General features: G+C 70.3%; 44 protein-coding genes, 9 tRNA genes, 1 other RNA gene and 2 pseudogenes (2 of these 56 cut by a window edge). 26 read left to right on the top strand and 30 right to left on the bottom strand.

Translation table 11 applies throughout. From position 1 onward, the window contains the following. On the bottom strand, window positions 1-186 hold the beginning of the coding sequence (locus tag STRBO_RS0138625; protein WP_020115767.1) for an ATP-binding protein. The gene continues 246 nt to the left of window position 1, outside the view; 186 of the gene's 432 nt are visible here — the first part of the coding sequence; it begins with the start codon at window positions 184-186; its stop codon lies beyond the left edge, outside the window. 176 nt (window positions 187-362) lie between these two features. Between STRBO_RS0138625 and STRBO_RS0138630 the strand changes: the two genes are divergently transcribed. Beyond that, window positions 363-1,649, top strand: a complete 1,287-nt coding sequence (locus tag STRBO_RS0138630) for a helix-turn-helix domain-containing protein (protein ID WP_028797097.1) — start codon at window positions 363-365, stop codon at window positions 1,647-1,649. Further along, on the top strand, window positions 1,646-2,191 hold the full coding sequence (locus tag STRBO_RS0138635; protein ID WP_005482621.1) for a flavoprotein: 546 nt from the start codon (window positions 1,646-1,648) through the stop codon (window positions 2,189-2,191). The genes STRBO_RS0138630 and STRBO_RS0138635 overlap by 4 nt, the downstream gene beginning before the upstream one ends. On the opposite strand, the gene STRBO_RS0138640 is transcribed toward STRBO_RS0138635, so the two are convergent. From STRBO_RS0138640 to STRBO_RS0138660, 5 genes are all read right to left on the bottom strand, one after another. Further along, window positions 2,192-3,892, bottom strand: coding sequence for a relaxase/mobilization nuclease domain-containing protein (locus STRBO_RS0138640; protein WP_005482622.1), 1,701 nt, complete (start codon window positions 3,890-3,892; stop codon window positions 2,192-2,194). After that, window positions 3,892-4,545, bottom strand: coding sequence for a MobC family plasmid mobilization relaxosome protein (locus tag STRBO_RS0138645; RefSeq protein ID WP_005482623.1), 654 nt, complete (start codon window positions 4,543-4,545; stop codon window positions 3,892-3,894). Before STRBO_RS0138645 ends, STRBO_RS0138640 begins: the two co-directional genes overlap by 1 nt. Window positions 4,546-4,725: 180 nt before the next feature. Continuing rightward, window positions 4,726-5,583, bottom strand: coding sequence for a DUF2637 domain-containing protein (locus STRBO_RS0138650; protein ID WP_005482624.1), 858 nt, complete (start codon window positions 5,581-5,583; stop codon window positions 4,726-4,728). 167 nt (window positions 5,584-5,750) lie between these two features. Then, window positions 5,751-7,031 carry a DUF3631 domain-containing protein gene (locus STRBO_RS40835; RefSeq protein ID WP_020115769.1) on the bottom strand — a complete coding sequence of 427 codons (1,281 nt, stop codon included), beginning with the start codon at window positions 7,029-7,031 and terminating at the stop codon, window positions 5,751-5,753. 216 nt (window positions 7,032-7,247) lie between these two features. Next, window positions 7,248-7,478, bottom strand: coding sequence for a hypothetical protein (locus tag STRBO_RS0138660; RefSeq protein ID WP_028797099.1), 231 nt, complete (start codon window positions 7,476-7,478; stop codon window positions 7,248-7,250). A gap of 111 nt (window positions 7,479-7,589) precedes the next feature. Here STRBO_RS0138660 and STRBO_RS0138665 point away from each other — a divergent pair, with 111 nt between their 5' ends. Genes STRBO_RS0138665 through STRBO_RS0138675 form a run of 3 tightly spaced genes read left to right on the top strand, consistent with a single transcriptional unit; the run spans window position 7,590 to window position 11,044 of the window. Further along, window positions 7,590-8,255 carry a helix-turn-helix domain-containing protein gene (locus tag STRBO_RS0138665; RefSeq protein WP_005482629.1) on the top strand — a complete coding sequence of 222 codons (666 nt, stop codon included), beginning with the start codon at window positions 7,590-7,592 and terminating at the stop codon, window positions 8,253-8,255. Beyond that, a complete protein-coding gene (locus STRBO_RS0138670; protein ID WP_005482631.1) occupies window positions 8,252-9,790 on the top strand; it encodes a site-specific integrase in 1,539 nt (512 codons plus the stop codon). Before STRBO_RS0138665 ends, STRBO_RS0138670 begins: the two co-directional genes overlap by 4 nt. A 24-nt stretch (window positions 9,791-9,814) precedes the next feature. Continuing rightward, entirely contained in the window at window positions 9,815-11,044 is a 1,230-nt protein-coding gene (locus STRBO_RS0138675; protein WP_005482633.1) for a hypothetical protein, read from the top strand. Between the two features lie 1,258 nt (window positions 11,045-12,302). Here the strand turns inward: STRBO_RS0138675 and STRBO_RS0138685 are convergent. The 6 genes from STRBO_RS0138685 to STRBO_RS0138710 all read right to left on the bottom strand — a co-directional run bounded on the left by STRBO_RS0138685 (window position 12,303) and on the right by STRBO_RS0138710 (window position 18,732). Then, on the bottom strand, window positions 12,303-12,872 hold the full coding sequence (locus tag STRBO_RS0138685; protein WP_020115772.1) for a hypothetical protein: 570 nt from the start codon (window positions 12,870-12,872) through the stop codon (window positions 12,303-12,305). 333 nt (window positions 12,873-13,205) lie between these two features. Continuing rightward, window positions 13,206-13,278, bottom strand: a tRNA-Lys gene (locus tag STRBO_RS0138690). 180 nt (window positions 13,279-13,458) lie between these two features. Beyond that, window positions 13,459-15,018, bottom strand: a complete 1,560-nt coding sequence (locus tag STRBO_RS0138695) for an amino acid permease (protein WP_005482639.1) — start codon at window positions 15,016-15,018, stop codon at window positions 13,459-13,461. A 191-nt stretch (window positions 15,019-15,209) separates the two neighbouring features. Further along, window positions 15,210-17,417, bottom strand: coding sequence for a DEAD/DEAH box helicase (locus STRBO_RS0138700; protein WP_037627721.1), 2,208 nt, complete (start codon window positions 17,415-17,417; stop codon window positions 15,210-15,212). A gap of 343 nt (window positions 17,418-17,760) precedes the next feature. Beyond that, the gene (locus STRBO_RS0138705; protein WP_020115775.1) at window positions 17,761-18,285 is read right to left on the bottom strand and encodes a hypothetical protein; all 525 of its coding nucleotides are present in this window, start codon (window positions 18,283-18,285) and stop codon (window positions 17,761-17,763) included. Window positions 18,286-18,381: 96 nt separating this feature from the next. After that, the gene (locus STRBO_RS0138710; protein WP_005482646.1) at window positions 18,382-18,732 is read right to left on the bottom strand and encodes a metallopeptidase family protein; all 351 of its coding nucleotides are present in this window, start codon (window positions 18,730-18,732) and stop codon (window positions 18,382-18,384) included. A gap of 217 nt (window positions 18,733-18,949) precedes the next feature. On the opposite strand from STRBO_RS0138710, the gene STRBO_RS0138715 reads away from it, so the two are divergent. The 8 genes from STRBO_RS0138715 to STRBO_RS0138750 all read left to right on the top strand — a co-directional run bounded on the left by STRBO_RS0138715 (window position 18,950) and on the right by STRBO_RS0138750 (window position 27,687). Further along, window positions 18,950-20,596, top strand: a complete 1,647-nt coding sequence (locus STRBO_RS0138715) for a metallophosphoesterase family protein (protein WP_005482648.1) — start codon at window positions 18,950-18,952, stop codon at window positions 20,594-20,596. A gap of 81 nt (window positions 20,597-20,677) precedes the next feature. Further along, window positions 20,678-20,750: transfer RNA gene (locus STRBO_RS0138720), tRNA-Glu, on the top strand. A gap of 37 nt (window positions 20,751-20,787) precedes the next feature. Continuing rightward, a tRNA-Asp gene (locus tag STRBO_RS0138725) sits at window positions 20,788-20,862 on the top strand. 24 nt (window positions 20,863-20,886) lie between these two features. Then, window positions 20,887-20,960 (top strand) — tRNA-Phe (locus STRBO_RS0138730). A gap of 71 nt (window positions 20,961-21,031) precedes the next feature. After that, window positions 21,032-22,681, top strand: a complete 1,650-nt coding sequence (locus tag STRBO_RS0138735) for a hypothetical protein (RefSeq protein ID WP_202500214.1) — start codon at window positions 21,032-21,034, stop codon at window positions 22,679-22,681. Between the two features lie 81 nt (window positions 22,682-22,762). Continuing rightward, on the top strand, window positions 22,763-26,740 hold the full coding sequence (gene hrpA, locus STRBO_RS0138740; protein ID WP_005482652.1) for an ATP-dependent RNA helicase HrpA: 3,978 nt from the start codon (window positions 22,763-22,765) through the stop codon (window positions 26,738-26,740). Between the two features lie 100 nt (window positions 26,741-26,840). Beyond that, window positions 26,841-26,915, top strand: a tRNA-Asp gene (locus STRBO_RS0138745). Between the two features lie 580 nt (window positions 26,916-27,495). Then, a complete protein-coding gene (locus STRBO_RS0138750) occupies window positions 27,496-27,687 on the top strand; it encodes a DUF6274 family protein (RefSeq protein WP_020115776.1) in 192 nt (63 codons plus the stop codon). A gap of 528 nt (window positions 27,688-28,215) precedes the next feature. On the opposite strand, the gene bldC is transcribed toward STRBO_RS0138750, so the two are convergent. Next, window positions 28,216-28,422: a developmental transcriptional regulator BldC gene (gene bldC / locus STRBO_RS0138755; RefSeq protein ID WP_003949541.1), complete on the bottom strand. Its 207-nt coding sequence runs from the start codon at window positions 28,420-28,422 to the stop codon at window positions 28,216-28,218. A 654-nt stretch (window positions 28,423-29,076) separates the two neighbouring features. Beyond that, a complete protein-coding gene (locus tag STRBO_RS0138760) occupies window positions 29,077-29,919 on the bottom strand; it encodes a DUF8083 family protein (RefSeq protein WP_005482657.1) in 843 nt (280 codons plus the stop codon). Window positions 29,920-30,142: 223 nt separating this feature from the next. Here STRBO_RS0138760 and STRBO_RS0138765 point away from each other — a divergent pair, with 223 nt between their 5' ends. Next, window positions 30,143-31,237, top strand: a complete 1,095-nt coding sequence (locus tag STRBO_RS0138765; protein ID WP_005482659.1) for a Leu/Phe/Val dehydrogenase — start codon at window positions 30,143-30,145, stop codon at window positions 31,235-31,237. Between the two features lie 313 nt (window positions 31,238-31,550). After that, entirely contained in the window at window positions 31,551-31,805 is a 255-nt protein-coding gene (locus tag STRBO_RS0138770; protein ID WP_005482661.1) for a DUF3073 domain-containing protein, read from the top strand. A gap of 202 nt (window positions 31,806-32,007) precedes the next feature. Here the strand turns inward: STRBO_RS0138770 and purM are convergent, their stop codons facing one another. From purM to STRBO_RS0138790, 4 genes are all read right to left on the bottom strand, one after another. Next, complete coding sequence (purM, locus tag STRBO_RS0138775) at window positions 32,008-33,078, bottom strand: phosphoribosylformylglycinamidine cyclo-ligase (protein WP_005482663.1); 1,071 nt, start codon at window positions 33,076-33,078, stop codon at window positions 32,008-32,010. A gap of 41 nt (window positions 33,079-33,119) precedes the next feature. Next, complete coding sequence (gene purF / locus STRBO_RS0138780) at window positions 33,120-34,646, bottom strand: amidophosphoribosyltransferase (protein WP_005482665.1); 1,527 nt, start codon at window positions 34,644-34,646, stop codon at window positions 33,120-33,122. An 84-nt stretch (window positions 34,647-34,730) separates the two neighbouring features. After that, entirely contained in the window at window positions 34,731-35,552 is an 822-nt protein-coding gene (locus STRBO_RS0138785; RefSeq protein ID WP_005482666.1) for an META domain-containing protein, read from the bottom strand. Window positions 35,553-35,605: 53 nt separating this feature from the next. Then, entirely contained in the window at window positions 35,606-36,403 is a 798-nt protein-coding gene (locus STRBO_RS0138790; RefSeq protein WP_005482668.1) for a maleylpyruvate isomerase family mycothiol-dependent enzyme, read from the bottom strand. A 125-nt stretch (window positions 36,404-36,528) separates the two neighbouring features. Here STRBO_RS0138790 and STRBO_RS0138795 point away from each other — a divergent pair. Beyond that, window positions 36,529-37,112: pseudogene (locus STRBO_RS0138795) on the top strand (Uma2 family endonuclease). A 65-nt stretch (window positions 37,113-37,177) separates the two neighbouring features. On the opposite strand, the gene purL reads toward STRBO_RS0138795, so the two are convergent. From purL to purS, 3 genes are read right to left on the bottom strand one after another with little or no spacing between them, the layout of a single operon-like run. Further along, on the bottom strand, window positions 37,178-39,436 hold the full coding sequence (purL, locus tag STRBO_RS40840) for a phosphoribosylformylglycinamidine synthase subunit PurL (protein WP_005482674.1): 2,259 nt from the start codon (window positions 39,434-39,436) through the stop codon (window positions 37,178-37,180). Next, the gene (gene purQ / locus STRBO_RS0138810) at window positions 39,433-40,113 is read right to left on the bottom strand and encodes a phosphoribosylformylglycinamidine synthase subunit PurQ (RefSeq protein ID WP_005482676.1); all 681 of its coding nucleotides are present in this window, start codon (window positions 40,111-40,113) and stop codon (window positions 39,433-39,435) included. Before purQ ends, purL begins: the two co-directional genes overlap by 4 nt. Continuing rightward, a complete protein-coding gene (gene purS / locus STRBO_RS0138815) occupies window positions 40,110-40,373 on the bottom strand; it encodes a phosphoribosylformylglycinamidine synthase subunit PurS (RefSeq protein WP_005482678.1) in 264 nt (87 codons plus the stop codon). Before purS ends, purQ begins: the two co-directional genes overlap by 4 nt. 341 nt (window positions 40,374-40,714) lie before the next feature. Here purS and STRBO_RS0138820 point away from each other — a divergent pair, with 341 nt between their 5' ends. The 8 genes from STRBO_RS0138820 to STRBO_RS0138855 all read left to right on the top strand — a co-directional run bounded on the left by STRBO_RS0138820 (window position 40,715) and on the right by STRBO_RS0138855 (window position 45,658). Beyond that, complete coding sequence (locus tag STRBO_RS0138820; protein ID WP_005482680.1) at window positions 40,715-41,032, top strand: histone-like nucleoid-structuring protein Lsr2; 318 nt, start codon at window positions 40,715-40,717, stop codon at window positions 41,030-41,032. 161 nt (window positions 41,033-41,193) lie between these two features. After that, window positions 41,194-41,265 (top strand) — tRNA-Gly (locus STRBO_RS0138825). Window positions 41,266-41,345: 80 nt separating this feature from the next. Next, a tRNA-Gly gene (locus tag STRBO_RS0138830) sits at window positions 41,346-41,418 on the top strand. A gap of 230 nt (window positions 41,419-41,648) precedes the next feature. Beyond that, window positions 41,649-42,686, top strand: coding sequence for an ABC transporter ATP-binding protein (locus tag STRBO_RS0138835; RefSeq protein WP_005482682.1), 1,038 nt, complete (start codon window positions 41,649-41,651; stop codon window positions 42,684-42,686). Between the two features lie 20 nt (window positions 42,687-42,706). After that, a complete protein-coding gene (locus STRBO_RS0138840; RefSeq protein ID WP_005482683.1) occupies window positions 42,707-43,537 on the top strand; it encodes an ABC transporter permease in 831 nt (276 codons plus the stop codon). Window positions 43,538-43,550: 13 nt separating this feature from the next. Then, the gene (locus STRBO_RS0138845) at window positions 43,551-44,903 is read left to right on the top strand and encodes a sensor histidine kinase (RefSeq protein WP_020115778.1); all 1,353 of its coding nucleotides are present in this window, start codon (window positions 43,551-43,553) and stop codon (window positions 44,901-44,903) included. Between the two features lie 56 nt (window positions 44,904-44,959). Next, window positions 44,960-45,562, top strand: coding sequence for a response regulator transcription factor (locus STRBO_RS0138850; protein ID WP_020115779.1), 603 nt, complete (start codon window positions 44,960-44,962; stop codon window positions 45,560-45,562). A gap of 23 nt (window positions 45,563-45,585) precedes the next feature. Beyond that, window positions 45,586-45,658 (top strand) — tRNA-Gly (locus STRBO_RS0138855). A gap of 56 nt (window positions 45,659-45,714) precedes the next feature. Here STRBO_RS0138855 and STRBO_RS0138860 read toward each other — a convergent pair. The 6 genes from STRBO_RS0138860 to ffs all read right to left on the bottom strand — a co-directional run bounded on the left by STRBO_RS0138860 (window position 45,715) and on the right by ffs (window position 55,188). Then, complete coding sequence (locus STRBO_RS0138860; protein ID WP_005482689.1) at window positions 45,715-46,614, bottom strand: phosphoribosylaminoimidazolesuccinocarboxamide synthase; 900 nt, start codon at window positions 46,612-46,614, stop codon at window positions 45,715-45,717. Window positions 46,615-46,699: 85 nt separating this feature from the next. Further along, window positions 46,700-48,211 (bottom strand): N,N-dimethylformamidase beta subunit family domain-containing protein, encoded by a 1,512-nt coding sequence (locus STRBO_RS0138865; protein WP_005482691.1) that lies wholly within the window; start codon window positions 48,209-48,211, stop codon window positions 46,700-46,702. Between the two features lie 250 nt (window positions 48,212-48,461). Next, window positions 48,462-50,636, bottom strand: coding sequence for a M48 family metalloprotease (locus STRBO_RS0138870; protein ID WP_005482693.1), 2,175 nt, complete (start codon window positions 50,634-50,636; stop codon window positions 48,462-48,464). A 460-nt stretch (window positions 50,637-51,096) separates the two neighbouring features. Continuing rightward, window positions 51,097-52,350 (bottom strand): phosphoribosylamine--glycine ligase, encoded by a 1,254-nt coding sequence (purD, locus tag STRBO_RS0138875; RefSeq protein WP_005482695.1) that lies wholly within the window; start codon window positions 52,348-52,350, stop codon window positions 51,097-51,099. 143 nt (window positions 52,351-52,493) lie between these two features. Continuing rightward, window positions 52,494-54,902 (bottom strand): DNA polymerase III subunit gamma and tau, encoded by a 2,409-nt coding sequence (locus STRBO_RS0138880; protein WP_020115780.1) that lies wholly within the window; start codon window positions 54,900-54,902, stop codon window positions 52,494-52,496. Window positions 54,903-55,091: 189 nt separating this feature from the next. Continuing rightward, window positions 55,092-55,188: signal recognition particle sRNA small type (ffs, locus tag STRBO_RS41085), an RNA gene on the bottom strand. Window positions 55,189-55,318: 130 nt separating this feature from the next. Between ffs and STRBO_RS0138885 the strand changes: the two genes are divergently transcribed. Beyond that, window positions 55,319-55,406 (top strand) — tRNA-Ser (locus STRBO_RS0138885). Window positions 55,407-55,485: 79 nt separating this feature from the next. Here the strand turns inward: STRBO_RS0138885 and STRBO_RS40845 are convergent. From STRBO_RS40845 to STRBO_RS0138900, 3 genes and pseudogenes are all read right to left on the bottom strand, one after another. Then, a pseudogene (locus STRBO_RS40845) lies at window positions 55,486-55,943 on the bottom strand (tyrosine-type recombinase/integrase); the annotation flags it as partial. A 348-nt stretch (window positions 55,944-56,291) separates the two neighbouring features. Continuing rightward, on the bottom strand, window positions 56,292-56,873 hold the full coding sequence (locus STRBO_RS0138895) for a GNAT family N-acetyltransferase (protein ID WP_005482701.1): 582 nt from the start codon (window positions 56,871-56,873) through the stop codon (window positions 56,292-56,294). Beyond that, window positions 56,870-57,490 (bottom strand): TetR/AcrR family transcriptional regulator, encoded by a 621-nt coding sequence (locus tag STRBO_RS0138900; RefSeq protein WP_005482703.1) that lies wholly within the window; start codon window positions 57,488-57,490, stop codon window positions 56,870-56,872. Before STRBO_RS0138900 ends, STRBO_RS0138895 begins: the two co-directional genes overlap by 4 nt. A gap of 110 nt (window positions 57,491-57,600) precedes the next feature. On the opposite strand from STRBO_RS0138900, the gene STRBO_RS0138905 reads away from it, so the two are divergent. Beyond that, window positions 57,601-57,671, top strand: the 5' portion of a protein-coding gene (locus STRBO_RS0138905) for an alpha/beta fold hydrolase (RefSeq protein WP_020115781.1). Its footprint extends 841 nt past the window's final position; the window shows 71 of its 912 coding nt (coding positions 1-71); its start codon is at window positions 57,601-57,603; its stop codon lies beyond the right edge, outside the window.

Below are 57,671 nucleotides of genomic sequence, written 5' to 3' on the forward strand. Positions count from 1 at the left end.
CGGGCCCTCGCCCGCGTGCCGCACCGCGTTCGTCAGCAGTTCGGCGGCGACCAGCTCTGCCGTGCTCAGCAGGTCCTGGTCGAGGGAGGCGTCCCAGCGCCGTATCCCGTTCGCGAGCCGCCGCCGCGCGGAGCGGGCGGCGGCAGGTGTGCCGTGAACGGAGAATCGGATCTGGTGCGCTTCCATGAGCTGCCTCCTGGATCGGTGCGGCTGCTCCACGCAACCGCTCCGGAGGCGAGCGGGACTACGCCGTGTGCCGGGGCTGCATCACTTATGCAGGAGCCGCATCGCGGTGAATTGCCGCTCGGTTACGCTCGGTTGAGCAGGCAGGATCGGCGACGGCAGGAGGGGCCGTGGCACAGATGGCCGAAGAACAGAGCGAGGCGAGACGGATCGGCGAAGTGATCCGTCAGGCACGCGTGTTACAGCGGCGCTCGCAAAAAGATGTGGCCGCCGCACTGGGGTATCACCAGTCGAAGGTGAGCCGTCTGGAGAGCGGCAGGGGCACGGAGGACGTGCGCACGCTGCGCGAGGTCGCGCAGGCGCTGGACATTCCAGCGCACCGTCTCGGCCTCGCCGCCGCATCTGACACCGGCCCCGCCGCTGAGCCCGGAGCAGAGGACATGCACCGCCGTACCTTCCTTGCCGCGAGCGTGGCCGCGCTCGCGGCTCCACCGCCGTCATCGTCGTCGACCACCGCGCATCACGACCTGATCCGGGTCCTGATGCCGGGCACGAGCCCCGCCGCCACCGGGCAAGCCTTGGGCATCGACGAGTTGCGGACCCGGGTGCGGGCAGTACGCCGGATGTTCTACGTGTGCGACTACGTGGAACTGGAGCAGACCCTGCCGGGGCTGATCGCCGACCTGCGCCAGGCCGCCGGCGGTGGCTCCTCCTGCTCGGCGGAGGCGTCCGGGCTGCTCGCGACCGCGTACCAGACCTCGGTAAGCCTGCTGCTGAAACGAGCCGACCAGGGCAACGCCTGGCTCGCGGCCGGTCGGGCCATGGCCGAGGCGGAACGATCCGGAGACCCGGTCGTCCTAGCCGCCAGCGTCCGCGTGCACGCCCACGTCCTCGTACGGGACAAGCACACCGCCCAGGCCGTGAACATGGTCCGCCACACCGCCGACCAGCTCACCGGCTCCTACGACCAGCGCTCCCCCCGCTACCTGGCGGCGGTCGGACTGCTCCTGCTGCGCGGGGCGACCGCCGCCAGCAGAAACGGCGACCGCGACACCACCCAGGACTTCCTCACCGAGGCCAAGGAAGTGGCCCGCTACGTCGCCTTCGACCAACCGGACGCCTGGGCGAACTTCAGCCCCACCAACGTCGCCCTGCACGAGCTCAGCGCGGCCGTCTCCTTCGGCGACGCCGGCATCGCCCTGCAGACCGCACGCCCCCTCATGCGCCGGCACATTCCCGTCCCCGAGCGCCGAGCCGCCCTCTGGGTGGAGACCGCCCGCGCCTACAGTCAGCAGGGCAGACTCGCCGACGGCTACCAGGCCCTGCGCATCGCCGAAAGCTGCGCGGCACAGGACATCCGCCGCCCGGCCGTACGCGAACTGGTCGCCGACATGGCAGCCCGCGACCGCCGCCGGGCCCTGCCCGAACTGCACCACTTCAGCCGCCAACTGGGAGTGCCCGCGTGAGTGACCAGCCCGACAAGCCGTTCCTCCAGATCGTGGTCTGCGCGGCCGGAGTCGCCGGTGACATCGGCAAACTGATCACCGCAGCACACGAACGGCAGTGGGACGTCGGCGTCGTCGCCACACCACAAGGGCTCAGCTTCCTCGACGTGGAGGCGGTGGAGAACCAGATCGGGCGCCCCATCCGCTCCGCTTGGCGCTCGGCGGGCGAACCGCGCCCGACCCGGCCCGCCGACGCGATCGCCGTCGCCCCGGCCAGCTTCAACACCGTCAACAAATGGGCCGCCGGAATCTCCGACAACCTCGCCCTCGGCATCCTGTGCGAAGCACCCGCCATGGACGTCCCCATCGCCGTACTGCCGTATCTGAACTCGGCCCAGGCCGCCCACCCCGCATACCGCCGGAGTCTGGAGCAGCTACGCGAGATGGGCATCCTGATCGGCTCGTACGAACCCCACCGGCCGAAGGCCGGCGGCGGGGCCGACCGCTACCGCTGGGAACAAGTGCTGGAGCTGCTCGCCCACAGACTGTCCGCGCGGTTGTGATCAGCGCCGCTGTGCTTGCGACGGTTGTGAAGCCGGGACGACGGCAGCTGGGTGGACTGGAACATGGCGAAGCTGTGTGGCGCCCGGCCCCTGTGCTGCTCGGGCTTGAGCGCCGGGCGCCGGCCTGCCGCTGAGGCGTTCGATGCGCCAGGTCAGTACCCGTGCCGGGTAGTCGGCGTCGTCCAGGGCGCGCTGGTCGACTGCCTGTTGGAGGAGCCTCTCCACGTCGTGGCCCGCTGCTTCTGCCTCAGTGAGCGTGGCGGTGAGGGCGTCGAAGGCGGTGTCTGCGATGACCTGCTCGACGTGTTCGGGTACGACCTGACGAAGGTGACGGATGTGCCGGTCCACGGTCTGCTGGGGCAGTCGGCGCTGGGCGAGGGCGGCCAGCGGCGCGGCTGCGGCTTGGTCATAGGCAGCCTGGAGGTGGAGCAGGCTCTGGTGGGCGGCTGCGACTTGTTGGTCGTGGTGGCGGAGCTGGTGCCAGCGGGCGGCGGCGATGACGGTGAGGATCGCGACGTCGAGGAACATCGCCAGGGCTGTGCCGTCTTTGGGGGCGGGCTCGCGGAGCATCGCTCGTACAGCGCCGCGCAGAGCTCGGGCGTGGTGGTGTTCGGCCTGAACACGGGATCGTGTGGCGCGCTCGAAGGCGGTAGCCGCTTCTCGAAGTTGGGGGCGCAGGTCCTGGGGGGCGACGAAAGGTAGGGCATCCAGGGCTTCGCCGAAAGCGGCTATATGGGCTTGGGCGGCTTCGTCGTCGGTCTGGTCGAGGTGGTGGGGGATGCGTTCGGTGGCGGCGGTGGCCTGGTGCCAGGGGTTGGGACGGCGTCGGCCTGGCCGGTCGTTGGGCTGTGGGTCGATGTTCTCCAGGCGCTGTCGGATCTTGGGGAGGGACAGGTCGGGGGCGAGGTCGTAGCCGGAGAACCAGACGGGCTGCTTGTCGGCGGTGGTGGTGTCTTCGCTGGCGACCTTGTAGCCGCGTACGTCGCCGGAGGGGAAGTACACGATCTCGACGAGGACGCCGTCGGTGTGGCTGAGCAGGTGGACGAACTCCTCGACGCTTGAGGCGGCGGCCACGGCGGTGCGGATCGTGGCGCGCAGTCGTTCGCGGGCGGGCTTGTCATGGCCGGCGCGGAGGGCCTTCTCCTGTTCGGCACGGGTGGGCCGTTTGGCGGCGGTGCGGTCTCCGCGTGCGACGCGGAAGAGGCCGTACTCCTTCTCGATGGCGGCGAGTTCACGGTTGGCGTTGATGTAGTCGTTCCAGTGGCGTGCGGTGCTCAGGTCGCCGCGCACCTTGGTGGCGGCGATGTGGATGTGGTCGGGGGCGTGGCGGACGGCCACCCACCGGCAGCCGTCCGGGTCACCGTCCGGCGCGATGCCCGTGGCCGCCACGACGCGGCGGGCGATGTCGGCCCACTCCTCGTCGCTGAGGTGGCGGTCGGACTTGGCGGCCCGGATCGAGCAGTGCCACACATGCTGCTCGGGGGCGCGGTTGAGCCGCCGGGCTTGCTTGACGTGCAGGTCGAGGTCGGCCACGAGGAGTTTCTTGGTGGCGTCGAAGTCGTCGGCGCGGCCGGGGTCGGGGGCGAAGCCGTCCCAGGAGGCGACCAGGTGCGGATCGGTGTGGTCCTTGGCCCTCTTCGTGTCGAACAGGTACCGGATCAGGCCCGCGGTGCTCTTGCCGCTGCTGATCTTCGGGATCATCAGGCCGCCTTCACGGTGACGGCCTGGTTGGCGGCGGACGCGATGTGGCGGACGGCGGCGCCCACCGCACTCACGGTCTGCTCGGCCTGGGCCAGGACGGCTGTATCCCTAGAGTGTGGATGACCGCCGGAGTTGACCTTCTTGGCGATCTGGTTGACGTTGTGGCCGATCTTGGCGACCTCTCGGCGCAGGGCGGTCAGCTCGTCGATGTAGTCGTCGAGCTCGGTGCGCTGGCCGGGCAGGCCGAAGTCACCGTGGACGTGGGCCATGACGACGGCGCCGACGTAGTGGGCGGCTGCGATGTTCAGCGACCGGGCCTCGGCGAGGATGTCGGCCTTCTCGTCGACGCTGTAGCGGACGTCGACACGCTCCTTGCGCTGGACTGCTTGACGCTGGCGGCGTCGGGCGACACGGTGCAGCGCGGCAGTGTCGGCGGCTCGTGGCAGCGGCACGGCGGCGGTGTCGGTGCTGTCGGGTTGTTCCTCCTCGGGTGCCCCCTGGTGCCCGAGTGCCTCCGCCACCCCCGGGGCGGAGGCATCCCCGTTGGGGCCGTCCTTGGACGGTCCAACGGCATACCTTGCTGACGCGGTCGTGGCTGGCGCGGCGGTCATCTCCACCTGAGTGGTGGAGGGTTCGTGGGACACGTCGTGCATGCGGGTTCTCCGTGTGGTGATCTGAGTCGTCGCACCCGTCGCATGCCTGGTCAAGGCAGGTACGGGTGAGGTGTCGAGGTGGGGTCGACTCGTCACGAGTACTTGCTCCGTCCCCGTGCCAGCCCGCACGGGGACGGAAGATACGAGTCGAGGAGGCCGGGGACGCCGGCGCGGCTGGTCTCACCGCACGCCGACCGATGTCTTCTCCCCTTCGATCTGCCGCTGGGCGGCAGCAGCATCCAGTTCGGCCTGCAGGATGGCCTTGATCTTGTCCGCCTCCGCCCTGCCGATGGTGAGGTCCTTGGCGCGGATGGCGTCTTCGATGTGGCGGCGGGAGGCCCGGTCACCGCGCCCCAGCCGTGCGGTGCGGGCGATGGAGAGCAGCTCGTCGGAGATGGGGTTGGCGTCATCCCCTCGTGGCTCTGCGGTGGCTCCCGCCACATCGGCAGAAGCGGAAGCCACATCAGCAGGGACGCCACCCGCGTCGGGCTGGGGCGCAGGTGGCTCCGGCGAACCGGTGTCGTCGTTGTGGCTCAACATGGCGTCCGCCGGCAGCTCAGGCATGGCGGGATGGCGGCAGATGACGATGTAGAAGTGGACGGCGCCAGCCAGGGCGAGCGGGGCGATGGCGGACAGGGCGCCGACCGTGTAGTCGTCGAGGCGCAGGCTGCCGATGTGGCGGGTCTGCTGGTTGAGACGGACCGCGTGCAGGGCGTTGGCCCAGATGCTGGTGACGGTGGCCGCCCCGACGAGCGCCCAGACGTAGACGCGGGAGCGCAAAGGCGCGGTGCGGAGCATGAGCAGGGCGCCGACGCCGATGGCGATGAACCCGTCGATCACGAGCGGGAAGGCGTAGGTGAGCAGCCCACGGATGTGGACGGCGACGGCCATCTGCCGCAGGGCGTCATAGGAGAGCGCGAAGGCGAACGCGGCGAGCATCGCGATGCCGACGCGGATCGAAGCCGTGCCCGGTACAGCGGACGAAGCGGTGGTGGGGGAAGTCAAGCGCAGGCACTCCAGGTGGTTGGCGGCGATCACAGGGTGACGCGAGGGGCACGGTGAGGGCGCGGAGACTCGTCCCACTCGTTGCATGCCTGGTCACAGCAAATACGAGTGGACCGTTGATGTCGGGACGACTCGTTGCGGGTCCCTGACTCGTCCCCGCGCTGACCTGCGCGGGGACGAGTGCGACGGGTCGAGTCGGGTCAGGCGGCGGTGCCGGGCAGCGGCTCGGCCACCGGATCGGCGGGCCCAGCCTGAGGGCCCGGCTCGGGGCAGTAGCGGGCCCAGGTGTCGAGGAACTGGTTGCGCGCGAAGCCCTTGGCCTGGGAGCCGTCACCGAAGCGGCGGTTGGCCGAGCCGATGCCGTACGGCTTCAGCAGTACCTGCAGGCCACGGGCGGTCAGGCCGTTGGCGCCGTACTCCGCCCACGGTGCTTCCTTGTCCGCGTTGAGGTGCTCCAGCAGCCGCTTCGTGCCCAGTACCGCCGGGTCGTTCTCGGCGGCGAAAGCCCGGCGGATACCGACCAGAAGCCGGGTCCGCAGCCCGCCTTCCTCGTCCTGCCCGACTTCGTAGTCGGTCAGGGCGCGGCACGCGGTGCGAGCGAGCGCGGACCATTCGCCACCGGCGAGGTCGGCGATGATCACCAACGGTTCCCAAGTGTCCGCCGCACGGTCCTCGACCGGCATCGGTGGCTCCATGTCCATCGCCCGCACGTGCAGCGGCGTCAACCAGGCGGCGAGCCGGTCGCGTACGGCGTGCAGGGCGGGGGTGTCCCGACTCGTGCGGAAGGCCGCCACCTTCTCGCCCGCCGCTCGGCGCCGCATCCGGATGACCACGGACCGATCCATGATCGTGTCGGGCAGATCGTTGATACCGGCCAGCGCCGCCATGGCGAAGGTGGGGAACGCCTGCGGCTTGTGCTCCGGCCCGGAGACCCGGAGCGTGGGCCGGTTCCGTTGGTGCCCCGCGTTGAGCAGGCCGCGCAGGTCCTCGTTTTTCTCCGCCGCCTTGGCGGTGCCGAAGAGAGTGTCCGCCTCGTCGACCAGGAGGGTCGGCGGGTTCTCCTCGGTGATCGAGCGGAAGATCGCGGCTGGGCTGGCGTTGACGGTGATCAGAGGGCTGCTCACGGTCTCGGTCACCACATCCAGCAGTCGCGACTTGCCGCACCGCTTCTCCGGAGCCACGATCGCCAGGCGCGGTGCGTGCTGCCACGCGGGCTGCAGGTGAGTGGCAGCCACCCACAGCGTCACCGCAGTGACGGCCTCCTCGCTGGGCATCGCCACATACCGCTTGATCTGTGCCCGCAGGTCGGCGAGGACCTGCACGCCGTCGGGGGCGAGCGCCACGGCCGTCTCCTCAACCGGGCTTACGGACGCCTCCGGTTCGGGGACTGGAGTCCCGTCGACCGGCTGGTCGGTGTCGGCGACCGGCGGCCACGCAGTCTTGTCGAGGTCGGAATAGGGCTCGGCTCCCTCATGTTCCACAGGGCAGCTCCTCGTCTGGCGGTGGCGGGCTCGCGCGCCCTTCCCGCCGGGCTGGTTCTTCCAGGGCCGTTCGGGGGTGCTGAAGCCTCCGGCGTTGCCGCGCCGGAAGCTCGCTTCGTTCCCCGAGGGAACACGGACAGTACGTCCACGCCCTGACACAGTCCAGCGATTCTGTGTCAGCTCAGCGCAGAACCGTCTGCTACTCTGCCGCCCCCTTCACGCCGCCAGGCCCAACAGCTCCAACAGATCCGCGGTCACGACCCGGTAGGCGTTGCCGAGCCGGAGCACCTTGCACGGGTACTCGCCCCGCTTCGCCAGCTCATAGCCCTTACTCCGGCCGAGCCCCAGCGCACGGTTGCCTGTTTCCAGGTCAACCGACACGGGGAGGGCGAGAAGCTCCTCCCGACTCATCCCCGTCGACCGTCCTACCGTCTCGTCTTCACGCATGCAGTGCGCCCCTTTCGGTACAGCCCTCGGCGAACGCGCCCATCACGTCCGACTCGAAGCGGCTACCAACCATCATCGGGAAGCTAATGTGTCTGCATGACACAACACGGTTTGGATGCTGATGAGGACGACGTCCCGGAGTGGGCGGATCGGATCAAGGCCAACGTGGCCGGCGAAGTCCGACGGAGAAGAAAGGAGATGGGATGGAGCGCACAGGAACTGGCGGACCAGTGCGAGCGACTGGGGCACCCCATCCCCCGCAACGTCATCGCCAACATGGAATCCGGACGCCGGGCCAACCTTCCCCTAGTGGACGTCATGGTCCTGGCCGCCGCTCTGGAGACGTACCCGGTCTGCCTGATCTTCCCGGTCGGCTACGTCGAGGAGACCCAGGAACTCCCATTCCAGGGCCTCGTCCCCACCTGGGACGCGCTACGCCGCTTCACCGGCGAGCAGGACGTGCCTGAGTACGACGCGGGCCTCGTCCCCAGCTTCGAACTCCACACCAGCCTCGTGGGCACCGCCCTGGCCGCTCTCGACGAGGCGGAACAGGCGGGGTTCGCCGCCAGAACGGCCACCACCCGCGCCCAGAAGGAAGAGGCCGAGAGGAAGCGGACCAGGTACGGCGACGAGGCCATCTCCGCGAAGTACACCCTCCGCCACCTCCGCCGCGACATGCGCGACGAGGGAGCCACCCCACCCGAGCTGCCACATGCACTGGGCGACGTCGACCCGCCCGCACCCGATGCCGACACCATCACGGAGGATCGCCTTTGAAGGGTTCAACCCACCGCCGCTGCTACTGCCGAGACCCCAAGACGGGCAAACCCCTCGGCAAGAACTGTCCGAAGCTCTCCAGCCGTAAGCACGGCTCGTACTCCATACGCCAGGAACTCCCGCCCCACGAGGACGGCACCCGCCGCTCCTTCAGCCGAGCCGGCTACGAGTCTCTGAAGGCCGCTCAGGCGGACCTCGACCACGTCCGCTCCCTGCTCGCCCTGGCGGACAAGGACGACCCGGACAGCCTCCAGCGCCTCGTCGCGATGCTGGAGGAGGTCGCGGTCGAGAAGGCCCCGCTGCCGGCCATCGAGGAGACCCGACGCCGCCTGAGGGCGGGTCTCGCCCTCCGTGGCAGCCTCACCGTCGGCGAGTGGCTCGACCAGTGGTTCGCCGCGAAGAAGCGCCGCAAGACCACGCTCAACGGCTACGCGTCCCACATCCGCGTCCACCTGAAGCCCCGCATCGGGCAGGTACGCCTCGACCGCCTCAACGTCGGCCACCTGGTGGAGATGTTCGACGCGATCGCCGACGAGAACGAGGCGATCGCGGCCGAGAACGAAGCCCGGCGGGAGCAGATCGCCCGCTGCAAGCCGAGCAAGCCCGGTCGCCCCGTCGGAGCCGAGCGGAAGCTGCTCGCGGCCGAACGGGCGAAGCTGGCGGAGATGAAGCCGTTCCGGAAGACAACCGGCGCGGCCAGTCGTCAGGCGATCCGCCGCACTCTCCGCGCCGCCCTTAACTCCGCGATCGCCCAGCAGCTGATCACCTTCAACCCGGCGTCCCACGTCGAGTTGGAGTCAGGCAGGCGCCCGAAGCCCCTTCTATGGACGGATGAGCGAGTCCGGCGGTGGCGCGAGACGGGCGAGATCCCTAGCGCGGTCATGGTGTGGACCCCGCAGCAGTTCGGCGCTTTCCTCGACGCCGCCGAAGGCGACCGCCTGTACGCGATCTTCCACCTGATGGGCACCCGTGGCCTCCGTCGTGGCGAGGCAGTCGGCCAGGACTGGCACGAGATCGACCTCGACAACGGCCTCATCACGCCCGCCAAGGAAATCGTGGTGGACGGCTGGGACACGTACGAGTCCGAGCCGAAGACGGACGGCAGCGCCAGCACGATCGCCCTGGACAGCTTGAACATCGCAGCCCTGCGCGAGCACCGCGCCCGCCAGCTGAAGGAGCGGGAGAAGTGGGGTGACGCCTGGCAGGACACCGGCAAGGTGTTCACCCGGGAGAACGGCGCCTGGCTCCACCCCGAGACCGCGTCGGAGACCTTCCGACAGATCCTGGCCCGCACTGGCCTACCGCCGATTACCCTTCGTGATCTACGTCATGTGTCGGCAACCCTCACCCATGGCGGTGGCGGCGACCTCCACACGATCAAGGAAATGCTTCGCCACTCCACGATCACGCTGACCTCGGACACGTACACGAGCTTGCTCCCCGAGGTCGACCAGGCAGCAGCTGAAGCAGCCGTCCGACTAGTGCCACGCGCCCGCCCTGGCAAGGCCGCAGAAATAAATCAGGCCACATCATGAGAAAAACCGCGCAGCATTGCTGTCATGGAAAACCAGAGCAACCTGTCCATCACCCTGATCACGATGGACCGCGCGGCGGCGTGCACCATCTTCACCCGTTCGGACGGGAAGGAGGCCCGGCTTCCGTTGGACCCGTCCCCGTTCGATGACACGAGCGTCCTAGCCCGGCTCGACTTCACCCCGGCTTACGGAGCGCTCCTCGCCACCACTCTGAGCGGCGATCAGGTCCTCTTTGAGATGCCGCTGGAAGGGGCCGACGATCAGCTGGCAAGACGGCTCGTCGTGTACCTCGACCAGAACCAGTGGAGCCTGCTGAGCAACGCCGATCGCGGCGCAGAGAAGAGCAGCGAGGTGGACCGGGTCGCTGCCCGAAAGCTCAAGAAGTGGGTGGACCAACGCCGAATCGTCCTACCTGCCTCTGCCGGCCACTACTTCGAGACCGGCAAGCGGTTCAGCACGGACAAGCGCTACGACCTCGGACTAACGATCTTGCAGTACAGCCGCGGCTGGCAGATGCGTGATCCGTTGCAGGTCCGGCGGAACGAGCTTCACGATGCCTTCTGCCACCGAATGGACCGGCCCGGCAGAGTACGCTCCGCCCCGGTCTTCACTCTCGCCCCGGACGCCCTATACGCCCCCACCCGGTGGGCTGGTATTGCCCAAACGCCAATGCCACAGAATCGCTTGGCTTTCCAAACCAAGGCGCTGCTCACTGCCTCCGTTTCCATTGATGCCATGCTCGACACCCAGCGGGTCGAGGAGGGACCGGACACCGGATGGATGGCGACGAGCCAACGCTTCAGTGACTGGCTAGACGAACTGGATCAGAACTCACAGCAGAAGCGCAGGGCCATCGACCTCCATCTCGTCAAGGACCTGCAGCAGGAATTGGCCGAAGAGGCGGCTGCGGCAGACGTTCCGCAGGAGTTGTTCCGCGAGTGGGGCGTCAAGGGATGGGTGCGCGCTATCGGAGGGGCTCCGGCCGTCGGCCTCTTCCGGGAAATGCTGCAGAGCCGACACCTCAACAAGGGCACAACGTGGCGACGGAATGATCTGACGGACATGGTCTACCTGTCCTGTGCAGCCGGGTACGCGGACTTCGTTGTCTGCGAAAAGCATATGCGCGACCCATTGCAGCGCGGCTTGAAGCGCATGGGACGCTCGGCACAGGTCTACCGTCGGCTTACCGACGCTGTAGCGGCCATCGAGGAGCTTCTGGAAGCGCCCCCCTCCCCTGTGGGCCCTGCGCAGTAGCGCTGGCGGGTCCTATCTCCCCGACCTGCGCCGATGGGTGGCTTACACGGTTCTAGTGTGGGACGGACACACGTCGACCGCCGCGTCCAGGAAGCTGCAACCGAGTGGAGCCGCTGGGCGCCCTCAAACACACACGGATCTTCATCACTCCGCAGGCACCGACGAGGGCGCTTCGGCCACCAGGGCGGCCGCTGAGTGGCGCCTAACTGTCCTGTGGGCGCCACGCAAGGCAGGTCCTAGTCCAGGTTCGGCAGCTGACTGAATCCGCTGCAGGGGTGTAGGCATCGGTAGCAAGAAACGTCTCTCCCCGTCGGGTCTTCTCCCAAGCCGCGGCGGAGGACCTCTCGGCTCAACTCAATCTTGGTGAAGCGGGCCAGGGGATCTCTGGGCCGGGACACCAAACTCACTTCATGGAGCTGCAACTGGGACATGACGGGCCGCGGAAAGGCGGAGACGGTCTCACCATCGGTGTGTGGACAGCTGAGCCTGCCGCAAACGTTGCACGCACCTTCAACGTCACGCCGCACGGTTATGTCGTATCGGGTATCGAGCAGGTGCGGACAGGAATCGATGTCTTGCTCGCACAAGGAACAATTGCGAGTCGCAGTGAAGCCAGCAGACATGCCCCATCTGCTGTGCATGAGCGAGACTCGGCATACGTCCCAGTAAATATCGTCGGAGTACTCGATGTTGCAGCCGAAGAGTCCGCCTACGAGGGCTGCGACGTGGTGAGCGTGTCGGTGAGCGAGTTCGGAAAGCTCGCTGTCCTCAAGGAAGTTGTAGGCGTCCACTGCACGGGCGAGCGAGGTGCGTGCCGCCGCTTCCAGGCCACTCCACGGGTCGGTGAGCTGGGACGTGTCGCGCGGCAGGTGCAGAGAACGCGCCATCGCCAGGTACTGGCGGTGGCCCCGCCCATCGGAGATGGGCTTACCGATGGGCCATGGAGAGGACAGGGCGCGCGCCGCGATGTTGGCTCGCAGTTGGCGCCGGGCTTGCGACCACACGTGGATCAGGAAGTCCCGTTGTGCGCTCATCGTCCACAGTCCGCGGCGGTGGATCTCCTGTGTCGTAGATGTCCAGGAGGGAAGGCGGGCCAGGGACAGGCCCCAGGCGAGGGAGATGCTGCGACAGCACTGCCCGTACAGGCGCATGGATTCTCGCAGAGCTGTTACGCCGTCCTGGTGCATCATGGCCAGGCGCACAGGGCCTGATGCCGGGGGCAAAGGTACCCCGGTGCGAATGACGAGGCCGGAAACTCTCATCCAGTGGTGTCCTCCGGAGTGGCATCGTGCGGGTCTGCTGGGGGAAGCTCGGCACGGGCCGGGTCGGACACGGCCGCTTGGATAAGGTTCTCGATGTCTGCCAGCCGGCTGGTGATCTCCAGACCCCGGATGACTGTTTCGTTCTCGGTCCGTACGATCTCAGCGATCTTGACCGTCACACGCGCCTCATCGACCTCCTCATCAGGACAGCTGGGTCCCAGTGAGGAGCGTGCCCGCTGCCAGGCAGTCAGGATGATGCTTTTGACCAGATCGGTGGTGAGCGTGGTGGCCACAGCGATACCGACGGTGGCCACCACCTCAATGGCCCCGTACTCACTGAGATAGCGGCGGTCTTCTCGCGCGCACGCGAAGTCAATGTCAACGCCACGGTGTCGCAGCGTCTTGATCAAGCCCGCCACGTCGTCCCGATAGACGGCCATCCCGTCGATGCTTGAGTCCGGCAGCAGGAACACGCGGCCACCCGTGGGGGCAGTCAGCACCGTCTCGGGCAGGTCTGCCGCTGAGATATCCCAGCGTGTCACAGCATCGGTGATCTCTTTGGCCATCAGCAGGAGCCCTCTCGTGCCTACGCGTTGTTCGCGTGCCCAGCCTAAAGCTGCGTGGGATCACGCTGTCCCCGCACGCAGTAATCCCTTCGGCTGCGGCCGATCCGTCGGCTACCGCGGCACGGGGGGGCGAGAGGCGCCTCGTCGCTGCGAAGCCTCTCAGACGAGCCCGCGAGGGATCGTGTCAGCACCACCAAACGTGCGGCCCTGATCGAACATCCGCTCACGCATCGCTCACGCACGAGCCGGAAAACGAAGCAGCGCCCGAGCTAGCCGAAGCCGACCCGGACGCTGCACCGCAGGTCAGAGGGGCTAACCCCCACCCGCGAACCGTAGGCCCTGTGGGACTCGAACCCACAACCAATGGATTAAAAGTCCACTGCTCTGCCAATTGAGCTAAGGGCCCAGGCGATGTTGCCTCCCCGAGCATAGCCGGACGTGGCCGGGAGTCCGATCGGGTATCGGTGCCCCGGCCGCGTCGGAAGTCCGCAAAAAGGTCCGCCGCAGAACAGAACGGACGGAAGATCGCCGGAAGCGGGGCGAGTTGGCTGATGCCCGAGCCCCCTCGGTCAGGGCGGCCTCGTCCTCACCGCGCCACCTTCCGCGCCGCCTCCCGGGCCACGCTGCGCTCGTGCTCGGGGTTGAGGAACCAGTGGCGGGCGGATGCGGCCCACCAGATCGCGGCGAAGCCCAGTACCACCAGGACGGCGACCGGCGCGTAGTTGAAGTTCTCCCAGGTGACCGGGGACAGCTGCGGAAGCATGAACAGCACGGTGATCGCGAGGACCCACACCACGGCGATGATCCCGATCACCCGGGACCAGCGCCCCAGGTGCCAGGGGCCGCGCTCGAAGGCGTCGCCCTTGCGCAGCCGCAGCAAGGTGGGAATGACGTAGGCGATGTAGAGGCCGATCACCGCGATCGAGGTGACGGCGGCGTAGGCGGTGACATTGATCAGGTACGGGAGGCCGAGCACCAGCGCGGCGCCCGCCGCCAGCCAGACGGCCGCCACGGGGGTGCGGGTGCGCGGGCTGACGGTGTGCCAGACGTGCGAGTACGGGAGCGCGCCGTCGCGGGAGAAGGCGTAGATCATGCGGCTGTTGGCGGTGACGGACGCCATACCGCAGAACAGCTGTGCGCCGATGATGACGAGGAGGAGCAGCTTGCCGCCGGTCGCGCCGAGCGCGTCGAGCAGGATCTGCGCGGGTGGCACCCCGGTCGCCGACTCGCGGGCGCCGTCGTAGGACTGGATGGCGAAGGTGAAGCCGAGGAGGAGGACGAAGCCTGCCACCCAGGACGTCCAGATGGACTGGACGATGCCCTTGGGGCCGGCCGTCGACGCGTCGTGCGTCTCCTCGGTCATATGGGCGGAGGCGTCGTACCCGGTGAAGGTGTACTGCGCCATCAGCAGGCCCAGCAGCACCACGTACAGCCCGCTTCCCCAGCCCGTGTGGTTGACGAACTCCGTGAACACGAAGGACGCCGACTGATGGCTGTCGGGGACGATGACGAGCGCGCCGACGATGACGGCCACGCCCACGACGTGCCACCACACGCTGATGCTGTTCAGCAGCCCGACGATGCCCACGCCGAAGGTGTTCAGCAGGCCGTGCAGCAACAGGATCGCGGCGAAGAGGAGGATCGTCCGGCCCGGGGTCACCTCGAAGCCGAACTCCAGGTTCAGATAAGCCGCCAGGAAGGACGCCGCGCCGAAGTCGATGCCGGCGGTCACGGCGACCTGGCCGAGCACGTTGAACCAGCCCGTGAACCACGCCCAGGCTGCCGCGCTGCGCTCCGGTGCCAGCCGATGGGCCCAGAAGTACAGCCCGGCGGAGGTCGGATAGGCCGAGCAGATCTCGGCCATGGCGAGGCCCACGAAGAGCGTCATCAGGCCGACCGCGACCCAGCCCCAGGTGATCACCGCGGGCCCGCCGGTGTTCATGCCGAAGAGGTAGAGCGTCATACAGCCGGACAGGACCGAGATGATCGTGAAGGAGACCGCGTAGTTGGAGAACGCGGACATACGGCGGGCGAGGACCTGTGTGTAGCCCAGCTGGGCCAGACGTTCCTCGTCGGACACCGAGACCGACACAGACTCCGGAGCCGAAGCCCCGGCTGCCCCACGGGCTATGTCGTCTTCTGTCATGCCCCCAGCAATTCCCTCTCCGGGGACATGACATGCGCCACGCCGTGGCCGAAAATCGGCGGGAACCGATCGATGCGAGATCGAACCTGACCGAACACGCACGAAGGGCCCGTACGACCGGAGTCGTACGGGCCCTTCGAGGTGTGAGTCGGCGTCAGCCACCGGCCTCAGCGAGTGGGATCAGCCACCGATCAGCCGTTGCGCTTCCAGCGCGGCTTGTCGTCGCGGCGGCCGAAGGACGCACCCGAGCCGGAGCCCGTGCCGCGGTGGTCGTCGCGACGGCCCTGCGGGCGGTCGTGACCGCCGGCGCGGAAACCGCCGCCGGTGGGGCGGTCGCCCTGGCGGTCACGGTTGAAGGGACGGTCGCTGCCCCGGTGACCGGTGGACGGGCGGTCGTCGCGGCGGAAGCCGCCACGGTCGCCACCGTCACGACGGTCGTCCCGGCGGAAGCCACCGCCCGAGGGGCGCTCGTCACGACGCTCGAAGGAGCGGCCACCACGGTCGTTGTCACGGTTGAACCCACCGGACGGGCGGTCGTCGCGGCGGAAGCCGCCACGGTCGCCACCGTCACGACGGTCGTCCCGGCGGAAGCCACCGCCCGAGGGGCGCTCGTCACGACGCTCGAAGGAGCGGCCACCACGGTCGTTGTCACGGTTGAACCCACCGGACGGGCGGTCGTCGCGGCGGAAGCCGCCACGGTCGCCACCGTCACGACGGTCGTCCCGGCGGAAGCCACCGCCCGAGGGGCGCTCGTCACGACGCTCGAAGGAGCGGCCACCACGGTCGTAGTCACGGTTGAACCCACCGGACGGACGCTCGTCCCGACGCTCGCGGCGCTCGTAGTTGCCCCGCTCGTCACGGCGCGGACGCTCCTCGCGTGCCTGCGCCGCAGCGGCGGCCGTCGCCTCGGCGGCGGCCTCCTCGACGACGACTGCGGCAACGGCCTCGGCCACCGCGGCCACGGCCGCCTCCGGGTCCTCGCCCCGCTCGCGCGCGGCACGCGCGGTCAGCCGGTCGGCCTCCTCGCGCAGTTCGTTGGCACGACGTGTGGCGCGCTCCAGCTCCTTGGTGAGCTGCGAGACCTCACGCTCGGCCTGCTGCGCGGCGTTGCCCGCGGACTCGGCCTGGACCTCGGTCATCGACCGGGCGCCGGTGATGTCGGCGACCTCGGTGTCGAAGGCCGTACCGCCCTGGATGATGTGGCGCGAGGCGTCGACGCCCGCGTCCTCCATCAGGCGGAAGATCTGGCGGCGCTGGTGCGGCAGGGACAGGGACACGACCGTGCCGCTGCGGCCCGCGCGGGCCGTACGGCCGGAGCGGTGCAGGTAGTCCTTGTGGTCACCGGCCGGGTCCACGTTGAGGACCAGGTCGATGCCGTCGACGTGGATACCGCGGGCGGCCACGTCGGTCGCGACGAGCGCGTTGACGTAGCCCTTCTTGAAGTCCTCGAGCACACGGGTACGCGCGCCCTGCGTCATACCGCCGTGGAGCGCGTCGGCCTTCACACCGGAGTCGCAGAGCTGCTCGGCGATGCGGTCGGCGCCCAGCTGGGTGCGGACGAAGATGATCGTGCGGCCCTTGCGGGAGGCGATCGCGGCGGTGACCGGCGCCTTGTCCTTGGGCTTCACGATCAGGATGTGGTGCGACATGGTCGTGACGTTGCCCTGGGCGCTGTCGACCTCGTGCGTGACGGGGTTGCTCAGGTAGCGCTTGACCAGCGTGGAGATCTCGTTCTCCATCGTGGCCGAGAACAGCATGCGCTGGCCGCCGCCCGGGATCTGGTCGAGCAGCTCGGTGACCTCGGGCAGGAAGCCCAGGTCGGACATCTGGTCGGCCTCGTCGAGCACGGCGACCTGGACGTTCTCCAGGGAGCAGGCGCCACGGTTGATGAGGTCGCGCAGCCGGCCCGGGGTCGCGACGAGGACGTCGACGCCGCGCTCCAGGGCGTAGATCTGGTTGCCCATCGACGTACCGCCGCAGACGACCTTCATCTTCATGCCGAGGACGTCGCCGTACGGCTGGAGGGCGTCCGCGACCTGCATCGCGAGCTCACGGGTCGGCGTGAGGATGATGCCGCGGGGCTTCTTCTTCTCGGTGTGACCGCCGGACAGCTGTGCGAGCAGCGGCAGACCGAACGACAGCGTCTTGCCGGAACCGGTGCGGCCGCGGCCGAGGATGTCCTTGCCGGCCAGGGCGTCCGGGATGGTCGCGGCCTGGATCGGGAAGGGGGTGGTCACGCCGTTCTGCGCGAGCTTGCGCACGACGCCCTCAGGGAGACCGAGAGTCGCGAAGGTGACCTCGGGAGCGGCCTCGGCGGAGGCGTTCTCGATGTTCTCGACGACCTCTGCGTCCGCGCCGTTCTCGGGCACGACAACGTGATCAGTACTGGAAATGGACATGCGTATGCGAAACCTTCCGGAGTCTCGTCGGCACGCGCCCGTCAACTCCGTGATTCGCACACGACCGCCTCTATGCGGTCAGCCACGGCAAGGGAGAGTACGCGCCACACGGCGCGCTCTGTGATGGCGCCGGGCAATGGGGCAATGGGATCAAACGATCTGCCACCATACGCACCCGCAACCCCTCAAGGCAAACCCAGCGGATATCCGCAGGTCCGGGCCCGACGTTTTCGGGCGGAGGTGAGGGCCGACGTCAAGCGGCGGCAGAAATCCCATCGTACAGCATGCGTGGGGCGGCTCGTACAGCATGCTGTGCTGCCCGCCCAGCATGCGCGGGGCGGCGCTACGCCGCGTCGCCCGCCTCCGGCGCCGGCTCCCGCTCCATGAGCTGCGCGCCCTGCTCGTGCGCGGACGACGACGGCTCGGCCGAGGGCTCGGGCACGGGCGAGGGCGACTCCGGCGGCTCGGTCGGCTCGGGCTCGGGCTCCACGACCGGCGGCGGGGACGGCTCGCCCTTCGTCGGCTCGGGCTTCCGCGGCCCCTCGCCCTTCCCTTCGCCCTTGCCTCCCTCGGGCGGCTTCGCCCTCCCGGACGGCTCGGCCGTCCGGGAAGCCGACGCGGACGCGGAAGGGGACCCGGACGCGGAAGGGCCGGGCGAGGCGGAGCCGTGCCGCTTCCCCCGCCCGGCCTGGTACCCCGTACCGCCGCCGCCCGTCCACGCGGAGCCCCCGTCCGGCCTCTCGCCGCCCCGCTGCCCCGCGGACGGCCCGGGCCTCGGCCCGTCGTCCCCCACGCTCATACAGCCGGCGGCCGCCGCTACGGCCATGACCGTGGCGGCCAGACGGACAGGTACGTTCAAGGCGCGCACGGCGGCCACCTCCGAGGGGGGCGTGAAGGAGAGTCCCCCTGCCCAACTCCCGCCGCCCACAAGAGGACACGCGCCGCCCGGCGCCCGCGCCGGCCCCTATCCGTACCCCAGCGCGTGCAACCGCGCGTCGTCGATCCCGAAGTGATGCGCGATCTCGTGCACCACGGTCACCTCGGTCTCCGCGACCACGTCCTCCCGCGACTCGCACATCCGCAGCGTCGGCCCCCGGTAGATCGTGATCCGGTCCGGCAGGACCCCCGCGTACCACTCCCCGCGATCCGTGAGCGGAGTCCCCTCGTACAGCCCGAGCAACTCGGGGTCGTCGGCGGGCGGCTCGTCCTCGACGAACACCGCCACGTTGTCCATCAGCCGTGTCAGCTCCGGCGGAATCCGGTCCAACGCCGTGGCGACCAGTTCCTCGAACTCCTCGCGCGTCATCTCCAGCACAAGGCCATTGTCGTGCACGACACGCGGGTACGAGAGCCCCGGGAAGCACGCGGGCCACACCAGGCACCGCGGAACCAGCGACACCCGCGAACCCCGAACCCACGCACACCCACGCACACCCACGCACCGTCCACCCGCACGGCGTCCCGGCGGGCACCCCTCCCGCCCCCATCACCCCCGCCGCATATCCGCCCCCGCCCCGGGGCATACGCGACCAATGGCACGCGCCCCCGCCGACCCGGCCTCCGCCGACACCCCCGACCCTCCGCGTTCGACCCTGCGCCGCATCCGCCGCGCCCTGCTCCGCGCCCCCCGCGCCCTGGCCCGGCACTACCGGTCCCGCCGCGCGCACCCGACCGTCGAGCTGGTCCACCACCCCCACCCCTGGGGGCGGGCACTCAGCCTGGTCGCGGTCGTCCTGCTCGGCGCCTGGCTGGGCCTGCTGATCGTGGGCAACGTCCGCACCCCCGTCGGCCCCATGAACACGACGATGACCCTGCGCCCGTCCCTCACCGGCGGCACGAAGATCAACGTCTCCCCGCTGGGCGCCCTGGAGCTGCGCAGCCACAACGCCCCCGTACGCCTGGACGTCAACGTCGACCAGCTCGACCCGGAGCGCGCCCAGGCCCTGGTCGACCACCCCGAGCGGATCTCCGGACTGCAGGAGGAGATCGCCTCCGACGTGCGGCACGGCACCATCGACCTGGCCGTACGCTCCGGCGTCGCCGTCGTCTCGGGAGCCACCGCGCTCGGCCTCGCCGTGTACCGCCGCCCCCGCCGCGCCCTGGCCGCCGGCGGTCTCGCCTTCGTGCTCCTGGCCGGCGCCGGGGGCACCGCCGCCGCCACCTGGAACCCCAACTCCGTCCTGGAGCCGAAGTTCTCGGGCCTGCTCTCCTCCGCGCCCTCCCTGGTGGGCAACGCGCGCAGCATCGTCACCGAGTTCGACGTCTACCAGAAGGAGTTGGCCCGCCTGGTGACGAACGTGACCAAGCTGTACGACGTCACGTCCACGCTGCCCGCGTACCAGCCGGACCCGACGACGATCCGCGTCCTGCACGTCTCCGACATCCATCTGAACCCCGCCAGCTGGAAGATCATCGCCTCGCTGGTCGAGCAGTACGAGATCAACGTCATCGTCGACTCCGGCGACACCATGGACCACGGCACCGCCGCCGAGAACGGGTTCCTCGACCCGATCGCCGACCTCGGGGCCCCGTACGTCTGGGTGCGCGGCAACCACGACTCCCGTGCGACGCAGCGCTATCTGGAGGGCATCGACCACACCCACGTCCTCGACGAGGGGAAGGCGGTGACCGTGGGCGGGCTGCGCTTCGCCGGGATGGGGGACCCGCAGTTCACCCCGGACCGCTCGGCCGGCGCGTCGGGCCTGCCGTCGGAGGAGGCGGCCGGGCGGCGGCTGGCGGACGCCCTGCGCGCGCAGCGGGCCGCGGGCACCCCCGTGGACATCGCGATCGCCCACAACCCGGACGCCGCCCGGGAGACGGACGGCGACGTCCCGCTCGTCCTCGCCGGGCATCTGCACCATCCCGAGATGGAGGTCCTCCGCGAGGGCACCCGCCTGCGCATCGAGGGCTCGACGGGCGGCAGCGGTCTGCGCGCCCTGGAGGGGCAGCACCCCGACCCGATCGAGGCCTCGGTCCTGTACCTCGACCGCGACACCCGTCGCCTGCAGGCCTGGGACGAGATCAAGCTGGGCGGCCTGGGCCTGACGACGGCGGAGGTCAGCCGCCATCTGCCCAAGGAGAACCAGCCGGGGGCCGCACCCGGGGAGGAGGGCGGCGCCGAACGGTCCCCATCGCCCTCGGGAAGTACGCCGAGGAATGGGTCTCCCAGCGGCCCGTAAACCGTTTTGGCGATACCTCCCGCCATCACCTATGCTTCTCACGTCCCCGACGCGCTGACGAAGCGCCCAGGCGGGCCGATAGCCCTCATCGTCTAGCGGCCTAGGACGCCGCCCTTTCAAGGCGGTAGCACGGGTTCGAATCCCGTTGGGGGCACGCAAAACCGTGTGCGAGACTAGTCCCGCACAAGCTTGGTCCTGTGGAGCAGTTTGGAGTGCTCGCCACCCTGTCAAGGTGGAGGCCGCGGGTTCAAATCCCGTCAGGACCGCTGATGTTTCACGTGAAACATCGCGGCTGGGTAGCTCAGTTGGTACGAGCGATCGCCTGAAAAGCGATAGGTCGCCGGTTCGACCCCGGCCCCAGCCACATCGTGACGAAGACCCCCTCCGGGTGACCGGAGGGGGTCTTCGTCGCTCACGGAAACCTGAGGGGGGTTCTTGAGAGGCATCACCAGGGGACTCGTGACGGCCGGCGCCGTCCTGTCCTCCCTGCTCGCGATACCCGGCACGGCACAGGCCGCCGCTCCGGTGGTCAAGGAAGCGACCAGCGACTCGGCGGACTGGTCGGTCATCGACGTCCGTCTCAACCACGGCAGCGCGGTCGGCGAGGACGTCAAGCAGATCACCGCGAAGCTGCGTCCGCTCGGCAGCGCCGAGACCGACCCGCCGGTGGCCACGATCACCGACTTCACCCAGACGTACTGGGCCAGTTCGTGGGAGGGCGTCTGGTCGTCCCCGCCCGTCCACCTGGACGCCCTCGGCGAGTACACGATCGACGTCGAGGCCACGACCAGCGGCGGTGAGAGCACCGTCCAGCAGAACGCGGGTGTGCTGCGCTACGAGAAGCAGCCCGTGATCGCGGACTTCTCCGTCACACCGACCGAGCCGACCATCGACGACAAGCTCGTCACGGCCACCGGTGACCTCCTCCTGCGCGACCCCGGCACCCGGACGACCGCGCCCATGCCGGGCGCCTCCGTCGACATCGACCTGGGCGGTTCGGTGGAGGAGACCGTCACCACGGACGACCAGGGTCACTTCTCCCTCGCCCGCGAGGTGAGCCAGGGCGGCTGGGCCCGGGCCGAGTACCGCAGCGATCTGGGCTACGCCACGGTCCCCTGGGTCGACATCAAGCCCAAGGCCGCCCCGACCCGCCTGATCCTCGACAAAAACAGCTTCCATGTCGTGGCGAACGCCGAGATGAAGGTCACCGGACGGCTGGAGTACCGAAGCGGCAGCGAGTGGAAGCCGCTCGCGGGCATCCCGCTGGAGCTGGACTACAAGGACAGCCACATCACCGACGCGACCGACGCGACCACGGACGCCGCCGGACGCTTCACCTTCGTCAGGCGTGTCTACGGCGACACGAAGTTCGAAGTGACCTTCCCGCCCTACCCGTACAACCCCTGGATCCAGCGGACCGCGACCGCCGACGTGACGGCCGAGGTCACCTCGACCAGCAGGTTCACCGAGTTCACGGCCGCGCAGAACGAACACGCCCAGCTGGATATCACCGGCAGCGTGGATCTGTCCGGCAACTACTACAGCGGCCGGATCAAGGTCGGCATCCAGTACTCCGCCGACGGCAGGACCGGCTGGAAGACCAAGAAGACGGTCACGACCGGCTTCGGCTCGCAGTTCATCGTCGAGGGACTCAAGGGCAACCCGGACGGCTACTGGCGACTGCGGTACGCCGGCGACACCGAGCGGGACATCAAGGGCACCACCAGCAAGGCCATGCGCAAGGTGAAGGCCCTCACCCGGATCAAGGGCGCGGGCGCCTCCCCCGAGCCGGTCCGCGTGGGCCGCACCCTCACCGTCAAGGGCGTCCTCCAGGAGGCGAAGCCCGCGAGCACGACGGGCTGGACGAGCTGGAAGGCGTACGGCGGCAAGCGGGTCCAGATCCTGTTCCGGCCCAGGGGCGAGAAGACCTGGTACCTGATGGACACCGTCAAGACCCGGGCGAACGGCTCCTTCGCCAAGGGCGTCAAGGCACCGATGGACGGCACCTGGGTGCCCGTCCACCTGGAGCCCGACAGCAAGCACTTCGCGGGCGCCGGCGCCGAGGACTACGTCGACGCGCGGTAACGCGCATCACAGGCACCGGACGAGGGGCGGACGCAAAAGCGTTCGCCCCTTGTTTCGTCGAGGTGAGATCCTGGGTCGCGTATGTCTACGCCACCTGCCCCCGCCTTCGGCGCCCTCGCCCCCCGTCTGGCCGAGCTGTCCCTGCGCGACGCGCACCGGCTCGGGCGCAGGCTCGAAGGCGCGCGCAAGATCCGTAAGCCCGAGGCCCGGGCCGCCGTGCTCGCCGAGATCGAGGCGGAGGTCGCCCAGGGCGAGTCCCGCATGGCCGCGCGTGCCGCGCGCTTGCCGGCCGTCTCGTACCCCGAGCAGCTGCCCGTCAGCCAGAAGAAGGACGACATCGCGGCCGCCATCCGCGATCACCAGGTCGTCATCGTCGCCGGTGAGACCGGCTCCGGGAAGACGACCCAGATCCCCAAGATCTGTATGGAGCTGGGGCGTGGCGTACGCGGCATGATCGGGCACACACAGCCCCGTCGTATCGCCGCCCGCACGGTCGCCGAACGCGTGGCCGAGGAACTGCGGACGCCGCTGGGCGAGGCGGTGGGCTGGAAGGTCCGCTTCACCGACCAGGTCGACCCGGACGCCACCTTCGTCAAGCTGATGACGGACGGCATCCTGCTCGCCGAGATCCAGACGGACCGCGAGCTGCGCGCCTACGACACGATCATCATCGACGAGGCCCACGAGCGGTCCCTCAACATCGACTTCCTGCTGGGCTATCTCGCCCAGCTGCTGCCCCGGCGCCCCGATCTCAAGGTCGTCATCACCTCCGCGACCATCGACCCCGAGCGCTTCTCCCGCCACTTCGGCGACGCGCCGATCGTCGAGGTCAGCGGGCGTACGTATCCGGTGGAGGTGCGCTACCGCCCCCTGCTGGAGGAGGACGGCGACGACGCCGACCGGGACCAGATCACCGCGATCTGTGACGCCGTCGAGGAGCTTCAGGGCGAGGGGAAGGGCGACATCCTCGTCTTCCTCTCCGGGGAGCGGGAGATCCGCGACACCGCCGACGCGCTGATCAAGAAGAACTACCGGTTCACGGAGGTGCTCCCGCTGTACGCCCGGCTCTCGCACGCCGAGCAGCACCGGGTCTTCCAGCCGCACACGGGCCGCCGGATCGTCCTGGCCACGAACGTCGCCGAGACCTCGCTCACGGTCCCCGGCATCAAGTACGTCATCGACCCGGGCTTCGCCCGCATCAGCCGCTACAGCCACCGCACCAAGGTCCAGCGGCTCCCGATCGAGGCGATCTCCCAGGCCAGCGCCAACCAGCGCAAGGGCCGCTGCGGCCGTACGTCGGACGGTATCTGCATCCGCCTGTACAGCGAGGACGACTTCGAGGCGCGTCCGGAGTTCACGGACGCGGAGATCCTCCGGACGAACCTCGCCTCCGTCATCCTGCAGATGACCGCGGCCGGCCTCGGCGACATCGAGCGCTTCCCCTTCATCGACCCGCCGGACCACCGCAACATCCGCGACGGCGTCCAGCTCCTCCAGGAGCTCGGCGCACTCGACCCGGCACAGAAGGACGCACGCAAGCGGCTGACCCCGATGGGCCGCAAGCTCTCGCAGCTGCCGGTCGACCCGCGTCTGGCCCGCATGGTCGTCGAGGCCGACAAGAACGGCTGTGCCCGCGAGGTCATGGTGATCGCCGCCGCGCTCTCCATCCAGGACCCGCGCGAGCGCCCCGCCGACAAACAGGCCCAGGCGGACCAGCAGCACGCCCGCTTCAAGGACGAGACGAGCGACTTCCTCGCCTACCTCAACCTCTGGCGGTACGTCCGCGAGCAGCAGAAGGAACGCGGCTCGTCGTCCTTCCGCCGGATGTGCAAGCAGGAGTACCTGAACTTCCTGCGGATCCGCGAGTGGCAGGACATCTACAGCCAACTGCGCACGGTCGCCCGGCAGATGGACATCCGTCTCAACGAGGACGACGCCCCCGAGCAGCACGTTCACCTCTCCCTCCTGGCCGGTCTGCTCTCCCACATCGGCATGAAGGACGTGAAGGAGACCGGGGGCGAGGGCGGACGGAACACGGGCAAGAACGAGTACCTGGGCGCCCGGAACGCCAAGTTCGCGATCTTCCCCGGCTCGGCCCTCTTCAAGAAGCCCCCGCGCTTCGTGATGTCGGCCGAACTGGTGGAGACCTCGCGCCTGTGGGCCCGGGTGAACGCCAGGATCGAGCCCGAGTGGGTCGAGCCGCTCGCCGAACACCTGCTGAAGCGCACGTACAGCGAGCCGCACTGGGAGAAGGACCAGGCGGCCGTGATGGCCTACGAGAAGGTCACGCTGTACGGCGTGCCGATCGTCGTCCAACGGAAGATCAACTACGGGCGGATCGACGCGGAGGCCAGCCGCGAGCTGTTCATCCGGAACGCGCTCGTCGAGGGCGACTGGCGCACGCACCACAAGTTCTTCGCCGACAACCGCAGGCTCCTCAGCGAGGTCGAGGAGCTGGAGCACCGGGCCCGGCGCCGGGACATCGTGGTCGACGACGACACCCTGTTCGACTTCTACGACCAGCGGGTCCCCGCGCATGTCGTCTCCGGCGCCCACTTCGACTCCTGGTGGAAGCACAAGCGCCATGAGCAGCCGGACTTCCTGGACTTCGAGCGGGAGATGCTCATCCGGGAGTCGGCGGAGGCGGTCACGAAGGCCGACTACCCGGACTCCTGGCACCAGGGACAGCTCAAGTTCCGTGTCACGTACCAGTTCGAGCCGGGTGCCGACGCGGACGGGGTGACGGTCCACGTCCCCCTCCAGGTCCTCAACCAGGTCACCGACGAGGGCTTCGACTGGCAGATCCCGGGTCTGCGGGAGGAGGTCGTGACGGAGCTGATCCGTTCCCTCCCCAAGCCGATCCGCCGCAACTACGTACCGGCGCCCAACTTCGCGCGGCGCTTCCTGGACCAGGCGGTCCCCCTCCAGGAGCCGCTGCCGGTGACGATGGCCCGCGAGCTGAAGCGCATGGTGGGCGTCCCGGTGACGCCCGAGGACTTCGACTGGTCCCGGGTCCCCGACCATCTGAAGATCACCTTCCGGATCGTCGACGAGCGGCGCCGGAAGGTGGCCGAGGACAAGGACCTGGAGGCGCTGCGGCTGCGGCTGAAGCCGAAGGCCCGTCAGGCCCTCTCCCAGGCCGCCGCCGCGACCGCCGAGCGCGAGGGCGGCGAGTCCCTGGAGCGAAAGGGCCTCACCGACTGGACCATCGGCTCGCTCACCCGTGTCTTCGAGACCCGCAGGGCCGGGCAGCCGGTGAAGGCGTACCCGGCACTCGTCGACGACGGGCCGACGTCGAACACCGTCTCCGTCCGCCTCTTCGACACCGAGGCGGAGCAGGCCGAAGCGATGTGGAAGGGCACCCGGAGACTCATCCTCCGCAACATTCCGGTCAACCCTGCGAAGTTCGCGAGCGAAAAGCTCACCAATGCTCAGAAGCTGGCGCTGTCCGCGAATCCGCACGGTTCGATCCAGGCGCTGTTCGACGACTGCGCGATGGCGGCGGCCGACCAACTGATCGCCGACTTCGGCGGGCCCGCCTGGGACGAGTCGTCGTACCGCAAGCTGTACGACAAGGTGCGCGCGGAGATCGTCGACACGACGGTCCGTACGGTCGGACAGGTGCAGCAGGTGCTGGCCGCCTGGCAGGCCTGCGAGCGCCGGCTGAAGTCCACGCGCAGCCCGGCCCTCCTCGCCAACCTCGCGGATGTACGAGGGCAGCTGGACGCCCTGGTGAAGCCCGGGTTCGTCACGGAGGCGGGGCTGCGGCGGCTGCCGGACCTGATGCGCTACCTGGTGGCGGCCGACCGCCGGCTGCAGCAGATGCCGACCGCCGTCCAACGGGACACCTCCCGCATGGAGAAGGTCCACGAGATGCGTGACGAGTACGCCTGGCTGCTGGAACAGCTCCCCCAGGGTCGGCCCGTCCCCTCGTCGGTCCTGGAGATCCGCTGGATGATCGAGGAGCTGCGCGTCAGCTACTTCGCCCACGCTCTGGGCACGGCGTACCCCGTCTCCGACAAGCGGATCGTGAAGGCGATCGACGCGGCGGTGCCGTAACGGCCCCTTCACTGAAAGTGAGTTCGCGCGGCGGGCTCCCGCTCCTGTACAGTCTCTTCTCGCAGGCCAGCGCGGCAACAAGGCGCGGACTGCGAAACCTGGTCCTGTGGAGCAGTTTGGAGTGCTCGCCACCCTGTCAAGGTGGAGGCCGCGGGTTCAAATCCCGTCAGGACCGCTTGATCGCCGAGAGGCCCGCATTCGAAGAGAATGCGGGCCTCTCGCCGTGTGCGGCGGCTTCTCCCCGATCCGGCCCCCCTCAACCCGCAGGGCCCGCCGCCCCGAAGACGGAAGCGCGGCCCTGACGACCACGCGGCCCTCCACACTTTTGGCAACGGCGTCGCGGCCTCATGACCGTCGAGCGCGCTCAGGTCCCGCGCGGGCTGGAGCGGGACGACGCGATCGCCGTCGGTGAGGACTGTCGGCCGGCATGACGCCCCCGTTCGAGGCGCGGGGCTCGCGCGCCGACCGGGCGAGGCGGGGGCGGCTTGGCGGCCACCGGGCGCCGCGCCCACGCCACCGGTACGTCGGGGCGGTCCTCGTCGGTCGAGCGCCGAAGCCGCGGGGGAGCGACCGTCACCGTCCAAGGTCCAGGACGGTTGGGGCCGTTGGGCGTGGGCGGGGCGCCCGTGGCGCCTCGTGCGCTTCCCGCGCCCCCGGAGGGCGTCCACGCTCCCTCCCCGGGCGCGCTGGGGGTTGACGGCGTCACATTCCGCCGGTACCTCAGATTCAGGGCCCCGAGACCCCGGAGGTGGCGTATGGCGGCGTCCGCTCGGCACGAGACCCGCGCATTGCTCCGCGCACACCTGTCGGCCGCTTCCTCGTACCGCCACCTCACCCACCACTGCCCCATCTGCCACCGCCTGCTGCGGCTGGCGACGGAGCACGGGGCGGGCGGCGAGGACGGCGCGGAGGGGCTCGCGGCGGACGAGACTCCCTCCAAGGCGTGAGACGCGCCCCGGCGGGAACACACTCGGCTAGGCGGAACCGCGGGGGCGCGCCACGAGCAACTCCCGCTGTCATTACCGCAGATGCCGCTCGGGCAGCAAGGACCCCGGCGTGTGACGGGTGTCACCGTATGAGTTTTCAGAATGCCGGTTCTTACCGGTCTCCTACAACTAGTCAATTTAATATGTGCAATTGCACCAGCCCCCGAGACCCTCCACAGGAGATCCGACAGGCCTCCCCAGAGTCCGACAAGCCCGCGCACAACCTGTCGCTTCCCGACCGGATACCCCCGGTCCGGCGCACAAAAAAGATCGCGCTGGACCCGGCGGAGTCCAGCGCGATCTACGACGCACCCTTGGTGCTTGCCTGACGATGCCCAGGGGGCCTGGGGCCTCCCGGAAAGTTCTGTGTGGCTCGGGCGTGGGATCTGTTGGGGCAGAACCCGCGTCGTTCAAAGCTGTTCGAGCGGTGGTGCTTCCAGGCTCCCGGCCGATGGGGGTACCGGCCGAAATGCCCTGTCAAGCGAGGGTTCAGGCCTCGCTGCGCTGCTGCGGAATACCCGCGAGCAGTGCGCGGACCTCAGCCTCGCGGTAGCGGCGGTGTCCGCCGAGCGTACGGATGGACGTGAGCTTGCCGGCCTTCGCCCACCGCGTGACCGTCTTCGGGTCCACACGGAACATGGTGGCGACCTCAGCCGGGGTCAGCAGCGGCTCGGCATCAGGGGTGCGAGCGGTCATGAGCGGCCTCCTCGGGAGAACCGAACCTTCTCGGTTCTTTCCTCTAAATTCTGCACCTTGACCCGCGTTGCCCGAAATGGCGGACGCGAGTCGAGTCGGTTATAGGACGAACGGCTTGTCCTCGGCACTACAACTACACCATCCGTCCAGCCACGTCGGCCAAACCGATGGAATTGCCCTCCCAGGTGTTCATCAGCGACGGATGCCGATGGACCACCCCATAGCGGACAGTCACGCCACTGTGACGATCAGTCACAGCGGCGTGCAGGAGTCACGAGACCCCCCCAATAGCGTGCAATGCTGAGATTCCACCCAAACGCGGGCAGAAGGAGCATCCCCCGGGCTCCTTGTCCTATTTTGACACGAGGAGGTGCGTAAGAGGCAAGGCCCGCGTAAGTGCAATCCGTCACGCTTGGCGGCTTCTTGACGCAAAAGCCCGGATCGGGACCTACGTCCCCTGTGACACCCCGCAGGTCACTGCGCGGTGTCAAGCTTGGGTCAAGGGTGGACAGTTCACCATGGTTCGGCCTTCATGGAAAGCCTTTGCCCACTGGCCCCACAAGTCACAAGTACGGCTGCGGGGTTGCGTCGGTTCAACCGGATCAGTCCGATTCTGCTCACCTTGGGTTCGAACCTGATCGCCGAGAGCCGGTCTCAGTTCGCCGAGCGCCGGTCCCGCACCGCCCGCCAGCGCTCGACCAGCCGCCCGTACGCCTCCCCCGCGGCCGCCCCGTCCCCGTCGCGGAGGGCCTTGATGCCCTCGGCGACATCGGCGGCGGAGTGGTCGCCGTCCAGCTCGGCGGCGGGCAGGACGTGCACCAGGCCGCCGTAGTCCAGCTCGACGAGCGAGCGCGGGTGGAACTCCTCCAGCCAGCGGCCCACGTCGATCAGACCGTCCACGAGCGGCCCCTCGTCGACGGTGTCCCGCAGGGTCCGCAGCCCACGCGCCACGCGCCGACGGGCCTGCACCATGGGAGTGCGATAGCGAAGCACCGGCGAATTCTCGCCGGATCCCTTCTCGTAGGTGCGCTCCTCGTCCGAGACGAGCACGAACCAGTTCAGCGGCACCTGCCAGGTCGCCGTGCGGATCCACGGCCGGGCGTCGGGGTTGCCGGCCATCCACCGCTCGTAGTCCTGGCTCGCCTGGTGGCGCACCAGAGGCGGCAGCACCGCGTCCAGGACCGGGGCGGGCAGTTCCTCGGCGAGGTCGCCGAGCGCCTGCCAGCCGCGCAGCCGGGTCCGCCAGGGGCACACGCAGACCACCCCGTCGACATCCAGCACGAAGGCGTCCCCGCTCTCGTGCACCGGCACCGGCATGGGCGGGGTCGGCAGCAGGTCGGCCAGCGAGCGGCGCAGCTCGTCCTGATAGGAGGGCCGGTCGGTGCGCCGGGCGTAGCGGGTCCAGTGGCCGCGCTCCGGCTCGGGGAAGGCCGCCAGCGGTTCGTACACGCGAAGGTAGGACGCGTACGGGACGATCACCGAGGACACCTTGGGCACGCCTGCTCCCTCCCCCGGCTGTCACCGGGGAAACCTGCCGAACCCGCACACCGGCGGGCCGGAAAACTGTGCGGATCCCACCACGTCCGTACTCCGGGAGTGGGGTGATCCTGAGGCTGCGCCGCTGTACGGCGGACGCAGGCTCTAATCTCATGCCCACAGACCCCGCCACCCGTACGGGAGCCTGTACCCAACCGCCGCTTCTTACCCAGGAGTCACCACAGTGACCGATGTATCTGACGGCGTCCTGCACACCCTGTTCCAGTCGGACCAGGGCGGTCACGAGCAAGTCGTGCTCTGCCAGGACCGGGCCAGCGGCCTCAAGGCCGTCATCGCCATCCACTCCACCGCGCTCGGCCCCGCTCTCGGCGGCACGCGCTTCTACCCCTACGCGACCGAGGCGGAGGCCGTCGCCGACGCGCTGAACCTCGCCCGCGGGATGTCGTACAAGAACGCCATGGCCGGACTCGACCACGGCGGCGGCAAGGCCGTGATCATCGGCGACCCCGACCGGATCCGGAGCGAGGAGCTGCTGCTCGCCTACGGGCGGTTCGTGGCCTCGCTGGGCGGCCGCTACGTCACCGCGTGCGACGTCGGCACGTACGTCGCCGACATGGACGTCGTGGCCCGCGAGTGCCGCTGGACGACGGGCCGCTCCCCCGAGAACGGCGGCGCGGGCGACTCGTCCGTGCTCACCGCCTTCGGCGTCTACCAGGGCATGCGCGCCTCCGCCCAGCACGTCTGGGGCGATCCGTCGCTGCGCGGCCGCCGGGTCGGCATCGCGGGCGTCGGCAAGGTCGGCCACCACCTCGTGACGCACCTGCTGGCCGAGGGCGCCGAGATCGTGATCACGGACGTGCGCGAGGACGCCGTGCGGCGGATCCTCGACCGGCACCCGGAAGGGATCACCGCGGTCTCCGGCACCGACGCGCTCATCCGGACCGAGGGGCTCGACATCTACGCCCCCTGCGCGCTCGGCGGGGCCCTCGACGACGACTCCGTGCCCGTCCTCACCGCCAAGGTGGTGTGCGGCGCGGCCAACAACCAGCTCGCCCACCCCGGCGTCGAGAAGGACCTCGCCGACCGCGGGATCCTCTACGCGCCGGACTACGTGGTGAACGCCGGCGGGGTCATCCAGGTCGCCGACGAGCTCCACGGGTTCGACTTCGAGCGGTGCAGGGCCAAGGCCGCGAAGATCTTCGACACCACGCTGGCGATCTTCGCACGTGCGAAGACGGATGGTATTCCGCCAGCCGCCGCGGCCGACCGGATCGCCGAGCAGCGGATGCACGAGGCGGCCTTGCGCCGCGGTCACTGAGTCCGGCCGGCCGGCGGCGCACGGCCTCCGTGCGGCGCCGGCCGGTACCCGCCGACGGCATTAGAGAGAACTCTCACTTCCGTCGGCGGGTCGCTCGCCCAGAAACGGTTAAAATCACCTTTGACCAGCGGGGAAAGGGCTCCCCGCAGGTTCTGGGCACGGGCACGTCCTGCGGGCGACGTACCGTATGGGCGTGGGCTCAGGTACCGTGGAAGCCCTACGGACCGGTCTCTCCATGGAGAGTCCGTTCCAGATCATGAACGCGTGTCAAGACTCTGGGGCCACCGAGCCCCGTATCCGAGGGGGTCGAGCCATGGGGCGCGGCCGGGCAAAGGCCAAGCAGACGAAGGTCGCCCGCCAGCTGAAGTACAGCAGCGGCGGGACTGATCTGTCGCGTCTGGCCAATGAGCTGGGCGCTTCGACTTCGAGCCAGCCGCCGAATGGCGAGCCGTTCGAGGATGACGAAGAGGACGACGACCCGTACTCCCAGTACGCGGATCTCTACAACGACGACGATGAGGACGAGGACGACGAGTCCGGTCCGGCGTCGCATCGCCGCGGGGCTTGACGCCGTAACGCCGCGCTTACCCGGTCCGGGTGGGTTTCCACCGCCGGACCGGGTTTTGTGCGGTCCCGCTCCGCTGCGGGCTGGGGCGCCTCATAGCTCGGGTCGCCCTGCGATCTGGCGACCGCGGGCGCGTTGTGCGTTTCTCCCGCGGTTCCCCGCGCCCCGGGGGCGGCCTTCGGCCTGCCCCGGGGGCTGGAGCTGTTCAGGCGCGCGCGTAGTCGCCCACCAGTTCCGCGCCCGTCGTGTGGTCGGCGCGGTCGGTGATCTCGCCCGCCACCCAGGCATCGACTCCACGGTCCGCCAGGGTCCTCAGGGCCACGTCCGCGGACTCCTGGGCGACGATGGCGATCATGCCCACGCCCATGTTCAGGGTCTTCTCCAGCTCCAGGCGCTCGACCTGGCCCGTCCTGCCGACCAGGTCGAAGATCGGGGCCGGGGTCCAGGTGGAGCGGTCCACGGTCGCGTGGAGGGTGTCGGGGATCACGCGGGCCAGGTTGGCCGCGAGACCGCCGCCGGTGACGTGGCTGAAGGCGTGGACCTCGGTGGTGCGGGTGAGGGCCAGACAGTCCAGCGAGTAGATCTTGGTGGGCTCAAGCAGCTCCGCGCCGAGGGTGCGGCCCAGCTCGGCGATCTCGGCGTCCAGGGAGAGACCGGCCTGGTTCAGCAGGACATGCCGGACGAGCGAGTACCCGTTCGAGTGAAGGCCGGAGGCCGCCATGGCGATCACCGCGTCACCCGTACGGATACGATCCGGGCCGAGCAGGTGCTCCGCCTCGACCACGCCCGTACCGGCGCCGGCCACGTCGAAGTCGTCCGGGCCGAGGAGGCCGGGGTGCTCGGCGGTCTCGCCGCCGACGAGGGCGCAGCCGGCGAGGACACAGCCCTCGGCGATGCCCTTGACGATGGCGGCGACCCGCTCCGGGTGGACCTTGCCGACGCAGATGTAGTCGGTCATGAACAGCGGTTCGGCGCCGCAGACCACGATGTCGTCCATCACCATCGCGACCAGGTCGTGGCCGATGGTGTCGTACACGCCGAGCTGCCGGGCGATGTCGACCTTCGTGCCGACGCCGTCCGTGGCGGAGGCGAGCAGCGGGCGCTCGTAGCCCTTGAGGGCGGAGGCGTCGAAGAGACCGGCGAAGCCGCCGAGGCCGCCGAGGACCTCGGGGCGCTGCGTCTTCTTCACCCACTCCTTCATCAGCTCGACGGCGCGGTCGCCCGCCTCGATGTCGACGCCCGCGGCTGCGTAGCTGGCACCAGTTGTCTCAGACATGACGGTGAGAACTTTCGTGTCGTACTGCAGGGAGGACGGGCTTACGGGCGACGGATCGCGTCGGCCGCGGCCGTGGCTGCCGGTCCGGCGGCCAGCTCGGTCTCCAGGAGCTGCTTGCCGAGCAGCTCGGGGTCCGGCAGCTCCATCGGGTACTCGCCGTCGAAGCAGGCGCGGCAGAGGTTGGGCTTGGCGATGGTGGTCGCCGCGATCATGCCGTCGAGGGAGATGTACGCCAGGGAGTCGGCGCCGAGCGAGGTGCCGATCTCGTCGATCGTCATGCCGTTGGCGATGAGTTCGGCGCGGGTCGCGAAGTCGATGCCGAAGAAGCAGGGCCACTTCACGGGCGGCGAGGAGATCCGGATGTGGACCTCGGCGGCGCCCGCCTCACGGAGCATCCGGACCAGCGCGCGCTGGGTGTTGCCGCGGACGATCGAGTCGTCGACGACCACCAGGCGCTTGCCCTTGATGACTTCCTTGAGCGGGTTCAGCTTCAGGCGGATGCCGAGCTGGCGGATCGTCTGGGAGGGCTGGATGAACGTACGTCCGACGTACGCGTTCTTCACCAGACCCGCACCGAACGGGATGCCCGAGGCCTCCGCGTAGCCGATGGCGGCCGGGGTGCCGGACTCCGGGGTCGCTATGACGAGGTCGGCCTCGACCGGGGCTTCCTTGGCCAGCTTGCGGCCCATCTCCACCCGGGAGAGGTACACGTTCCGGCCGGCGATGTCGGTGTCCGGGCGGGCCAGGTAGACGTACTCGAAGACACAGCCCTTCGGCTTCGCTTCCGCGAATCGGGAGCTGCGCAGACCGTTCTCGTCGATGGCGATGAACTCGCCCGGCTCGATCTCGCGGACGAAGCTCGCGCCGCAGATGTCGAGGGCGGCGCCCTCGGAGGCGACGACCCAGCCGCGCTCCAGCCGGCCGAGGACCAGCGGGCGGATCCCCTGCGGGTCACGGGCGGCGTACAGGGTGTGCTCGTTCATGAAGACCAGGGAGAAGGCACCGCGGACCTGCGGGAGGACCTTCGGGGCGGCCTCCTCGACGGTCAGCGACTTGCCGTCGTCGTCGACCTGGGCCGCGAGGAGCGCGGTGAGCAGGTCGGTGTCGTTGGTGGCCGCGACGCGGGGCGTACGGCCCTCCTGCTTGGGCAGGTCGGCGACCATCTCCGCGAGCTGGGCCGTGTTGACCAGGTTGCCGTTGTGACCGAGCGCGATGGAGCCGTGCGCGGTGGCACGGAACGTCGGCTGGGCGTTCTCCCACACGGAGGCACCCGTGGTCGAGTAGCGGGCGTGACCGACCGCGATGTGACCCTGGAGGGAACCGAGCGAGGTCTCGTCGAAGACCTGGGAAACGAGGCCCATGTCCTTGAAGACGAGGATCTGGGAGCCGTTGCTGACCGCGATACCCGCGGATTCCTGGCCCCGATGCTGGAGGGCGTAGAGCCCGAAGTAAGTGAGCTTCGCGACCTCTTCGCCCGGCGCCCAGACACCGAAGACGCCACACGCGTCCTGGGGGCCTTTCTCGCCGGGGAGAAGGTCGTGGTTGAGTCGTCCGTCACCACGTGGCACGACACCGAGTGTAGGCGAGATCGTGCACCGGTCCGAATCCGGTGATCTCGCCCGCCCCGGTTCCCGACTGCGGCCCTCGGCACGTCACTTGTCGGCGACGGCACCGATGCCCGCGTCGTTTTCGCTGGTCAGCGTGATACTGCGGTGATCGATCCGATACTCCACCGTGCCCTTGAAGATCTTCAGGAGGCTTCGCTCGGCGGCCATGAGTGAGTCGGAGCACATCTTACGGGTGGTCCGCGGACTGCCGAGGGTGATGCGGTCCTCGCTCACCGTGGCCTTCGCCGACACCTCGTTGCAGCCGACGCTTCCGCTGAGGGTCCCGGCCTTCTCGTCGAGGGTGAACCAGGCCTTGCCCCTGGCCGCCTCGGGGAGGGAGGTGGCGACGTCACGGTCCGTCAGGGAGTCGATCCGCCACTTCGTGCCGTACAGCTCGGCGGGCTTCTCCTTCGTCAGCTTCACGGTGTCGCCGTCACCCGTGGTGAGGGTGAGTCCGCCGTCGGCGGTCTCGGCCGTGAACGTCCCCGCGTCCAGGGTGCGGGCGAAGCTCCTCTCGAACTTCATCGGGGCGTCGGCGCAGGCCATCTCGGTGGACCGCGCGGCCTCGAAGTCGATGCCGTTCTTCTTGAACGCGGCGGTCGAGCCGAAGGTGTTGCAGCCGTAGTTGCCGTCGACCTCGCCGTTGTCGGCGATCTTCAGATAGGCGCCGTCGGGAGCCTGTTCGGTCTTCCCGCCCACGGTGAGGCTGTCGACCTTCCAGCGGACGCCGGTGACCGAGGACTTCTTGGTGCTCGCGTCGACGGCGCCGCTGCCGGGATCGCCGGCCGACTCGGAGCCACAGGCCGCGAGCAGCGGCAGCGGAAGCACGGCCAGGGCGGTGAGGGTGAGTCGCAGTCGCTTGTCCATGGCGGTGGGACGAGTGGGGTCGGTGGGTGGTTCCACCGGGTTTCGTGGCCCGGTCAGCGCATCAGGGGCAGCAAGGCGCCCAGGTCGGCCCGTTCGCCGCTCGCGCTGACCTGCGCCTCGTCCAGGGCGACGGCCCACTCCACACGGCCGGTCGCGAGCCGGATCCAGGTCAACGGGTCGGTCTCGACGACGTTCGGCGGCGTACCCCGGGTGTGCCTCGGCCCCTCCACGCACTGCACGACGGCGTACGGCGGAATCCGCACTTCCGTCGAGCCGCCCGGCACCCGCGCGGCGAGGGTGTCGGCGAGCACCCGGACACAGGTGGCGAGGGCGTGCCGGTCGTACGGGACGTTGAGGCCGGGGACGGCTGCGTTCAGGTCGTCGGTGTGGACGACCAGCTCGACCGTGCGGGTGACCAGGTAGTCGTCGAGGAGCATGCCGCCGGCGCGGGTGTCGATGACCCGGCCCCGCGGGGCGGCGGCGAGCGCGTCGGTGATCCGCCGCTCCACCTCCGCGTAGAGGGCGACGAGGTCGGGGTGGGCCTCGGCCAGGCCGTGGCTGCCCTCGGCGATGGCGGACGCGTGGGCGGCGGTCGCGGAGGCGTAGTCGAGGGGGCTCAGCTCGGCTTTCGGCGGCTCGGGCCGCTCCAGGGCCCGGCTGACGCTCTCCACGGCCATGGTGAGGTGTGCGGCCAGGTCTCGTACGGTCCACGCCCCGAGCCGGGTGGGCAGGGCGAGCCCCTCCTCGCTGAGGACGCCCACCGCCTCCCGTACGTGCCCGAACTGGGCCAGGACGGCCTTGCGGGTCTTGGCGGGGTCGTAGGCGCGGGGGCGTTTCCTGGCGGGCGGCATGGGCTGAGCGTATGCGGCCGTGCCCGCGTGGACGCCCGGTCACTCGAAAGTGTGGTCGACGGCGAAGTGCGTCCCGCTCCGACGCCCACTGGCGACACTGGCCTTCGCCCAGAAAGGGGGGCAACATCACGGTCCTGGCCGAGCGCACGTCTCAGATGTCGGTGGTGGAGTTCGAAACGATCGCCTCGGCCGCTCCCGAGACCGTCACGTTGGAGTTCATCAACGGACGGATCGGAGTCAAGAAGGCGGCAGACGGAGACCACGACACGATCGTGACGTGGCTTGCACGACGCTGTATGCAGGCCAGGCCCGACCTGGACCTCTACCAGGGACGAGGGCTCAGGGTCGAGTCCTACCGAGCGGGCAGAGCCAAACCGGATGCGGTGGTGACCCCCGAGGCCCACTTCGCGGGGCACGGCGAGTGGGCCGACCCTGACGGTGCCCTCATGGTCGTCGAGGTCACCTCGTACGACTCCGACACCGACCGGCGGACCGGCACGAGGAACCGGCCGCGTACGGGCAGGCCGGGATCCCTCTGTACCTTCTGATCGACCGGGACTCGTGCACCGTCACCGTGCACAGCGCCCCGGACCGGCTGGTCGGCGGCTACCACGACGTGCACACCGCGAAGTTCGGCGAGAAGGTGTCCCTCCCCGGTCCGATCGGTATGGAGCTGGACACCGAGATCCTCAAGAACTACGTCCGCTGACTCCGAGGACGCGAGGAAGCCCCGCCCGGACGTGCGATGCGGGCGGGGCTCCGTCGTACCGGGGACTACGCCAGCAGCGCCGGGATCGTGCCCTCGTGGGCCGTGCGCAGCTCCTCCAGGGTGAGGGTGAACTCGCCCTGGACCTCGACCACGTCGCCGTCCACGACACCGATGCGCGTGACCGGGAGCCCCCGGGCGCCGCACATGTCGTTGAAGCGGAGTTCCTCGGAGCGGGGGACGGCCACGACGGCGCGGCCGGCCGACTCCGAGAGGAGGAAGGTGAAGGCGTCCAGACCGTCCGGGACGACCAGGCGGGCGCCCTTGCCGCCGAGCAGGGCCGACTCCACGACCGCCTGGACCAGGCCGCCGTCGGAGAGGTCGTGCGCGGAGTCGATCATGCCGTCGCGGGAGGCGGAGATCAGGATCTCGGCCAGCAGGCGCTCGCGCTCCAGGTCGACCTGCGGGGGCAGACCGCCGAGGTGGTCGTGGACGACCTGGGACCAGGCCGAGCCGCCGAACTCCTCGCGGGTGTCGCCGAGCAGGTAGAGCAGCTGGCCCTCCTCCTGGAAGGCGACCGGCGTGCGCCGGGCCACGTCGTCGATGACGCCCAGGACCGCGACGACCGGGGTGGGGTGGATGGCCACCTCGCCCGTCTGGTTGTAGAGGGAGACGTTGCCGCCGGTCACCGGGGTGCCCAGCTGCAGGCAGCCGTCCGCGAGACCGCGCACGGCCTCCGCGAACTGCCACATGACCGCCGGGTCCTCGGGAGAGCCGAAGTTCAGGCAGTCGGAGACGGCGAGGGGCTTGGCGCCGGTGGTGGCGACGTTGCGGTACGCCTCCGCCAGGGCCAGCTGGGCGCCGTGGTACGGGTCCAGCTTGGCGTAGCGGCCGTTGCCGTCGGTCGCGATGGCGACGCCCAGGCCGCTCTCCTCGTCGACGCGGATCATGCCGGAGTCCTCGGGCTGGGCGAGCACCGTGTTGCCCTGCACGAAGTGGTCGTACTGGCTGGTGATCCAGGACTTGGAGGCCTGGTTCGGGGAGGCGACCAGCCGCAGGACCTGCTCCCGCAGTTCCTCGCTCGTCGCCGGCCGGGGCAGCTTGTTCGCGTCGTCCGCCTGGAGCGCGTCCTGCCACTCGGGGCGGGCGTAGGGGCGCTCGTAGACCGGGCCGTCGTGCGCGACCGTGCGCGGGTCGACGTCGACGATCTTGCCGCCGTGCCAGAAGATCTCCAGCCGGTCGCCGTCGGTGACCTCACCGATCACCGTGGCGATGACGTCCCACTTGTCGCAGATCTCCAGGAACCGGTCGACCTTCTCCGGCTCCACGACCGCGCACATGCGTTCCTGCGACTCGCTCATGAGGATTTCCTCGGGCGAGAGGGTCGAGTCGCGCAGGGGGACGTCGTCCAGCGTCACGCGCATGCCGCCGGAGCCGTTCGAGGCCAGCTCGGACGTGGCACAGGACAGGCCGGCCGCGCCGAGGTCCTGGATGCCGACGACCAGCTTCTCCTTGAAGGCCTCCAGGGTGCACTCGATGAGGAGCTTCTCCTGGAAGGGGTCGCCGACCTGCACGGCCGGACGCTTGGAGGGCTTGGCGTCGTCGAAGGTCTCGGAGGCCAGGATGGAGGCGCCGCCGATGCCGTCGCCACCGGTGCGGGCCCCGTAGAGGATGACCTTGTTGCCCGAGCCGGAGGCCTTGGCGAGGTGGATGTCCTCGTGCCGCATGACACCGATGGCACCGGCGTTGACCAGCGGGTTGCCCTGGTAGCAGGCGTCGAAGACGACCTCGCCGCCGATGTTCGGCAGGCCCAGGCAGTTGCCGTAGCCGCCGATGCCGGCGACGACGCCCGGCAGGACGCGCTTGGTGTCGGGGTGGTCGGCCGCGCCGAAGCGCAGCGGGTCGACGACGGCGACCGGGCGGGCGCCCATCGCGATGATGTCGCGGACGATGCCGCCGACACCCGTGGCCGCGCCCTGGTAGGGCTCGACGTAGGAGGGGTGGTTGTGCGACTCGACCTTGAAGGTGACCGCGTAGCCCTGACCGACGTCCACGACGCCGGCGTTCTCGCCGATGCCGACGAGGAGGGCGTCGGACTGCGGGGCCTTCTCGCCGAACTGGCGGAGGTGGACCTTCGAGGACTTGTACGAGCAGTGCTCGGACCACATGACGGAGTACATGGCCAGCTCGGCGCCGGTCGGGCGGCGGCCGAGGATCTCCACGACCCGCTCGTACTCGTCCTTCTTCAGGCCCAGTTCGGCCCAGGGCAGCTCGACGTCGGGGGTCGCGGCCGCGTGCTCGACCGTGTCCAGAGGCGTCCGGCTCATGCGTTGACCAGCTTCTTGAGGATCGAGGTGAAGAAGGGGAGACCGTCGGTACGGCCGGTGCCGATCAGCGGCTCCACGGCGTGCTCCGGGTGCGGCATGAGGCCCACGACGTTGCCGGCCTCGTTGGTGACGCCGGCGATGTCCCGCTGGGAGCCGTTGGGGTTGAAGTCGAGGTACCGGAAGGCGACACGGCCCTCGGCCTCCAGCTTGTCGAGCGTGTACGCGTCGGCGACGTACTGCCCGTCGTTGTTCTTCAGCGGGATGTGGATCTCCTGGCCGGCCGTGTAGTCGGTGGTCCAGGAGGTCTCGGCGTTCTCCACCCGCAGCTTCTGGTCACGGCAGATGAAGTGCAGGTGGTCGTTGCGCAGCATCGTGCCCGGCAGGAGGTGGGCCTCGGTGAGGATCTGGAAGCCGTTGCAGATGCCGAGGACCGGCAGTCCGGCCTTCGCCTGCTCGATGAGCGTGCCCATCACCGGCGAGAAGCGCGCGATGGCTCCGGCGCGCAGATAGTCGCCGTAGGAAAAACCGCCGCACAGCACCACGGCGTCGACCTGGTGGAGGTCCTTGTCCTTGTGCCAGAGAGCGACGGGTTCGGCACCGGCGAGCCTGATCGCACGCTGGGTGTCCCGGTCGTCGAGACTGCCGGGAAAGGTGACGACGCCAATACGAGCGGTCACTTTCCGGCCTCCGCGACTTCCTCGACCTTGACGGTGAAGTCCTCGATCACGGTGTTGGCGAGGAAGGATTCCGCCAGTTCGTGGATGCGGGCGAGCGCGGCGTCGTCCACCGGTCCGTCAACTTCCAGTTCGAATCGCTTTCCCTGACGTACGTCGGAGACGCCCTCGAAACCGAGACGCGGCAGCGCGCGCTGCACCGCCTGGCCCTGGGGGTCGAGGATCTCCGGCTTGAGCATGACGTCGACTACGACGCGTGCCACTGGCACTCCCGGTGTGTGGTGCTGAGCAGGTTCCTTCAGACTACCCGTACAAAATTTCTACGCGGGTAGATTCGTAGGAAACTACAGGGATTCCGGGTGACGGCGGTCACGATCCGGTATCAGGTGATCACCCTCACGAAAACTTCTGGGAAAGATCCCGGATCCCTATTGCGCGAGGGACACGCGGGCGGATTAAGTCTGTCTGCACATTGCAATGCCGGGCACTGTACAAATGAATTGGCAATAGCCGATACTTTGCCCAAATAACAGCCGGACAGCCGACATCTTCCTGACGTCAGGGCACGTCAACGGAGAGATGTCGCACGAAGGGACCGATATTCGTGGCGCAGCGTGTCGTGGTCACTCTCTCCGACGACATCGACGGCTCGGAAGCGGCGGAGACGATCGCCTTCGGACTCGACGGCAAGTCGTACGAGATCGACCTGAACGAAGCCAATGCCAAGGAGCTGCGCAGGGCGCTCGCGCCCTACGTGGACGCCGGCCGCAAGCGGTCGAGGTCGGGCAAGGCCTATCAGCAGACCCAGGTCGCTCCGGACCCCGCGGCCGTCCGCGCCTGGGCCCAGGCCAACAAGCTGGAGGTCCCCGCGCGCGGCCGGATCCCCAAGCGGGTCTACGAGGCGTTCGCCGAGGCGCAGTAGCCGCCGCCCGGGTCGGCCGGCCCTCAGGGTTCGTCAGCGGACCCCGGGGGCGGCCGACTTGGCCCCCGACGGCAACCGACTTGCGTTGCCCCCGGGCGGATCAGCTAGAGTCTGGAGCACGCCGAGGGGCAAGGCCGAAAGGCCCGGCTCACCGGAGTCACGCGGGTGTAGTTCAGTAGTAGAACATCCCCCTTCCAGGGGGAAGGCGCAGTGTGCAATTCCTGTCACCCGCTCTGGATCACTTACCGGACCACTGTTGTGGATCAGGTAAAGTAGTCCTCGCGCCGATCGGTGGGAGCCGGTCGGAGGCAATGCGGACGTAGCTCAGTTGGTAGAGCGCAACCTTGCCAAGGTTGAGGTCGCCAGTTCGAACCTGGTCGTCCGCTCGTGAAAGAAGGCCCCGGTCCACTGGACCGGGGCCTTCTTCATGTGCGCGACCGCCCCAACTCGTGCGCGTCTCCCCCCGACTCCGCCTTTGACGTCCTGGACCTCTTTGGTGGCTTTGGCATCTTTGGCATCTTTGGCGTCTTTGGCGTCCCTCGCGTCTGACATTTGTCATGCCGAGCGATGACACCGCGCACTGCTCCGCGGCTCTCCCCCACGGGACGCTGAGGACATGAAGACGAACGGGCACGACGACGTGAGCACTCACGATCACGAGAACGTGGTCGAGGTCACCGACCTGCGCCGCGTGTACGGGGGCGGTTTCGAGGCCGTACGGGGAATCACCTTCTCCGTCGGCCGGGGAGAACTCTTCGCGCTCCTGGGCACCAACGGCGCGGGCAAGACATCGACGGTCGAGGTACTGGAGGGTCTCGCGCAGCCGTCCGGCGGCCGGGTACGGGTCCTCGGGCACGACCCCTACGGGGAGCGCGCGGCCGTACGCCCTCGCATCGGCGTGATGCTCCAGGAAGGCGGCTTCCCCTCCGAGCTGACCGTCACCGAGACGGTACGGATGTGGGCCGGCTGCACCAGCGGGGCGCGGCCCGTGGGGGAGGCGCTGGAGATCGTCGGACTCGGGCGGCGGGCCGGCGTTCGGGTCAAGCAGCTGTCCGGGGGTGAGAAGCGGCGCCTCGACCTGGCGCTCGCGCTCCTCGGGCGCCCCGAGGTCCTCTTCCTGGACGAGCCGACGACCGGGCTCGACGCGGAGGGCCGTCAGGACACCTGGGAACTGGTGCGGGAGCTGCGGGACGGAGGGACGACCGTGCTGCTCACCACGCACTACCTGGAGGAGGCCGAGGACCTGGCCGACCGGCTCGCCATCCTCCACGAGGGCACCGTCGCCGTGACCGGCACCCCGGCCGAGGTGACCGCCTCCCAGCCCTCCCGCATCTCCTTCGAACTGCCCGCCGGGTACTTCCTGGGCGACCTGCCGCCGCTCGGCGAACTGGGCGTCACAGGGCACGAGGAGCACGACCGCGTGGTGGTTCTGCGCACGAACGAACTCCAGCGGGCGGCCACCGGGCTGCTGCTGTGGGCCGAGCGGGCACGGATCGAACTGCGCCGGCTGGAGGTGCGGTCGGCCTCGCTGGAGGAGGCGTTCCTGCGGATCGCGCGGGAGTCGGCGGAGGCGGCGCGTGCGGGCACGGAGTCCCGCACGGACACGGGAGCGCGTACGGGCGAGGGCTCGCGCAAGGGCGGGGTGGCGGTATGAGGACGACCACGGGGACGGATATGGGAACGGGAACGACGGGTGCGGGCACGGGAGCGGGGGCGGCGCCGGTCGTCGCGGCCGACGGGACGACGACCCTCCGGGGGCGGATGACCGCGCTCGCCCGCGCCGAGCTGACGCTGCTGGGGCGGAGCCGGGCCACGCTGTTCACGGCGTTGTTCGTGCCGCTGCTGCTGCCGCTCAGCGTGCGGTCGGCGACGGACCAGATGGACCTGGGCGAGGCGGGGCTGAACGTCGGGACGGTCATGCTCCCCGCCGCCGTCGGCTTCTCGCTGCTGTTCGCCGTCTACACGGCGCTGACCAACATCTTCGTCGTGCGCCGCGAGGAACTGGTGCTGAAGCGGCTGCGGACCGGTGAGCTGCGCGACCCGGAGATCCTGGTCGGGGCCGCGCTGCCGGCGGCCGGCATCGCGCTCGCGCAGTGCGTGCTCCTCGCGATCGGCTGCACGGTCCTGCTGGACCTGGGGGCGCCGCCCGCGCCGCACCTGGCCGTACTGGGGGTGCTGCTGGGTGTCGTGCTGTGCGCGGCGCTGGCGGCGGTCACCGCGAGCTACAGCCGTACCGCCGAGAGCGCGCAGGTCACCAGCCTGCCGCTGATGTTCGTGTCGCTGCTCGGGTCGGGCATCACCGTGCCGCTGGAAGTGCTGCCGGACCGGCTGGCGTCCTTCCTCGAACTGCTGCCGCTCACCCCCGTGATCACACTGGTGCGCGGCGGCTGGACCGGCGACCTGTCCGCGTACGACGCCCTGGGCGCCGTCGCCACCGCCCTGGCCTGGACCGTGATCGCGGTGTTTGCTGTACGGCGGTGGTTCCGCTGGGAACCGCGCCGATGAGGGGAGTTGGGGCATGCGGGGGCCGGGGACCTGGTGGCGGGTGAAGAGCACGCCGGCGAAGGTGGAGACGTACACGCGGTGGTCGTTCCACATGTTCGCGGTGATCGAGCTCCTCGCGGCCGGACTGCCCGCCTTCGCCGAGGTGGGGCCGGGGCGGCCGGGCAGCTGGCTGCTGCTGTTCCTGGTGGGCGCGCACGCCGCGACCTGTGCGGTGACGGCGTCCCGGGCGCTCGACTGGACGCGCGGCCGGCGGGCCCAGCCCGTACGGCTGATGTGGGTGCTCACCGCCGTCACCGCCGTGGTCGCCGTCCTCACCTTCGTGATCGCCGATCACGCGGTGACGGGGGACGTCGCCGACAACGCCGGCATCTTCGGCATCGTGGCGATCTTCGGCGTCGGTAACGTGACGCTCGGTGTCCGCGGCCGGAAGCAGGTCCTGGCGATCGTCGGCGGCTTCGCGGTGGGCTCCGCGCTCCTGGCCCTCCTGCTGGGCTCACCGGGGCCCGCCGCGCTGATCACGTCGGCGGTCGTGCTGATCAGCGGCGGAGCGCTCGCCTTCACGGCCGTCTTCTCCGTCTGGCTCCTCGACGCCGTCTACGAACTCGCCGACGCCCGCGAGACCCGCGCCCGCCTCGCCGTCGCCGAGGAACGGCTCCGCTTCGGGCGGGACCTGCACGACGTGATCGGCCGGAACCTCGCCGTCATCGCCCTGAAGAGCGAGCTGGCGGTCCAGCTGGCGCGCCGGGAGCGGCCCGAGGCCGTCGAGCAGATGATCGAGGTCCAGCGGATCGCGCAGGAGTCGCAGCGCGAGGTGCGGGAGGTCGTGCGGGGGTACCGGGAGGCCGACCTCGGCGTCGAACTGGCCGGTGCGCAGGGCGTGTTGGCGGCGGCCGGCATCGACTGCTCGGTCGACGGGGCCGAGGTCGCCGGGTTGCCCGGCGAGGTGCAGTCCGCGCTCGCCTGGGTGGTGCGGGAAGGAACGACGAACGTGCTGCGGCACGGGAACGCCGCGCACTGTGCGGTGGTGCTGAAGGTGACGGAGGGGCAGGCGGTGCTGACCGTGGAGAACGACGGGATACGGGCGGCGGGTGCTCCCGACGACACCGGCCGTTCGGCCGGCGGCGGGTCGGGGCTCGCCGGGCTGCGGGAGCGGCTGGCGGTGGTGAACGGGACGCTGGAGGCGGGGCCGGTGGGCGGGGAGGCGTTCCGGGTGGTGGCGCGGGTGCCGCTGGGCTCAGGGGGGCCGGGGATCGCCACGGGAGCGGGAGCGGGAGCGGGGGCGGAGGCGGAGGCGCGGGCGGCTTCCGCGTCCGGCTCGGCCGCTCGGGGTTCGGCCGCCTCGGTCGTACCGGGGGGCGCGACGTGAGCGACGTGACCGGTGCGCCCGGTGAGCCTGCTGCGCCGGAGGGGGCGGGGCGGCCCGTGCGGCTGTTGCTGGCCGACGACGAGCATCTGATCCGGGGCGCACTGGCGGCGTTGCTGTCGCTGGAGGAGGACCTGGTGGTGGTCGCGGAGGCGGCGAGCGGGCCGGAGGCGCTGGCGATGGCGCGGGCGCACGAGCCGGACGTGGCCGTGCTGGACCTGCAGATGCCGGGGGCGGACGGTGTGAGGGTCGCCACATCGCTGCGGGCCGAACTGCCGGGCTGCCGCGTGCTGATCGTCACCGGGCACGGTCGGCCGGGCCATCTGAAGCGGGCGCTTGCGGCGGGTGTGCGCGGGTTCGTCCCCAAGACCGTCAGCGCGCAGAAGCTCGCGGAGATCATCAGGACCGTGCACGCGGGCAACCGTTATGTGGACCCGGAGTTGGCGGCCGACGCGATCTCCTCCGGCGACTCCCCGCTGACCGCGCGGGAGGCCGAGGTGCTCGAACTGGCGGCCGACGGGGCGCCCGTCGTGGAGATCGCCGAGCGGGCCGCGCTGTCCCAGGGGACGGTCCGGAACTATCTGTCGTCGGCCGTGTCCAAGCTCGGGGTCGAGAACCGGCACGCGGCAGTGCGTCTCGCACGGGAGCGAGGTTGGGTATAGTAGGCCTCGCGCCACGGCGCAACGCGGACGTAGCTCAGTTGGTAGAGCGCAACCTTGCCAAGGTTGAGGTCGCCAGTTCGAACCTGGTCGTCCGCTCGTGAGATAGATCGAAGAAGGCCCCGGTCCACTGGACCGGGGCCTTCTTCGTCCCGCTAGCTCCAGCCGATCCCCGTCAGGCGCTCGTACGCCTCCACGTACTTGGCGCGGGTCGCGGCGACGATCTCCTCGGGCAGCGGCGGCGGAGGCTGCTCGCTCCCGCGGTCCCAGCCGGAGGCGTCCGAGGTCAGCCAGTCGCGGACGAACTGCTTGTCGAAGGACGGCTGGGCGTGACCCGGCTCCCACAGATCGGCCGGCCAGAAGCGGGACGAGTCAGGGGTGAGGACCTCGTCGGCGAGGACGAGGGTGTCGCCCTCGAAGCCGAACTCGAACTTGGTGTCGGCCAGGATGATGCCCCGGTCCCGGGCGATGTCCCGGGCGCGGCTGTACACGGCCAGGGTCGTCTGGCGCAGCTGGGCGGCGGTCTCCGCGCCGACCTGGCGGGCGACCTCCTCGTACGACACGTTCTCGTCGTGCTCGCCGACGGCGGCCTTGGTGGCCGGGGTGAAGATCGGCGCCGGCAGCTCCGAGCCGTCGACCAGGCCCTCGGGCAGGGCGAGACCGCAGACCGTGCGGGAGTCGTTGTACTCCAGCAGGCCCGAGCCGGTGAGGTAGCCACGGGCCACCGCCTCCACCGGGACCATCTTCAGCGACTTGCAGACGAGCGTGCGGCCCGCCCAGTCGGCGGGGGCGCCCGGCGGGAGTTCGGTGCTCAGGACGTGGTTCGGGACCAGGTCGGCGAGCTGGTCGAACCACCAGAGGGACAGCTGCGTGAGGACGCGCCCCTTGTCGGGGATCTCCGTGGGCAGCACCCAGTCGAACGCGGACGTTCGGTCGCTGGCGACCATCACGAGGTCGCCCGCCTCGTTCTGGTACAGCTCGCGCACCTTGCCGGTGTGCAGGTGCACCAGGCCCGGAACCTGGATCGGCTCGGGCTTTTCTACGAATCCGGACACGGTTCCTCCCCGTGGTGATGTCCAAGTGGCTCGATTCTCCCGTACGCGGGCGACCGTTCTTGGCCAGGGGTTGTGTTCGGTGCGCTCAGTCGCGTTTGCAGATGCGGTCCAGGAGGTTTGCCGTGGCTCGCTGGACCCGGGTGTCGACGTGGCCCGGACGGTCCAGGGCCGGGGACCACGCGAACGTTCCGGATGCGAAGACCCAGGCGCCGGAGGGGGCTCGGTACAGCGAGGTCTCCTGGTGGCGGACGACCTCGTCCTTGTCCCGGTACGGGGAGTGGGCGAGGAGCATACGGCCCTGGTGCTCGGGGAGCGGGGTGCGCGGGAAGTAGCGGTCGGCCTCGCCGGCGACCATGCCCTCCAGCTCGTCGTTCTCATGGGCGCCGGTCGCGTCCCAGAGCCAGTGGTCGGCGTTGCGCACGACCAGGGGGTGCGGTTCGGGGACCCGGCCCTCGTACTGGATGCCCATCAACTGCTGCTCGGGCCGGTCGACTTCGCGCCACAGGGCGGGTTTGCCGGGGCCCCGGCGTTTTCGGCAGGTGAGGAGGCGGTCGGGGGCTCCGGACGGCGAGGGGCTCAGCTCCACCTGCCAGTACATGGTGTTGGAGGAGAGGAAGACCAGCGAGGTGCCGCTGTCCCGGGCGAGTTCGGTGGTGCGGCGCATCTGCGGCGACCAGTACTCGTCGTGGCCGGGGAAGACCAGCCCCCGGTAGCGGCTGGGGTCGACGCGGCCGGCGTGCAGGTCGCGGGCGTCGGCGTAGGCGAGGTCGTAGCCGTAGCGCTCGGCCCAGCGGATGAAGTCGTAGGCGTGGCCCACATGGAGGGGGAGGCCGGCGCCGGCGTACGGGCGGTCGAAGGAGACGGTCGTCGCGGCCTCGGACTCGCCGAGCAGCCGCCCGTCCTCGTCCCAGGCGTGGTAGAGACTGGCGCCGGTGCGGCCGTCCTCCGGATACAGGTTGTACGCCTGCCAGGTGATGTCCGGGAGCAGGAGCAGCAGGTCGGCCTGACGGTCGTCGCGGACGGTGAACGGGACGTGGGAGCGGTAGCCGTCGGCGGTGGTCAGGACCGCCACGTACGCGCCGACGTTCCAGTAGCTGGGGATCTGCAGCCGCCAGGAGAGCCACCAGTGGTGGCAGGAGACCGTGCGGTCGGCGGTCAGGGGCGGGGGCTGGACGATGCCGGACAGCCGGGGGCTGGTGGTGATCTTGGCCGCGCCGTCGCCGCTGTAGTGGCCGATGCGGTAGATGTCGACGCCGAATTCCTGGGGCGGGTCCACGGTGACGTGGAAGTCGATGGACTGGCCGGGGGCGGCGGCGCCGGTCGCCGTGAACCCCTTGATCTGCCGGCGTACGTCGTCGGCGGAGCGGGGGCCCGGCGGGACGCGGGGGGCCGGGACACGGGCGCGGGTGCCCCGGGCGGACGCGGGGGGCTCGGGCGGGCCCGGGTCCACGTACCAGGGGACCACCTGGCCGGTGTCGTCGAAGTACGTCACATTGCCACGCAGCCAGGGGACCGGTCCCTGACCGAAGGGGTCCGTCACCGCGTGGGCGAGGGCGCCCGATTCCCAGCGGCGGATGTGGTGCTGCTCCGAGCCCATGAGTTCTCCCCTCCCTCGCCCCCGTGAGCTGTCGTGAGCATGTGCTCCGTACGCGAGCTGTCCCAGCACATCACATTAAGCACGCACCCCGTCACCGTTCGTCGTGAATCGGTGGGAGTGGAACGGCGAGGTCCGGATAGGGAGTCGGACACCCCCTTCCGACCAGCCACAACACCCTCAGGCCCCTCTGCGGGATCGGCCTCGGGACCACCGTCGGGCGGGCTGCGGACCAGGCGTTCGGACCAGCCGTTCAGACCAGGCGGACCGGTTTCTCCGGGCGGACGCCGAGGCGGCTGAGCCAGTCGCGGAGGGGGACCGGGTCCCCGTCCTCCACGAGGGTGAGGACACGGGGGGCGAGGTCGGCCGCCCGTACGCCGTCGACGAGGAGGGAGGGGCCGTCCAGCCAGTCCAGGCCCGGGGTGGCGCCCGCCGTGTCCATCGCCGCGCAGCACACCATCGCGGCGACGTGCTCCGTCAGCAGATCGCGGCCCGTGCGGGGTGGCTGCATCGGGAACAGCGGCAGCAGTCCGTCGTCCCACAGCGCCCGGTCGGGGCCCTGCGCCTCGGCCCCGCCGGCCGCGGGGTGGCCGTCGGCCGGGACCGCGCTCTCCTCGCGCGCCAGTTCCGCGGTCAGGGCGGCGGCGAGGGCGGCGGACTGCGGGGTGGCCGGGCCGGATTCGTCGTCGGGGTCGGAATCGAGGTCCGGGCCGGGGCCGGTGGTGTCGTCGGCGTCGTGCGGGGATATGTGGTGGGGGTCCGGTTCAAGGTCGGGGTTGTGGTCGGGGTTGTGGTCGGGGTTGTGCTCGTGTTCGCGGTCCGCCTCTGCGGCCGTCGCGCGTCCGGCGGCGGGGTGGGGGGACGGGTGGCCGTGCGGCGCGGTCGTCGTCGTACCGGGACCGGCCCCGGGGGCCACGGCGGCCTCGGTGGCCGACGGATGCGCAGCGGCGGCGGCCGCGGTGGTCAGGTGGGTCAGGACCCGGGAGAGGGTGGGGCCGCCGTGGGCCGGGCCGGTGGGGTCGGTGGCCGGGTCGCTCGCCGGGTGGCGCACGCCCAGCCCGTCGAGGACACGGTGGAGGCGGGCCGCGTCGGCGCGCCATTTGCGGTCGACGACCTCGTCCGGGTACTCGTGCCAGTCGACCGGCGACCAGTCGGGGCCGGATTCGGCGGGGCCGCCGTGGAAGAGGCGGGCGGCGAGCAGGGACGCGGCCTCGTCGACCGTGCCGGGCTCTTCGAGCAGGTCGCAGGCGGGGCGCTCGCCCAGCCGGGAGGCGAAGCCCTCGGCGAGGCGGTCTCGGCGCGACAGCTCCGTGAGCGCGGCCACGACACCCGCGTCCAGACGGGACGGCCACCGGCCCATCCGCCACGCGGGCAGCGCGACCCGGGTGAGGAGGCGGTCCCAGCCCGCGTAGGCGAGGCCGACCTGCTCCTGGGCGACGATCCGCAGACCGTAGTCCACAGCCTGTGCACGCTCGGCCGCCGCGGCGGCGACCCCGCGCTCCATCTCGGCCGCGTGCCCCCGACAGCCGCGCAGGAGCATCCGGGTCACCCAGCCGACTCCGCCCAACGCCGTACGGACGGCCACGCCGTGCGACGGGGCCGAGCTGACGGCCACTGCCGCGTCCAGCCCCCGGACGAAACGGCGGGCCGCGGCTATGTCCGGGTGCGCCGACGGTCCCGTACCCGCGACGACCGGGGCCAGCACCGCTCGTAGCTCACCGACCCGCATCCACCACAGGAACGGCGAGCCGATGACGAGCACCGGCGCGGTGGGCGCGCGGTGCCGACGGTGGGCGGCAAGCCCTGACTCCGGTCCGGATGCCAGACGGGACTGCAGACGGGAGGGCAGGCCGGATGACGAGCCGCGCGTGTCCGTCATCTCGTCGCCCCGCCCCGTGCCGCGGTCACCGGCCGTGGCGGCCCCGCCGTCGACCACCTCGCTCCCGTCGGTCCCGTCGGTCCCGTCGGCCCCGTCGGTCCCGTCGGTCGAGGAGTGGTGGGGCGCGTCGGGCCGGTGGTGGGAGCGGTGGGTGCGGTCCTCCAGCCAGCTGTCGCAGTCCGGGGTGAGCGCTATCGCGGACGGGGGCGGGACGTCGAGGCGGTCGGCCAGGTCCCGGACCAGCCGGTAGAGATCGGGCGCGGCCTTCTCGGTGACCGTCACCGTGGGGCTCACGGCGGGCCGGGCACGGGCGACGACGAGCGCGATGCCCGTGGCGGCGAGGAGCACGACGAGGGCGAGACCGGACACGATCCGGCTCGCCATGGACCAGCCGGGGCCGGTCAGACGGCCGGTCGACCCGCCGACCAACAGGACGACGGCGACGGCCGCGGGCAGCACCGCCACGGCCAGCGCCCTGCTGCGGACCCGCAACACGGCGAGGGCCCGGGCGCGCGCGGCCTGCGCGCCCGCCTCCTCACCACCTGCCATACCGGTCACGACCCGACGTCACCCCCTGCTGTCCCGTGCGGCGCACACCGCGACGCCCGCGACGACTGCTCGTCGCAGTGGTCGCCGCCGCATGCCCTGACGTTGCTCACTCCCCCACTGTGGCACCGACCACCGACATCGCAATGCCGGTGGGCCAAGTGCCGGAACGCTTGCGCCGCACCCTAGTTGGGGCCCCGGCCCTCGTCAGCCGGATGGGCCACCGCTCACTCGATGGAATGGCTCTGGGGAGAGGTGAAGGACGCCGGGCAAGGATCGGGCCCCGGATTCCGACGGCTTCCCAGGGGTTCCTGGGTGTCTCCGGGGGATTCCGGGGCCTGGGGTTGGTACCCGTTGCTGACGCTTCGCATGCGGATGTCGCGAAGGGGACGGATGTGCGGGGACGCGTCGAGGAAGGACGCGGGGCGTGGAGGGGCGGGGCCGGTCCACGCCCGTCAGTCGGTCACGCCTCCGCCGCCGCCTTCGCCGCGATGTCCGACCGGTGCTGGGAGCCGTCGAGGCCGATGCGGGCGACGGCGGTGTAGGCACGGTCGCGGGCCATGGTGAGGTCCTTGCCGGTGGCCGTGACGGACAGGACCCGGCCGCCGGCGCTGACGACCTCGTCGCCCACGCGCCGGGTGCCGGCGTGCAGGACGTACGCGTGCGGGGCGTCCACGGCGGCGATCTCGTCGAGGCCGGTGATGGGGTCGCCGGTGCGCGGCGAGCCGGGGTAGTTGTGCGAGGCCACGACCACGGTGACGGCCGCGTCGGCGCTCCAGCGCAGGGGTTCGAGGTCGCCGAGGGTGCCGTTGGCGGCGGCCAGCAGGACACCGGCCAGCGGGGTCTTGAGACGGGCGAGGACGACCTGGGTCTCCGGGTCACCGAACCGGGCGTTGAACTCGATCACCCGTACGCCTCGGCCGGTGATCGCCAGACCCGCGTAGAGCAGGCCGGAGAACGGGGTGCCGCGGCGCCGCATCTCGTCGACCGTCGGCTGCAGCACGGTCTGCAGGACCTCGTCGACCAGCTTCGGGTCGGCCCACGGGAGCGGCGAGTACGCGCCCATGCCGCCGGTGTTGGGGCCGTCGTCGCCGTCGAGCGCGCGCTTGAAGTCCTGCGCGGGCTGGAGCGGGACGACGCTCACGCCGTCGGTGATGGCGAAGAGGGAGACCTCGGGGCCGTCCAGGAACTCCTCGATGACGACCCGGCCGCACGCGAGCGCGTGCTCGCGGGCCTGGGCGAGGTCCGCCGTCACGACGACACCCTTGCCGGCCGCGAGCCCGTCGTCCTTGACGACGTACGGCGCGCCGAACGCGTCCAGCGCCTCGTCGATCTCCTCGGCGGTGGTGCAGACGTACGACCGCGCGGTCGGCACGCCGGCTCCGGCCATGACCTCCTTGGCGAAGGCCTTGGAGCCCTCCAGCTGAGCGGCCTCGCCGGACGGGCCGAACACCGGGATGCCCGCCGCGCGCACGGCGTCGGCGACGCCCGCGACCAGCGGGGCCTCCGGGCCGACGACCACCAGGTCGGCCTCCAGCCGCGTGGCCAGCGCGGTCACGGCGGCGCCGTCCAGCGCGTCGACCGGGTGCGACTCGGCGACCTCCGCCGTGCCCGCGTTGCCGGGTGCGCAGTGGAGTGCGGTGACATCGGGATCGAGGGACAGCGAACGGCAGAGCGCGTGCTCACGAGCACCGCTGCCAATGACGAGGACCTTCACGGGGTCAGCCTAGCCGCAGGGGGCGGGGGGCTTTGTGGGGGCGCCCGAAGAGTGGGACGGGGCGGGTTCGTCGGATCATACGAATCGGAGCGGCGAACAGGGCCGAGGCCCTACGGCGACGGTCCGCGCCCGCGGCTCGCCCGCTACTCGTTCGTGATCTCCTCCACCACGGTCGCCCCCAGTTCGCGCACGATCAGTTCGTGGCCGGAGAGGGCGGACTCGTCGAGGTCGGGGTCGTCGTCCTCGGGGGTGTCGTCCTCGGGGGAGACGGGCGGGGGCTCGGGGGGCGAGGGCGGGGCGGCTGCGACGGGAGGGGCGGCCGGTGCCGACCGATGGGGCGCGGCCGGACCGGGGGACGCCGGGCGGGCGGCCGTCGAGGACGGGGGAGAGGCGGGGCGGGGCGCGGGGGCCGGGGAGCCGCCGTACCCACCGCCGGCGCCGCCACCTCCGTAGCCGTCGCCCGTGCCGCCACCGCCGTAGCCACCGGCGGCCGGCGCCGGGGACCCGTAGCCGCCGGGGGCGACCGGTGCGGCGGAGCCGCCCGAGGTGTCGATGACCGCCTCGATCTTCCAGTGCACGTTGAACTGCTCGGCCAGTGCCGCCCGCAGGACGTCCTCGCTGCCGCTGCTCGCGAAGTTGTCGCGGGCGCCCGCGTTGACGAAGCCGATCTGCAGGGTCGTGCCGTCGAACCCGGTGACGTGCGCGTTCTGGCTGAGCAGGATCCAGGTGAAGCGGCGGCGGTTCTTCACCGTCTCCAGGATGTTCGGCCAGAGCGTGCGGGGGTCGGGTCCGCCGGGGACCGGGTTGTGGGCGGCGAGAGCCGGGGGGGCCGTAGGGGCGCTCGGCTGGGCGTACGCGGCGGGCGGGCCCGCGGCGGGAGGCACGGCCGGGGCTCCGGGCGCGGGGCCGGGGCCACCGCCGGCGGGCGCGGCCGTCGGCCATCCGCCGGGACGGCGCCCGCCGCCCGCGGAGGCGGGGGTGGGCCAGGAGCCGGGGGCGGGTGCGTGGGCGGGGGGCGTGGGGCTCGCGACCGGGTCGGGGGGCGCGGGGGCGGCGGGAGGCGGGGCGGTCGGCGCGGCGGCCGGGGCGAGCGGCGGGGCGGCCGGGGCGAGCGGCGGGGCGGGCGGAGCCGGGGCCGGCTGCCCGGCGACGGGTGCCGGCGCCCCGTACGGGTCCGGGCCCGGTGTACCTGTCGTGCCCGCGGCCCCCCGCGCCGCGGCGCGAGCTGCGGCGGGCCCGCCACCGGGCGGAACCTGCGAGGCCTGCGGGGCGTGGGCGGGCTGTCCCGCCTGCGGGGTCCCGCCCGTGCCCATGGGCGGGGCGGCCGCTCCCCCGTGCGCCTCGGGGCCGGGCACGTACCCCAGAGCGGGACCGGCGGCGCCGCCCGCGAAGTTGATCCCGCGCTCCAGGCGGTCCAGGCGGGCCATGACGGAGCGTTCGTCGCCGTAGGTGGCGGGGAGGAGGACGCGGGCGCAGATCAGTTCGAGCTGGAGGCGAGGCGAGTTGGCGCCGCGCATCTCGGTGAGGCCTTCGTTGACCAGGTCGGCGGCGCGGCTGAGCTCGGCGGCGCCGAAGACGCCGGCCTGGGCCTGCATCCGCTCCAGCACCTCGACGGGGGCGTCGATGAGGCCCTTCTCGACGGCGTCCGGCACGGCGGCCAGGATCACCAGGTCGCGCAGGCGCTCCAGCAGGTCGGCGACGAACCGCCGCGGGTCGTTGCCGGCCTCGACGACATGGTCGACGACGTCGAAGGCCGCGGCCCCGTCCCCGGCGGCGAAGGCCTCGACGACCGAGTCGAGCAACGAGCCGTCGGTGTATCCGAGCAGCGAGGTGGCCATGGCGTAGGTCACGCCCTCGTCCGTCGCGCCCGCCAGCAGCTGGTCCATGACGGACATCGAGTCACGCACGGAGCCGGCCCCGGCGCGCACGACGAGGGGGAGGACACCCTCGTCGACCGGGATCTTCTCCTTGCCGCAGACCTCGCCGAGATACTCCCGGAGCGTGCCGGGGGGGACCAGCCGGAACGGATAGTGGTGCGTACGCGAGCGGATCGTGCCGATGACCTTCTCGGGCTCGGTGGTCGCGAAGATGAACTTGAGGTGCTCCGGCGGCTCCTCGACGACCTTCAGCAGCGCGTTGAAACCGGCCGACGTGACCATGTGGGCCTCGTCGATGATGTAGATCTTGTACCGGCTGCTCGCGGGGCCGAAGAAGGCCTTCTCGCGCAGCTCACGGGCGTCGTCCACACCACCGTGAGAGGCCGCGTCGATCTCGATGACGTCGATCGAACCCGGTCCGTTCCGCGCCAGGTCCTGGCACGACTGGCACTCTCCGCACGGTGTCGGCGTGGGGCCCTGCTCGCAGTTCAGACAGCGGGCGAGGATCCGCGCACTGGTCGTCTTCCCGCAACCGCGCGGCCCGCTGAACAGGTACGCGTGATTGACCCGGTTGTTCCGCAGCGCCTGCTGCAGCGGGTCGGTGACATGCTCCTGCCCGATGACCTCGGCGAACGACTCCGGGCGATAGCGGCGGTACAGCGCGAGAGACGACACGCTTACGAGGTTATAGGCGCCCACTGACAACACGGACACCGCCGGAGGAGACCGGGCCGGAAGGGGCGGGAGTCATCGGCCGCGAGGACGGAGATCGCCGGCGGCGGTCGGGCCGGATACCGGAGCCCCGGGTCGGGAGTCCAGGGTCGGAAATCCGGGTCGGGAGCCCCGGGCGGACAGCCCCCGGACGCAGAAGACCCCTCACGCACCCGCCAGAGCCGACCTACCCTTGCTGCCTTCCGGCCCTGGGGGAGTTCAGTCAGATAGCGCCGCGTGAGGGGCTGCCCCCACCCTACCCGATCCCCGACGCCCGCCGTCCCGCCTCCCGGCCCCTCCCCCCGCGTCGATCACCCGGCCGGTCACCCGCCCTCGAACGAGTTCGCAACCACCCTCCGACGTCATGTAATGTTCCCGGCGGAGGATTCGCCTAGAGGCCTAGGGCGCACGCTTGGAAAGCGTGTTGGGGGCAACCCCTCACGAGTTCGAATCTCGTATCCTCCGCCAGTGCCTCACCGGGCACGATGTCGAAGGGCCCCACCGTTCGCGGTGGGGCCCTTCGTCGTTGTCCGTCTCGGTTTCCGTCTCAGTTCGTTTTCGGGAGCCCCCACCGAGCGTCGCCGACTTGCTGCGCGACCTTGCGCAGCATGGTCCCCGTCACGTGCATGTACCGGGCGCGCATCCGTGCCGCTCCCCCGGGCTCCCAGCCCATGATCGAGTCGATCTCGACGTCAGGGACGCCGAGGATCAGGAGGACGGTCGCGGCGGTGTGGCGAGCGTCATGGAGGCGGCCGTCCCGTACGCCCACGTCCCGAAGCAGCCGCTTCCAGACGTCGAAGTCGATGTTCGGACTCAGCGCTCCGCCGATCGGCGAGGCGAAGACGTAACCCTTGCCCCCCAGTCGGCACCGGCCGCGATCCGCTCCCGCTCCTGGGCCTCCTGGTGCTGGCGGAGAATCTTGATCAGCGGATCAGGCAGGCCGATGGTGCGCCGCCCGGCACGCGACTTGGTGGACTTGTGCTCGCGTCGGGTCTGCTCCCGCTTTTTTGGGGCCCCGGGGGTCGGCCGGTGGACGGCCGCTCGGGGAGATATCCGGCAGCTTCGAGCCGCCTCTTCAGGTCGGGCAGCTGACCCTCGACGCAGCGGGCGTAGGACGCCAGGAGCGCGGCGACGCTGTTCCGGGCCACTCCGCCACCTGAGTGGGTGGGATCCCGTCGTTCAGCCACTTCGTCAGGCGCGTGTCCCGATTGTCGTAGGCGCGCCGTCCGGTGGGCGAGCCGAAGGCGTGTGGGGCGGTACGGCCTTATGGGCATTGCGCCACGCCCGACGGATGACGGAATGGGTGAGGATGCCGCCCGACTCGCCTTGGAGGCTGGGAACCAGGTTCACTTATCACAAGCCGTTTTCACCGGCAGTCAGGTTTGGATTCGTAGCCACGTTCGCCGGTTGGGCAATGTAGATCCAGTCGAAGCCGTCGTATCCCTCGGTGTCCAGATGCTGTGCGCGGTTGAGCCCGGCGCGTATCGCCACGCGCTGAGAAGCAAGGTTGGCTGGTCGAACGCGGGCGATCAGCGGGAGTTCGGGCAGATGATGGGATGCCCAGGTGGCAACCGCGGCTGCGGCTTCGGCGGCGAAGCCCTGGCCCCAGGCTGAGGTGGCGAAACGGTAGAAGAGGTTCAGGACCGGGGCCCCGTGCAGTTCCATGGGCTTGATTCCGCAGAATCCGAGCCGCTGAGCGGAGCCGTGGTGCCGGACAACCCAGTACCCGTATCCGTACCGCCGCCACTGGTCGTCCCACCGCTGGTAGAGCGCCTCTGCTTCCTCGAACCGGGCGAGCGCATCGGACGGGTTGTGGGCACAGGTCTCAGGATCGCGGTGGACGGCGAAGATCGCCTCGACATCGGATGCGGTCGGGCGTCTCAGCAACAGCCGGGCGGTCTGCAGCTCGACGGCTGCTGGGCTCCGGTCACTCATGTCAAGACCGCATCACCGGTACGGAAGATTCGGTTCAGGTGGTGGTCCAGGACTGTGGTCGCGGACTCCGGGCTGCGCTGGCCGACGAGGATGCTGGTGCCGAGTCCCGCAGACATGGCAAGCAGGCCGGCTGCCTCCAACCGTGCGTCCACACCGGGCTCAAGCAGTGCCGCTTCTTGCGCCTGGCGGAGGAGTTCGGTCAGGGCATCTTCGGCGGCATCGGGGTTCTTGATGAAGGGCTGGGCTGCGAGCGCCGGGTCGTTCACGGCCAGAACTGCGTATGAGGTGTAGAGGTGGTGGAAGGTGCGGCTCTCGTCGTCTGTCGGCAGCGCCGCCATCAGCAGCGCCTTGACCATCGCGCGCGGACCAGGACTGTCCCCGGCGGCCCGTACACGGGCGGAGACCCGCTCCCCGAATCTCTCCGCCAGAAGCTCAAGCCCGAAGAACAGCAACTTTTCCTTGGTCTGGAAGTAGTACTGCACCAGCCGCAGTGATACGCCCGCCTCCGCTGCCACATCGCGCATCCCGACGGCATGCAGCCCGCGTCGGCCGGCGACCCGGACGAGGGCCTCGGCGATCTCGGTGCGCCGTTCTGCGTGGTCTACGCGCTTGGGCATCGGCCGGTTCTCCCCTCGTCGTTCCTGCCATGGCTCCCACATCTTGATGATACAGCTGTACCAACTCCGTGGTACGTTCGTATCACAAAACCGAGACGCCGGAGGTGGCCATGACTGAGACCGCTGCCCGACCCCAGGCCGATGTCGGCCGTTATGTGAGCGATGACTGGCGGGATCGCTA

The organism is Streptomyces bottropensis ATCC 25435, from assembly GCF_000383595.1.
Classification (GTDB): Bacteria; Actinomycetota; Actinomycetes; order Streptomycetales; family Streptomycetaceae; genus Streptomyces; species Streptomyces bottropensis.

Bases quoted from the DNA above. Each gene is read 5' to 3' on its own strand.
- STRBO_RS0138835 (WP_005482682.1), top strand. From the start codon at position 41,649: ATGAAGACGAACGGGCACGACGACGTGAGCACTCACGATCACGAGAAC.
- purM (WP_005482663.1), bottom strand. From the start codon at position 33,078: ATGTCTGAGACAACTGGTGCCAGCTACGCAGCCGCGGGCGTCGACATC.
- STRBO_RS0138840 (WP_005482683.1), top strand. From the start codon at position 42,707: ATGGGAACGGGAACGACGGGTGCGGGCACGGGAGCGGGGGCGGCGCCG.
- STRBO_RS0138870 (WP_005482693.1), bottom strand. From the start codon at position 50,636: ATGGCAGGTGGTGAGGAGGCGGGCGCGCAGGCCGCGCGCGCCCGGGCC.
- STRBO_RS0138790 (WP_005482668.1), bottom strand. From the start codon at position 36,403: ATGCCGCCCGCCAGGAAACGCCCCCGCGCCTACGACCCCGCCAAGACC.
- STRBO_RS0138785 (WP_005482666.1), bottom strand. From the start codon at position 35,552: ATGGACAAGCGACTGCGACTCACCCTCACCGCCCTGGCCGTGCTTCCG.
- STRBO_RS0138695 (WP_005482639.1), bottom strand. From the start codon at position 15,018: ATGACAGAAGACGACATAGCCCGTGGGGCAGCCGGGGCTTCGGCTCCG.
- STRBO_RS0138715 (WP_005482648.1), top strand. From the start codon at position 18,950: ATGGCACGCGCCCCCGCCGACCCGGCCTCCGCCGACACCCCCGACCCT.
- hrpA (WP_005482652.1), top strand. From the start codon at position 22,763: ATGTCTACGCCACCTGCCCCCGCCTTCGGCGCCCTCGCCCCCCGTCTG.
- STRBO_RS0138640 (WP_005482622.1), bottom strand. From the start codon at position 3,892: ATGATCCCGAAGATCAGCAGCGGCAAGAGCACCGCGGGCCTGATCCGG.
- STRBO_RS0138685 (WP_020115772.1), bottom strand. From the start codon at position 12,872: ATGGCCAAAGAGATCACCGATGCTGTGACACGCTGGGATATCTCAGCG.
- STRBO_RS0138900 (WP_005482703.1), bottom strand. From the start codon at position 57,490: ATGCCCAAGCGCGTAGACCACGCAGAACGGCGCACCGAGATCGCCGAG.
- STRBO_RS0138700 (WP_037627721.1), bottom strand. From the start codon at position 17,417: ATGTCCATTTCCAGTACTGATCACGTTGTCGTGCCCGAGAACGGCGCG.
- STRBO_RS0138895 (WP_005482701.1), bottom strand. From the start codon at position 56,873: ATGAGTGACCGGAGCCCAGCAGCCGTCGAGCTGCAGACCGCCCGGCTG.
- STRBO_RS0138675 (WP_005482633.1), top strand. From the start codon at position 9,815: ATGGAAAACCAGAGCAACCTGTCCATCACCCTGATCACGATGGACCGC.
- STRBO_RS0138865 (WP_005482691.1), bottom strand. From the start codon at position 48,211: ATGGGCTCGGAGCAGCACCACATCCGCCGCTGGGAATCGGGCGCCCTC.
- purL (WP_005482674.1), bottom strand. From the start codon at position 39,436: ATGAGCCGGACGCCTCTGGACACGGTCGAGCACGCGGCCGCGACCCCC.
- STRBO_RS0138660 (WP_028797099.1), bottom strand. From the start codon at position 7,478: ATGCGTGAAGACGAGACGGTAGGACGGTCGACGGGGATGAGTCGGGAG.
- STRBO_RS0138645 (WP_005482623.1), bottom strand. From the start codon at position 4,545: ATGCACGACGTGTCCCACGAACCCTCCACCACTCAGGTGGAGATGACC.
- bldC (WP_003949541.1), bottom strand. From the start codon at position 28,422: ATGACCGCTCGCACCCCTGATGCCGAGCCGCTGCTGACCCCGGCTGAG.
- STRBO_RS0138845 (WP_020115778.1), top strand. From the start codon at position 43,551: ATGCGGGGGCCGGGGACCTGGTGGCGGGTGAAGAGCACGCCGGCGAAG.
- STRBO_RS0138770 (WP_005482661.1), top strand. From the start codon at position 31,551: ATGGGGCGCGGCCGGGCAAAGGCCAAGCAGACGAAGGTCGCCCGCCAG.
- STRBO_RS0138630 (WP_028797097.1), top strand. From the start codon at position 363: ATGGCCGAAGAACAGAGCGAGGCGAGACGGATCGGCGAAGTGATCCGT.
- STRBO_RS0138750 (WP_020115776.1), top strand. From the start codon at position 27,496: ATGGCGGCGTCCGCTCGGCACGAGACCCGCGCATTGCTCCGCGCACAC.